The organism is Trinickia mobilis (assembly GCF_017315705.1).
Taxonomy (GTDB): Bacteria; Pseudomonadota; Gammaproteobacteria; order Burkholderiales; family Burkholderiaceae; genus Trinickia_A; species Trinickia_A mobilis.
On sequence record NZ_JAFLRF010000021.1, the window covers coordinates 56,513 to 102,766 of the forward strand.

A 46,254-nucleotide genomic window follows, 5' to 3' on the forward strand; every position below is an offset into this window, starting at 1 on the left:
CGAGCCGTTCGAGTTTGAGCGGATCTGCCGGCAGCCCCCACCGAATCGCCACGCAGCTCACCATGCCCAGCGGCACGATTTGCCAAAAGACCATTTGCCAACCGACGTACTCAGTCCACAACGCGGCGAGCGGTGTGCCGAGCGTCGGCCCGAAGGTCGCCGTGAGCGCGTACCCGGCGAGTCCGTAGAGCTTCACTTTGGGCGGGAGATAGCGCAGCGCCACGATGATCAGCATCGGGGGAAGGCATCCGCCGGCCATCCCCTGCAGCACGCGCAGCCCATCGAGCGTGAGCAGGTTCGGCGCGAAGGGGCAAAGGAACCCGAAGAGCATCGTCGCGATCACGGCGCCGATCGTGAATCGCTTGAGCGTGAAGGTGATCCCAAACCACGGGGCAAACACCATCGTCGCCACATTGGCCGCCTCGAACAGAGCAGTTAGCCAGGTTCCATCGTCATGACCAATCGAGAACGCGCCCTGAATGTCCGCCATCGCTTGCGCCGTGACTTGCTCGTTGAGAATGGCCAAGAGAGACGCAAGCAGCATCCCGACGAGGCCGACGGCGAGGCGGAGCGAAAGAGTGGACTGTGGGGGCGTCGGCTGTGCGGGAGCCTCTGTCCTCGGCACAGGAGCGGGTGCCGGCGCCTGCGAGACGGTCAATGGTTCCGCTCCAGTGGTAAAAGGGTCGACGGTGGTCATGGAAACCTCGTTGCTGCTCGTATTCGATAGGAAATCTAATTATTTCATATCGAACCACATCGATAATGGAGTGCAGCCGAATTACTGCGTGCGTTGTGCCTCTGCAAAATATTGCGGTGCTTCCCGGCGATCGAACATTCCGTACTCTCGGATGATGCGGACGTTCCGCTGGCGCAAGCCATCTGCCGTCGCTGCATCGTGTTCGAACGCTTGGGCTGCCGCTTGGTCGCGCCACGTCACCACCGCGATCACGTCCCCCGGAGTCGTCAGTGCGTCGAACACATCCCAGGCAACGAGGCCAGGCGCGCGCGTATCGACGCCAAGCGATTTCGCCACCCCTTCCGCGCCAGCTCGCTTGACCCAGTCCGGCGAGAATTTCCCTTCACGCAGGGTCACTGCCGTGCCACGGCCCGTCGCGGTGACATCCAGGCGCTGCTCAATCAGGACCTGTCCCGCAGGCAGTTGGTCGTCGCTGACGACCTGGCCGATGCGCAAGCGATAGTCGGAAAACACCCGGTCGCGCGCGGCTTGCATGATCTTGTGGTGGGCTGCCTGGCTACGCCAACGCACGAGCGCCTTCTCGTCGCGCCAGCTCGACAGCGACAGAAGCCATCCCTCGCGTGTGAGGCTTGCGTAGCGATTGTTGTCGATGAACCCGTCGATCTTCTCGAGTTCGGGGCGCAGCACCATGGCCATGCCGAGATACGCGTTGAACTGTTCGGGCTTCGGATTGACTTCGAGCATTGCGGCAAACATAGACACCTCTTTCGGTTGGTTGGTGATACGACGTGCAGTGATTGTCGGGGAAAGCCCCAATTCATTGGGGCCCAAGCTAGTTGCTATTGGGCCAATGAATTTGCGATTTTTGCCAACCCTGCAAATGACGTTCCGATAACCATCACGGCCTGAAAGAGTCCTTTGCGAACTGATCGAATAGAATCACGGCGAGTGGACGCGGTGATCAGAGTGGGAGGCGGAATGGACAAGTTGCGTGAGATGGAGATTTTCGTCGCCATCGTTGACCGAGGCAGCTTTACTGCCGCGTCCGAGAAACTCGGCATGTCGGCCGGCGGGGTCTCGCGAGCGGTCAATTCGCTGGAATCCCGTCTCGGCACACAACTGCTCGCTCGGACGACTCGAACGGTTCGTCCGACGGATGCAGGCATGGCTTACCTCGAAGCCTGCAGGAAGGTGTTGGACACCATCACGGACGCGGAAGCCAGCATTGCGGCCGATCTACTCAATCCCGTAGGGACGTTGACTGTTTCCGCACCGGTCCTGTTTGGCCAGCGATATGTGGCGCCTCTGGTCAACGCCTTCGCGCTGCGTTATCCGGACGTCACCATCAACGCGGTGTACGCCGACCGAACCACGCGGCTTCTAGAGGAAGGGGTGGATGTGGCTCTCCGTATCGGCCACCTCGGAGACTCCTCGACATACGCCATTCCGTTGGGCTTTGTGCGGCGTCGGACGTACGCGGCGCCCTCCTATCTAGCCGAGCGTGGGGAACCCGTTCACCCCAGGGATCTGACCAATCACCACTGTGTGTCCTTCACCGGCGTCTCGCAACCGCTCGAGTGGGTGTTCAAGGAAAACGGTTCGAGGCTGCCCGTCAGAGTGCGGCCGCGGATGGTTGTCGACCTCGCTCCCGCTGCCATTCTCGCCGCCGCCGAAGGTGTGGGCATCACTCAGTTGCTGTCATACCAGGCGGCGCCAGAGGTAGCCGACGGCAAACTCCAACCGGTCTTGACGTCATTCGAGCCCGAGTCGGCGCCCGTGAGCCTGCTGCATGTCGAGCGGCGCAGCACCAGCGGCAAGATTCGCGCTTTCGTGGAATACGTGACCGAGACGCTACGCCAAAATCCGCACCTTCAGGCTGCGGACGCTACCGCAACGCGAACTTCCCGATAGGCCGTCACCGGCGCATCGAGGTCTAACGCCCTATTCAGTCCGCTTGGATTGGGGACGACCCACGCGCGTGCGCCGCCGAATGGCTCTGTTTGTCGCCCCCAATTAATTCCGCAAAATATCAACGACAAGTTCGGTTCAAGGAGATCGGGAAGCGATTGAAGCGAATCGGCGTCAGTCACGGATGAGCGAGTGCTTGAAAAGAAACCTGCGTGCCTGCATCGCCGCGGAATCGTTGTCGATATTGTTTCGGCGTGACTTCTAACCGCCGGGAGAACGTCGTGCGCATATGCGTGGCACTGCGGAAGCCGCATTGATAGGCAACGGTCTTCAGCGGCGCATCCGAATCTTCGAGCAACTTCCTCGCGCTGTCGACGCGAACCTGCTCGACAAACGCGGACGGTGTCACTTTCGCGTACTTTGCAAAGACTCGCGAGAAAGTCCGCCGGCTCACGCCAACTGCGTCCGCGAGTTGTTCGATCGAAAGCGCATCGGTTATATGCTCGGTCACATATCGGTGCACTTTGCCGATAATCGGATCTTCGTCCCTGCCTGTTCCCATATACGGGCTGTACTGAGATTGGCCGCCTTCCCGCTGGATATACACGACAAGACGTTTTGCGACACGCACCGCCAGTTCGTGTCCCCAATCTTCGGCGACCAGCGACAGGCACAGATCGATGCCGGCCGTCACGCCCGCCGACGTAATGAGGCGTCCGTCGCGAACGAAGATCTTGTCGGGCTGCAAACGTGCCTGCGGAAATTCGTGGGCCAGGCGGCCCGCGTCCGCCCAGTGAGTCGTCACTTCCTTGCCGTCGAGCAGTCCCGCATGGGCAAGCACGAATGCCCCATTGCAAACGGAGCCGAACCGTGTCGCGTTTCCTGCCTGATTTTGCAGCCACGTCAGAAAATCGTTCGACGGTTCAACGTCGGGCAATTGCGGCCCGCCTGCGATCAGCAGCAGGTCCCATTGCGTGTCGAGATCCGCATAGCTATACGGCACGGAAAGCCCCATCCCGTTCGAGCAGGTCACGGTGCCGGCCCGCGGGCCCACCAAAGTGACTTCATATTTCTGCTGCACAGTAAGCATCGTGTTGGCTTCCGCAAACACGTCGAGGGGGCCCGCAACATCGAGCGCTTGAACACCATCGAATATAACAATGGCGACTTTCATGCCGTGACCTTCATGGAGTTAATCGTCCCGTTTCCGATATCGGCGACCCGAATGGCTTTACCGGAACGACCGGACCAAGCCTGCGAACCTATAACGACGGCCGGTAACCGAGCTTACCGCGATGGCCCGAAAACAGGGACGTGCTGGGCTGAAACTATCTTTTGAGTGCGAGTAATAAATGGATTGAACTGGGGAGATGTCGAACTCACGTTGGCCCTCCAGATGCAACGCAATGCACGACTTCGCCGCTGCGGCGCCGTTGGCCCAAATCTCAAGTTGATTGGCCCAGCATGGCGACAACCGCGTGTTTCCTCGCCCGTGCCGGCCGAATAGACTTGGTTGCGTGGATCTGGCCGGCCGTAAGTGCGCCGGAGGGCCGGGCCCCTGGGCAACACGTAACCAAGGACAGATTCATCATGTTGAAAGACGTCATACCTCGCACCGCCTCGCCAGACCTGACACGGCGAGATGCGCGGCGCTCGTGTGCAGTGCATTCGCGGAGTGACGGCGTATGCAAGTAGCGATGATGCTGTATGAGGGATTTCGGCTGCTCGAAGTGACGGGCCCGATGGACGTTTTCCACGAAGCGAATCGCCTGAGCGGCGCAACGTTGTACGAGCAGCATCTCGTAGGACCGTCCCCGGGGCTCGTCGCGTGCTCGAATGGCGTAGCGGTGAGCACGACGGAATCTCTGTTGGATGTGCGTACATCATTCGATATCGTCGTCGTGCCGGGCTCGCCGGGCGTTGGCCCGGGGCCTGAGCATTGCGAACTGGTGGACTGGCTTCGTGATGCCGGAAGCAGGGTGCAAAGGCTCGCGTCGGTGTCCAACGGGGCTTTCTTGATCGCGCGCGCCGGCCTTGCCGACCATCGCGCGTTGACTACGCATTGGCGCGACGCACAACGTCTCTCCACCGAATTTCCCCTCGTACACGTCATCAGCCATCAAAGCTATTTGAAGGATGGCAACTTGTACTCGTCGCGCGGTGTGAGCGACGGTATCCGGGTGGCTTTGGCTCTCGTCCGGGAGGACCTCGGCGAAGAGTTCGTCAGAAGCGTCACAAAGTCATTGTCGAGGCAGCGCTCATGGCCCAAATGTAGCTAATTTTGGCCCATGCGCCGTTTGCCGAGCGCAACGGCGTTCCGATCATGACGACGCTCATGGGTCTTGGCGCCATCCCTGCCAATCACGAGCTGTATCTCGGCATGCTCGGCATGCATGGCATCGCATGCGCAAACTACGGGGTTGAAGACTGTGACGTGTAGCGGCGGCTCAAAATTCACTCGACGCCGACATCTCGGCGAGCTTGTTCTGGACAGCATCGACGAAGATCGTCGCAACCCGTCTAATGTGCCGATGATTGGGGAAGACCGCGCAGAAATCCGTTGCGTCCGATCGATACTCGTCGAGCACGGGTACGAGGCGCTCCGCCTCTATATCCCCCTTCGCGATCAGGTCGAACAGGAAAGCGATGCCAAGCCCTGCGACGGCCGCCTGCCTGACCGGGCGTGAAGTACTGGCGAGCAGGTGACCCTGCACCTGAACCTCAACACGTCCGTCGGGGCCGTTCAGATGCCACATGCCATGTCCGAAATCGCGCGAAATCAGAAGGCAGTCGTGCTGGCTGAGTTCGTCGAGGCTCGTTGGCATTCCGCGGGCCCCGATATATTCAGGTGATGCCACGAGCCGCCTGCGTGCCGTACGCAGAACGCGGCGCGTCGCGCTTTCGTCCAGCATCGACTCGCGACGCAATGCGAGATCGACACCGCTCGCCATCAGGTCGAGATACGCATTGTCGACGACGAATTCCAGCGTGACGCCCGGATAGCTCGCGAGAAACTCCGTGACCCATGAGTCCGGAAAGATATCGAAGAAATCGGCGTGCAAGGCGACGCGCAACGGGCCAATCGGTTCTGGATGCGTGTCGGCAGCTTGCTGCCCCGCTTGCATGAGTCCCCGAATGCTCGTCGCGCACTGTTCGTAGAACGTCTGCCCGATTGCAGTCAGCGTCAGCTTCCTCGTCGTCCGCAGGATCAACCGGCTTTTCAGCTCACTTTCCAGTTGCTGAACGTAGCGGCTGATCGTGTTCGCTGGCATCCCGAGACGTCGTGCGGCTTCAGCAAAACTTCCGGCCTGGACGACCTCGACAAAGAAATAGATTTCGTTCAGGTCAAGCATACATTCCTCGCGAATCTGGATGAGTCCCCCTCATCCGCGCTGTCTAGTGGTCGGATCGAAGGCGCCCTAAGCTGCCGTCGAAACAGCCAGATTAGACCACTGTTCACGGGCGTTCGTGTTTCCAGAATCCACCAGACATGCGCGGCTGCAATTCGCGGCCGCGCTGCTCGCCGAACCGCAGACCACCGGCTGATTGAGGTTCGCTACGACACACTGAAGCGCAGTGGGTATCGCTAAAAGATACACAGCAGAGCGAGACGGAACTGATCCGATATGTGACGCGCTGGTCGAACGCGTGCTCGCTTGCAAGGTCGTTGTGGCCCGCGCGGAGCTCGAACTCCGAGCACGCCTGTGAAGGCTCGGCTCCACGGCACCGCCGGATAGGTGCGCAGCGTTTTCGATGCCCGAAGTTCGGAGTTCGCAATTTGCCAAAGCCGGCAAACAAGGCATGCGCGCTCTCTTCGGCCACCTTCGCTTCGGCAAGCGGAGACTCATCAACCATCAACAGACATTCGCCAACCGATTCCGAAGAACCGTTCCTGGCCGACCATGATCTCGGGCCGCATCACCTCGAATGCGATCACCTTCTATAAGTGCGCTGTGCAAGAATCAAATTCCACGATGACCGGTCAGGAGCCAAAAGCCATGGAGCAACCTATTACAAAGCTTACGTCGCCGATCTTCACCTCGGACTCAACGATATGGTTTTCGGCCTACCGTTTCGGCTGGGGCTACCGCGCTTTTGCGCTCCCCGCCCACACGGTCCGCGAAAAGCTCGGCGCCGCCGATGAAAGCACAAAGCAACTCGCGCTCGCGTTCGAACTCGGCAAACGCCGGATCTTCCGGGCGATAGAGCAACAGGCGCCCCCACAAACAGGGGAACGGATAGAGCTTTCGCCTGCTGACCTCTAACCTTGCATTCGGTTCGTTGGGTAAAGTAAATGTCGGTTGTTGCCGAGATAGTGTTGAAAGATCCGAGTTCTCGGCCGGCGTCCACATAAGTGACGCTAAGCTTCTTCAGCTTGCCGAGTGCCAGCTCCTGCCCCGTAACCCAGTCGCTCCGATGCGAGCGCGGCGTAATCGAGCAATGATTTGATATGACGCGATTCCCCAAAAAGAGGTAGATCGTTCTCCCGTCCAAGCAGCCCGATCACGACAGTGACTTTACCCTTGTGATCGAAGATGGGGGCGGCAACGGCATTCACGCCCGGTACGCTCAGCCCCGCGATCGCAGCATAACCGTTCGCGCGTGTCTCTCTATGGAGTTCGCGCAACTGGGCAGACGTGAATTTTTGCCCGGAAACCGAAAGCGCATGCTCCTGAAGCTTGACGACCTTCTTGACGAGCTCCTCGGGCAAATGAGCTGCGAATACCCGTCCCGCCGCGCTAAGGTAGATGGGGAGTAGCGCACCAACGCGAATGTTCATGTAAATCGGTCGGTCGGATTCCTCCAGCAAACAGATGGTCGGGCCCATGTCGGTCCAGATCGCGCCGAAAGCCGTCTCCTGCGTGTTGTCCCTCAACTGTGCTATCGCACTGGCCGCTTCCTTGACAGGTGAGCATGCCCATAGTCCGGAGAGTCCTATCGCGATCGAGCTCCTGCCAACCCCGTAGTAGCCGTTGGTCGCGTCCTGCTCGACGAGTTCCGCCCGTGTGAGGCTCACCAGATATCGGTGCACCTTTCCGACGGGCATGCCGCATTTCGCCGCAAGCGATCGCAAAGGAACGGGCCTTCCGAAAGTCGCAAGCGCTCTCAGAATCTCTGCCCCGATTTCGACCGACTGAATGCCGGGACGCTGGTCGTCGGCCTGATCGTCCTGCTCGGCTTTCGTTTGCACGTTCATCGCCTCCTCTCATGAATTGGTGCGAAGGGTATCAGCGGCATCACTTGCCTTCAACCTGCGCAGTCCTTCCTGCCATGCCGAACCTTCACGACGCGTAGGCTTGACACGCGGCTCTGCGTCTTATATTGTGATACGCATCATACAATGTATGATATCGAGTGAATCCAAAAAGGAGATGGAGATGACCATGGTGCTTGATCATGCTGGCGCGCGCGCCCAACTCTCGAGCGATGCATCCGCGCTCAATGTGGTGGAGTTCTGGGAGCAGCGTATGGAGATTGAAATTGAGGAACCGCGGCTGACGGCTGTGCCGTATCACTGGAAGTGGTCCGACATCAGCCCGCGGCTCGCGGTGGCCGCCAAGACCGTGCCGATCGAGGAGTGCGAGCGGCGGGCTCTGGTGTTCTCCAATCCCGGGCTGTCTGGTAAGCCCTACATCACGCAGACGCTGTTTGCTGCCTATTCGCTTTACAACCCGGGGGAACAGGCGCCGGTCCATCGTCATACGCCGAATGCGAGCCGCTTCGTGCTGGAAGGCAACGGCGGGTTTACCGTGGTCAACGGCGAGAAGATTCCAATGTCGCGCGGCGATCTCGTGCTGACGCCCAACGGCTGCTGGCACGATCACGGAAACGAGGGGACGGAACCGGTCATCTGGGTCGACGTTCTCGACGTTCCGCTAGCCGAGTCGCTCAATGCAACGATGTTCGAGTTCGACTACGTCGAAGATAAGCAGCGGAAGACGATCCAGTCGATCGCCGCGCCGTCAGGGTATTCCACGCATCTGTACTCGCGCGGGGGGCTCACGCCGACCTTCGTCGACCACCGCAGGGGCCGCGTCGATCACTCCCCGATGTTCGTCTATCGATGGAAGGACACGCGAGCCGCGCTCGACGCCATGTCCCATCTGCCTGGCAGTCCATACGACGCGATCACGGTCGAATACACCAACCCGGTTAGCGGCGGGCCTGTGATGCAGACGATGTCTTATAGAAGCACGTTGCTGCGCGCAGGCGAACGGACCTTGCCACAAAGGCGAACTTCTTCCTCGATGTTCGTCGTGTTGGATGGCACCGGAAAAACCGAAATCAACGGGAAAACGTTCGAGTGGAAACCCAATGATGTCTTCTGCGCACCCCCATGGTCGTGGTATCAGCATGAATCGACTGGCGGCCAGGCGGTGCTCTATTCGGTGACTGACGAGCCCGCGCTCAAGAAACTCGGCTTTATGCGCAAACAGGGACGTGACGACGACGGAACCATTCTTGAGTTGGAGGTGGCGACGATCTCTCGATAAGGAAACCTGGCAACTTCACCGCGCACACTTGGCGGCGAGGAGCATGCCGTCAAGCTAACCCGGGGACTCGTCGCGCTCTTCGCGTTCAGTTGCGGCGCGATCGCCGCCAACTTGTACTGCGCAAGCCCATCATCGAGCTGATCGGCTGTCCGCGCGCCCTTGACAGGCGGCTTAGCATCTTATACTGTGAGATGCATATTTCATTATAAGATACCGCGACAAAATCATTTTTGAACTGGAGGCAGCATGACCGCAGCACAATTCCCGTCCGGCTGGCAGACGGTTTCTCGACAAGGAGACATCGAAGCGTTCTGCGTCGGCCCCGCCGAAAGCGAGAACGATGCGCCGCGCGGCACCATTCTTCTGCTTCAAGAAATCTTCGGGGTCAACCAAGCGATGCGCCACGTCGCGACCAAACTGAGCGAGAAGGGATTCAGGGTCGTGTGCGCAGACGTTTTCGGACATATCGAGCGCCGGGTCGATCTCGGCTACGGCGAGGCCGATCGCCAACGCGGCTTCGCACTGCTCCAGGCGTTCAATCCGGAGACGGCTCTCAATCACTGCAACGCCGTGGCGGAGTGGGCGCGTCACCTGCCCGGCTCCAATGGCAAGCTGGCCGTCGTCGGATTCTGCATCGGCGGTCTGCTCACCCTGAAGTACGCCGCCCGTTTTCATTGCGATGCCGCGGTTTCTTTCTACGGCGTGCGGGTTCACGAGCATCTGAAGGAGTTGCGCACTATCGAATGTCCGCTGCAATACCACGTGGGCGAGGCCGACACTCACATACTCCCGGATCATATCGACGCTGTCGAGAACGTCGTCAATGGCATGCCGAACGCAACCGTCTACACCTACAAAGGCGCGAAACACGGATTCTTCAATTCGTTGCGTGAGGAGGCTTTCAGCCGGGAGGCCTTCCTCGAGGCCGATCATCGCATGCTCGAATTGTTGACGGAGCGACTTCGATGATTCCGCCGTTCCAGTTCGAGTGCCACTCGCCGACAGTCCTGTTCGGGGCGGGCCGCGTCGCTGACCTTGCGGGCCGTCTCGATCAGATCGGAAAGTCGCGCGCATTGCTCGTCACAACGGAGGGCGGCGCCCGCCGCTACCGGCAAGTCGCCGAGGTCCTTGCGTCCCGGCTTCGCGCCTCGTTCGATCGCGCGGTGCCGCACTGTCCCCTCGAGGTAGCGAATGCGGCACTCGACGCGTTCCGCCGGCGGGAATGTGATGCCGTCGTCACCGTCGGTGGAGGATCGACTATCGGCCTCGGCAAATATATCGCGGCGGAAACCGGCGCGCCCCATATCGCACTGCCGACCACGCTCTCGGGGTCGGAGATGACGCCGCTGTTCGGGGTCCTCGTGGATGGCGAAAAGCGCACCAGGCGGGAGCCCAGGGCGCTCGCCAATACCGTCATTGTCGATCCGGTGCTCGCGCGGTCTTTGCCGATCCGCGAGACAGCGACCACCGGCATGAACGCGCTCGCGCATTGCATCGAGGCGCTGTATGTCCCGAAGCGCAATCCGTTGACCAGTCAGCTCGCGCTGACCGGCATCGACATGCTCTACCGTGCGTTGAGGAAACTGGCGGATGAACCCGCCGACCTGGAAGCCCGGACCGAGGCGGCTTATGGCGCAACGATTGGCGGCTTGATGATCAATTCGGTCGGCATCGGCATGCATCACCGGATCTGTCACATACTGGGCGGGCGCTTCGAGGTGCCCCACGGCGAGTCCAACTGTGTCGTGCTGCCGCACGTCCTCGCTTATAACGCGTCGGCGATACCTGAGGCATGCTCGATGATGGCATTGGTGATGGGTGCCCATCCCGCGGCGGCACTGCAGCGACTCGTACGCGATCTAGGGGCTCCGGTCGCGCTGCGCGAACTAGGTGTTCCGGCCGACAGCATCATCGCCATCGCCAGTGAATCTTTCCACCACATCGATGACAACCCCTTGCCTGTCGACGAGGCCGCCGTGCTCAAGTTGCTGCAAGCAGCATGGGCCGGACAGGGGCCGGCCGTGAGCTGAGCGCAGCGGGGGTTCATCGCACCATCCATCCGACGCCAGCGGTTTCGCCTCGAGGCCGCTAGCGGCTGCCGTGTATCTCATGACCTGGACGATACCGGCCGTCCGGACCTGCAAGGAACCTGGGAATCGATCCGCTGCAGGCCGGCGGCAGACATTCGGCCTGCGCACACCGTGACGGAGCCCACAGGAAGTTTGCTTAGTACACCATAAATTACAAAGCGAAGATCGTTAAGACAAAGGAGACGTCAATGGAACTGCGTAGTGTGTTGAGGGGTGTCGCTTTCTTCTCGCTCATGCAAGCGTCATGCCTCGCATACAGCCAGAGCAGCATCACGCTATACGGCATCATCGATACGGGAGTCGAATACTACAACCATGCTGCCGGTGGTGGCAGTTTCGCCGGTGTGCCCACATTGACTGGCGAAGTGCCTTCGGAGTGGGGATTGACGGGCGTGGAGGATCTCGGGGGCGGCAACAAGGCGTTTTTCAAGCTGGAGAACGGCTTCGCGCCGGGCACCGGCGGCTTCAATTACGGTGGCCGGGAGTTCGGGCGACAGGCGAACGTGGGGCTGCAGACCGCCTACGGCTCGCTGACGCTTGGTCGGCAGATCAACATGACGACTTACTCGCTCCTGAGCGCTGACGTTATCGGACCGTCGGTTCATTCGCTGTACGTCTTCGACAACTATCTTCCCAATGCGCGCAGCGACAACGCCGTCGGCTATATGGGAAAGTTTGCGGGCGTGACCATCGGCGCCACATACAGTTTCGGGCGTGACGCAGCCGGGCCCGCCGGCCCCTCCGCGACGAATTGCCCGGGCCAGGTGGCCGGCAATTTCCTCGCCTGCAAGCAATACACTGGCTTGATCGCCTACGATTCGTCCCGTTTCGGCGCAGCCGTGTCGTATGACCGGATGCGTGGCAACGAGGGGGCGTCCGCGCCGCTGACCAATAGCGCCTACACCGACACTCGCTCTGTCGTCGATGGCTATTTCAAGCTCCCGAGCCTGAAAGTAGGCGGTGGCTGGATTCACCGTAACTTGTCGGCTGGTGCCGCGAGCATGGTCTATAACCTGTACTTTCTCGGACTCACTTATACGCCGATAACGCCGCTGACACTCGACGCGCAAGTCGACAAATACATCCAGTCGGGCGTGACGAGTTCGACTGAGCTGGTTGCGCGTGCCAGCTACAATGTGAGCAAGAATACGTCTGTCTATTCATCCCTGGGTTACATGATCAACGGCCGAAACGGTAGCACGTCGGTGGCTGCCGGCGGTACGGTCGAGCCGGGTGCGGAACAGCTCGGCGTGATGCTCGGCGTGCGGCATGCTTTCTGAATCCATTGACTTCATTTAATCAGGACACCATGGCTTTCATCTTTCCGCCGCTAGCACCCATTGCCATTCCAGTCGCCGGCAGTGACGACGTACTTGAAGTGCATCGAGTGTATTGCGTGGGACGGAATTACGCGGACCATGCAGGAGCGGGAGCGATATCCCGGTCGAAAGCGCCCTTGAGCACGTCTGGGATTACGCTGCCGGCCTCGACATGACGCGCCGCGATTTGCAGATCGAAATGCACACATAGCGGCCCGCAGGATCGCAGCTTCGTAGGGCGGCGTGTCGCGATCGGTCGCTCGACCGCCGCATTCGACAAGCGGCAAACGATCGCCTCACCGTCGCCCGGCATCCGAGAATAAATCGGCGATCAGATTGCGCAGCCATTGGTTGCCCGGTTCCTTGTGCACTTTCGCATGCCAGAAGATGTTGATGCCGATCCTTGGCAATTCGACAGGATGCTTGACGTAGGCCAGCTTGAATGGCGCCAGACACTCAACCGCGTAACGCTCCGGAACCGTGGCGATCATATCCGTATTCGAAAGGATGTGCCCGACGGCGACGAAATGCGGCACGGTAAGCCGGACGTTTCTGCGAATGCCTTTTCGCTCGATCATTTCGTCTGCTTTTGCATGTCCGGTTCCCGGGGAAACGACAACAACGTGGTCGGCTTCGGTGAACTGCTTGAGGGAAATCTTTTTTCCCTGAAGCGGGTGAGCTTGGCGAAACATGCAGACATAAGCTTGCTGGAACAGACTGCGCTGCAAAAATCCAGCCTTCAGTTGTGGCAGAAAACCCATCGCAAGATCGACCTGTCCCGCCTCCATCGCATCCCTCAAATTCACCGCCGTGTTGCGCAGCGTACTCACGGAAACTCCGGGGGCAACACGCGCCAGTTTGTCCATTAGCTTGGGCAAAAAATAGACCTCCCCTACATCGGCCATGCCGATGGTGAATTTTCGTGTGCTCGTGGCGGGTGAAAACTCGGCTTGCTGGTTCAACGAGCTTCGAATCGTGCTTAACGCGAAGCTGATTGGCTCTGCAAGCTGACTCGCGTAGAGGGTCGGCTCCATCCCCTTCGATGTGCGAATAAAAAGCTCATCCTGAAGAAGTTTGCGCAGCCGGCTGAGCGCGTTGCTCACGGACGGCTGCGTCAAACCAAGCTTATCAGCCACCCTGGCTACACGACGCTCGATGAGCAGCTCGTTGAAAACGACCAGCAGGTTCAGGTCGATGTCATTCAGTTCCACGATCTCATTCACCAGGTAAATGTTGATAATTCACGATATCGCGTTTACCAATGTTAGGGCGGTTCATAGAATTCAGCCAAGAAAGATTTCCGAGTAGAACGAATCTCATGGAGCTAATTGTCCATCCGCTTGACCGCACGCTGGCTTTCTCGCCGGGCGCCAATCTGCTGGAGGTGCTGCGCGAGCACAACGTGCCGATTTCGTATAGCTGCACGGCTGGCCGATGTGGCACGTGCCGCTGTAAGGTCACACGCGGCAGCGTGCTCGTGTCGGGCTCAGAGACACAGATCACCCGCATGAACGAGGGCCAATTTGCGCTGGCCTGCATGAGCGTATTGACGGAAAACTGCGAGATCGAGGTACCGGAACCCGATGAAGTCGTCACTCATCCGGCGAGGGTGCTGAAGGCCACGGTCGTGGCGATCGAGGACATGACGCACGACATCAAGCGGATCGTGCTTCGACCGGCCAAGCCGTTGTCCTTCTCGCCCGGGCAATACGCTCAAGTCCAGTTCACGCCGAACCACATCCGGCCGTATTCGATGGCCAGTCTTGCGTCAGACGAAGAACTGGAATTCCACGTGCGTCTGGTCCCTGGTGGCCGGGTATCGGGCTATATCAACACTGAGCTCGCCGTCGGTCATTCGGTTCGCGTGAGCGGACCGCTCGGCACGGCATATCTACGTGAGAAACACTCGGGGCCGATGCTATGCGTCGCAGGGGGGACTGGTCTCGCACCCATCCTGTCGATCGTTCGCGGCGCCATGGGGGCGCACATGACCAATCCGATCTATTTGTACTTCGGCGTGAGGTCCCCGCGTGACGTCTATGGCGTGAACTGGCTGGAAGATCTTGCGCGCGACTGTCCCAACCTGTCGGTTCAGGTGGTCTCGACTTCGGATACGACGGGACAGTCCATGCGCACCGGCCTCGTCACCGATGCGATAGCCAGCGACTGGGGCGACAGCCTGAAAGACTTTCGCGCATACCTCTGCGGCTCGCCTCCGATGGTAGAGGCCGCCACATTGCTTCTCAAACAGCGCGGGATACCACCCGAGCACGTTTATGCCGACGCGTTTTACGCGGTCGGCCCGTAATCCGGAGACAACCATCATGCATGGTCACACCGTAGAACCTGCGCAAGCGCAGGCGAGACGCGAGTACTACGATCGCATCGATAAACAAAACTTCACCCCGTTGTGGGAAGTGCTCGATCGGCTGGTCACGCCGGAGCCCGCCTCTCCCGCAGCGGCGGCCCTGTGGCGCTACGCGGAGATTCGCGAGCCCCTCATGGAAGCAGGCCTTCTCATCAGCGCAGCCGAGGCTGAAGGCCGCGTCTTGGTGTTCGTCTATCCCCATGAACGTACCCGGGAATCGCTGCTGGGGATTGCCCAGGGCGAACCCGACAGGCACCTCGGCTTCAAGCTGCGCTATGTGAATCCGGCCACCGGCGGCTCGCCGATGCCGACGATCGGGGCCTTTGCGCAGCGGCTTCCTCGGGGGTTCGAGACCCGGCCTTACCGGTGCACGGACGGTACCGTCTACGTCTGTCTGGAGGGTTCGGGCCAGGCCGAAATCAACGGAACCGTACACAGCTTTGGCCCCAACGACATTTTCGTCGTTCCTTCCTGGAACGCACTGCGCTTCCATGCAACAACGGATACGCACTTGTTCAGTTTCAGTGACCGTCCGGTTCATCAGGCGCTCGGCCTTTGGCGCGAGGCGCGGGAGTAACGCAATGACAAACCATACCGATTACGCAGCGTCACCTGCACCCGTTTATTCGCTGACCGTACATGGACGCTCCAAGCGTTTCCCGGTCAACCGCATCTTCTGCGTCGGACGTAACTACGCCGCCCACGCACGCGAGATGGGCAAGGATCCGGACCGCGATCCGCCGTTCTTCTTCATGAAGCCTGCGAGCGCCATTGTGGACGCTGCGGCCCCCGTTTCGGTTGCCTATCCGTCGGGTGCCGTGCACCCTGTTGCGGAAACATGTCATCTGGACTCCGAATCAACTGAATTGAAGGTAAACGGGTCGACCAAGCAGGCATCCGATGTGGCGAAGCTCATCTGGTCGACCGCAGAGTGCATCGCGCACCTGTCGCTCTATGAACCGCTGCGTCCCGGCGATTTGATCATGACGGGAACGCCGGAAGGCGTGGGGCCCGTGGTGGCTGGAGACGCGATGCGCGGCCGAATCGAAGGTCTCTCGGAAGTGGCCGTGACCGTGATCCAGCAGACGATGGAGGCAACGCAATGACATCCGCAATATTCCCTCAAACCGTCAGGTGGGAGGACGAGGGTACCAGCCGTATCCCGTTCATGGCGTACACCGACGAGTCGACCTACAAGAAGGAACTGGAAAGGTTCTTCTACCGCAACCATTGGTGCTACGTCGGCCTGGAAGCCGAGATTCCGAACCCCGGCGACTTCACCCGCACCACGATTGGCGAGCGGTCCGTCATCATGGTCCGTGGCACCGACGGCAAGGTCAATGTCATCGAAAATGCGTGTGCCCATCGCGGCATGGCGTTTTGCAGGGAGCGTCACGGCAATCGGAAGGACGGGTTCACCTGTCCGTACCATCAGTGGAATTACACGCTGGAGGGCAATCTGCAGGGCGTTCCGTTCCGGCGGGGGGTGAAGCGGGACGGCAAGGTGCACGGCGGCATGCCGTCTGACTTCAGGATGGAGGACAACGGCCTGACGAAGCTGAAGGTCGCCACGCGCGGCGGGGTCGTCTTTGCGTCCTTTGACCACGGGGTCGAGTCGTTCGAGGATTTCCTCGGCCCGACGATCCTGCAGTGTTTCGACAGGACGTTCAACGGCCGGAAGCTGAAGATTCTCGGCTACAACCGGCAGCGCATTCCGGGGAACTGGAAGCTGATGCAGGAGAACATCAAGGATTCCTATCATCCTGGTCTTCTGCATACGTGGTTCGTGACCTTCGGACTCTGGCGCGCCGACAACCGGTCTGCGCTGAAGATGGACGCGCGCAACCGGCATGCCGCGATGATCTCCACGCGGGGCAACTCGCTCAAGACGTCGGAGGTGTCGCAGGTCGCGCGTTTCAAGGAGGACATGCAGCTCAACGACCCGCGCTTCCTGGATATCGTGACGGAGCCCTGGTGGTGCGGCCCGACTGCGGTGATGACGACCATCTTCCCGAGTGTCATCCTCCAGCAGTCGGTCAACAGCGTCTCGACGCGGCAGATCCAGCCCAACGGACACGGCTCTTTCGACTTCTTCTGGACGCACTTCGCGTTCGAGGACGATTCCGAGGAGATGATTCAGCGCCGGCTGAGGCAGGCCAACCTGTTCGGCCCGGCGGGCTTCGTCTCGGCCGACGATGGGGAGGTGATCGAATTCTCCCAGTCGTCGTTCGAAACCCGGCCGTTTCATCGGGCATTGGCTGAGCTCGGCGGACATGAGGTCGCCGACACCGATCACATGGTGAGCGATACGCTCATCCGGGGCATGTATCGCTACTGGCGCGAAGTCATGGAGGCACCGGAATGATGGAGAGCTTAGGAGATTGGACTGCGCTGACGCAGCTATACGCAGACTATGCGAGCGCAGTGGACTCCGGCAACTGGAGCCTTTGGCCGGAGTTCTTCACCGAGCAGTGCGTCTACCGCTTGCAGCCCCGGGAAAACTTCGAACGCGGATTTCCACTTGCGACACTTTCGTTCGAAAACAAGGGGATGCTCAAGGATCGCGTCTACGGCATCCAGGAGACCATTTTCCACGACCCGTACTATCAGCGGCACATTGTGGGCGCGCCGTTGGTTCGCAAGGTCGAGGACGGTCGCATCTACAGCGAAGCCAATTACGTCGTGATCCGCACGAAGCTGAATCAGTTGTCGACCGTGTTCAACGCCGGTCGTTACATCGACGAAATCGTTGCGATGCCCGACGGCTTGAAGTTTGCCTCGCGCCTGGCGATCTACGACAGCGAAATGATTCCGAACTCCATCATCTATCCAGTCTGATCATGAATACCGAAGCAACTTCTTCGTGGCAGGATGCCATCGCGGTCGATGACGTGCCGGCCAATGACGTGGTCGGGGTGATCATTGCCGGAAAGGACCTCGCCATCTACAGCGTGGATGGCGACATCTTCGCCTCCGACAACCTGTGCACCCACGGCCACGCCCGGCTTTGTGACGGGTTTCTTGACGGTCACGATATCGAATGCCCACTGCACCAGGGGAAGTTCGACGTTCGCTCAGGCGAGCCGACCTGTGCCCCGGTGACCGAGGCCATCCGGACCTATCCCATCAAAATCGAGAACGGCCGGGTCTACGTCGCCTTCGAGTAGGAAGGCACTCCACCAGAACATATAGAGGGGTGTTTCCATGAAGCCCATTTTGATTTCATCTGCCGTTCGCCGACCGTCATGTTTGGAGCCGGCCGCCCGGCCCCGGTGAGTGTGCGACTGCGCGGTGTCCATCAGAGGCGGTTCGACGATCGGGCTCGGCAATCGACTTTGGGTGCGATCCCGACCGGGCCGGCAAACTGGTACGGTTGCGGCTCGAAATCGCCCGCCGGCATCTCGAACGGTTGGGCGCCAGCCTCGGCAATGCCAGCCAGCGCTTCCCGCAGTGACTGAATCTCCGCAGCGTCCAGTTCGGCTTCTCGAAGAAGGCGAGCTTCGCACATTACGCGACCTTGCAGGACTTCACCCGGCGCCGCCTCGCGCCATTTACGAAGATATGTTGCCGTCCTCCAGCGCTCATATGTCGAACGCTGCGCAGCCTGGTGCAGGGGGCTACGGTGCCAGGCGTCCATTTGTTCAGCACTCTCCAAGTGCACGCCGAAAAACAACCACGTCGAATCGAGGATCGCCCCCCCCGAACACAGCTTGGAACCCATCCATGCTTCATGGCAATAGGTACCATCTTGTTGTAGTACTCAAAGAAACCGGCCTCCTTGCCGGGAACGATCTTGAATCCAGCCTCGACGATTGTGCGGGTACGTTGTGCTGCGCTCGTTGGCATTGCGTCTTCGCCAATATGCTTTGAAGCCCATCTGCGTATTCCACGCAAATCGAATAGCCGTTCCACTCCACGCGAAACCGAGCAGCGATTCCACGGCAAGCCGATCCCACCGTTGGGGAGCTGGAACATGAAGTTGCGTGGCGGGTAGCCGCGCCGACGAGCACGGCGATCACTGGCTACATCTCGTCGGCAAGGGCGGCAAGCTGGGCAAGGTCGCAATACCGCCGCTAGCGCGTATAGCGCTCGATCAATAACTGGCGCAACACAGGCCGCCGGTTGCGCCGACACGATGGGATCCGGCGACGCCAATCCTGACGAGCCTCGAGAAGGAAAGCGCGGCCATCGAGACCGCGCGGCTCCGGCGTGTGCTGCGGCGCTTATTCCTGCTGGCCGCCGAGGCCATTCAGGACGAACGGCCCGCGATCGTGCAGACGCTGCGGCGGGCCAGTCCGCACTGGATGCGGCACACGCATGCCTCACATGCACTGGCGCGCGGGGCAGACCTGATCATGGTGTGCGACAACCTGCGCCATGCGTCGATCTCAATGACCTCGACCTATCTGCATGGGGGCGAAGTTAAACGAGCAAGGCAATTCAATCGGGCATTCGGACCGCGGTCTGTGTAAAGCGGTCGTCTCTATATTTCAAAGGGGTCATGCAGTACGATCGTATCGTTGCGCTCTGGGCCCGTCGTGATCAGGGACAGCGGAGCGCCAGCGATCACTTCAACGCGCTTGACAAAATCGCGTGCTTCCCTCGGCAGATCGCTGAAGCGCTTTTGTCCTTTGACCGGCTGAGACCATCCCATGAAACGTTCATACACCGGCTTCGCACGCGATTGGGCCGCTAGGCTCGCCGGTAAGAAATCCGTACGTTGCCCGTTGATCTCATAGCCGACGCAAATGTCGATGAAGTCGAGCCCATCCAGAACGTCCAACTTCGTCAAGGCCAATGAATCGATGCCCGAAACTTTCACGCTTTGCCGCAACTGTGCACCGTCCAGCCATCCACAGCGGCGTGGCCGCCCAGTATTGACACCAAACTCTCGGCCTCTGTCCCTGAGCATCGCGCCAATCTCATTCTGAAGCTCGGTTGGGAAAGGGCCCTCGCCGACTCGGGTCGCGTAGGCCTTGGTCACCCCAAGCACGTGTCCAAGTCGCGAAGCTCCGAGCCCCGTTCCTGTGGCTGCCGCCGACGCGATCGTGCTGGATGAGGTGACGTAAGGATAACTGCCCCAATCCACGTCGAGCATGACGGCCTGGGAACCCTCGAAGAGAATCTTCTTGCCTTCATCGCTTGCTTCATTGAGGTATGCCCAGACTGGGCGGACGAACCGAAGCACCCGGGGAGCGATGTCGCGGAGCATCGGCAACATCGAGTCCCGGCTAAAGCCATCGAGCCCCAGTCCCTTGAACCAGGCATTGCGATAATCGAGCAACGCATCGAGCTTTTTCGCGAGCAGATCCGGTTCGGCGAGATCGCAAACACGCAGGCCGCGACGACCGACCTTGTCCTCGTACGCCGGGCCGATTCCTCGCAACGTGGTTCCGATGGGTTCACGACGCAGTTTCTCCTGCGCGAGATCGACTGCTCGGTGGATGGGCAACACGAGCGTCGCATTCGCCGCAATCGCAAGATTGTCCGGCGTCACGGTGAGACCGAGTTGCTCCATGCGCGCGATTTCGGCGAGCAGTGCCTCTGGATCAAGAGCCACGCCATTTCCGATGACGCCGCATTTTCCTCTCACGAGGCCGCTTGGAAGCAACGCGAGCTTATAAGTCTTTCCATCGACGACGAGCGTGTGCCCTGCATTGTGACCGCCGTTGTAGCGCGCCACGATGTCCGCTTCTCCTGCGAGCCAGTCCACAAGACGCCCCTTTCCTTCATCGCCCCACTGGGCACCGACTACCACGACATTCGACATATTTAAGGTCCGTGTGAGAATTTGAAACGCGGTCGCCTGCCACGAGCGACCGTTTGTCGGTAATATAGGCCCCGGCAATCGCTCAAATCAAACCATTAAACTTGAGAGATCGCGTGAGAATTATTCACGCGAAACAATAGATGGGCCGAAAACTTCCACCATTGAATTCGCTACGCGCTTTCGAGGCAGCCGCGCGTCTGGGCAGCTTCTCACTTGCCGCGGATGAGTTGTGCGTGACGCATGGCGCGATCAGCAGGCACGTCCAGCAACTTGAGGTGTGGCTCGGACGTCCCCTGTTCGAGCGATATAACAGGCGGGTTGCGTTGACCGAAGCGGGGAGCGGTTATCTGGCAGAGATCGGGGCTTCGTTTGATCGCATCGCGCTCGCTACCTCGCAGCAGATGCAACGCGGGCAACAAAAGGTCCTACGTGTGAGCGCGCCGGCTACTTTCTCCCTACGCTGGCTCGTACCGAGGCTTTCTTCTTTTCAGTTTGTCAATCCGACAATCGAGGTGCGGCTCTTGACCTCGAACGAACCAATCGAAAAACTGCGTGTCGATATCGACATCCTCATTCGAGGCGGACCGCAAAATATCGACGGATATGTCGCCGAGGAGTTTCTCTCAGAAGTGCGTCTTCCCGTGTGCTCGCCGAAGATCCTCGAGGGCAAGACGCTGAAAGAACCGAGTGATCTGGTCAACTTCACGCTCTTGCATGCGGCAACCTATCCCAGCATGTGGCCGAACTGGCTGGCGGAAGCCGGCCATGGCGATCTCAGGCCACGGCAATCGCTCACGCTCGAACATTTCTATTTGACGCTGCGAGGCGCGCTCGACGGGCTCGGCGTGGCAATGGGACCGACTGCGCTAGTTGCGGACGATATCGCCGAAGGGCGGCTCGTGCGTCCCTTCGAAGGGCCGGCGCTTCCGCCCTGGCGCTATTTCACCTACGTCGCCGATTCCCGGGTCGAGGATCGAGCCGTTCAGGCATTCAGGGACTGGCTCAGAAGCACCGGCGGCGCTGCAGCGCTCGCTGGGGAGTGAGGCCAATTCAAGCGGGCACGGCGCGCGGCGGCCAAGAGGCGCGCGACAGCAGACGCCCGCTCAGCAACAAAAGCGCGAGCGCTGCGAACAGCGGCCCGAAACCCATCAACGCGAGCGATATATTGAAACTTCCGCTGGCGTCCTTGAGATAGCCCAACGCATACGGACCGCAGTAACCGCTGAGCCTGCCGATCGAATTGATCAACGCGATGCCGACGGGTCTCGTCGAGCCGGACAATACCCCGGGAGCGGTTCCCCAAAAGGTCCCAAGAAAGACGAAGATGTCGACGGCGCATACGCACAGGACGACGAGCGTCGCCGATGGCGTCGTAGCCCAGCGAACGGCGAACAGAGAGATCGAAGCGATCGCGCATCCGGCACACAACAGCCACAGTTGGCGCGTTTTTATTTGCGCGACGCGCGAGGCCAACAGCATGGCGGTGGCACCGAGCGTATAAGGAAGCGCGGATAGCCAGCCGACCGTCGAATCGGATATGCCGAAATCCTTGACGACCAAAGGCAGCCACATGCCAAACGCGTACCGCGCGAAATTGACGCCGAACGACATCGCCCCCAGCAGCCAAACGGCGGGATCTAGGACGGCCCCGGCGACGCCGGATCGTTCGTGTAGCGGACGAGACTCCGCGGCGAGCGCTTGCAGCAACCAGCGCCTCTCACTTTCACTGATGAACGTGGCCGCCGCCGGGTCGCGCGGTAACGTGGCGAGAACGACGACGCCCAGTACGAGCGCCGGCAGGCTCTCTAGGATGAACAACCATTTCCAGCCCGCGAGCCCGAGATAGCCGTCAAGGCCGAGAATAAGGCCCGACATCGGACCGCCGACGACCGACGAAACCGGCATGGCCAGGAAGAAGGCGCTGACGGCGCGAACGCGGTAGCGTTGAGAGAACCACCAGCCGAGATACAAGATCACGCCGGGCAGAAAGCCGGCCTCCGCGGCTCCCAGGAAGAAGCGCAGAACATAGAAGGGGAAGACGATGAGCTTGTCAGGGCCATCATCGCGGAGATGATTCCCCAACTCAACATGATTCGGGAAATCCACCGCCGCGCGCCGAGCCTTTGCAACAGCAGATTGCTGGGCACTTCGAAGAGAAAATACGCGACTAAGAAGATGCTGGCGCCCAACCCGTACTGAGTGCTGGTCAAGCCGAGTTTCTTGTGCATGTGCAGTGCGGCGAAAGCCACATTGACACGGTCAAGATAAGCTGACAGATAAGAAAGAAACAGCAGAGGAGCGATGCGCCACCCGATCTTGCGCATCAGTTGCTTTTCGTCGACGCAGACAGCGTTACGCGTATCCATCACCACACCGAGATTCACATCCCAAGCCATAGTTTTATCCGGTCAACTTCATGCACACAAAGACGCGATCTCACGACCGATTGCCTCACTGCTGATAAAAGGCACGTCACAATTCGAGAGATAGATAAGGGATAATTTCGGCCTCGTCATACGCAGGATGACGCTCTTGAAGCCATCCATCCGCCCGCCGTGGGAAATGTAGGGTTCGCCCGAAACATTGCTAAATTCCATCCCGCAGCCGTACATCAAGTCGTCGGGACGCGATACCGCCGGAAAGGGCAACATCCGCTGAATCATGCCGCCTGGTGGCAACGCGTCATTCCAGAAATTCTTTTCCCACTTGATCAGGTCGTCCACGCTGGTCATCAGGCCAACATCGCCGACGACGTCGAAATTTTTCAGCTTCGAAAGGTAGTTTCCCGGCCGTAGCAAGTCCGGTGCGCATGCGGTGGCCCGTTTTTCGACGACGCGCGCTCGCGCGGTTTCAAAGAATGACTGCTTCATCTTCAGCGGACCGAAGATATGCTCGTCGGCTACCAATGCGAAATCCTTGCGCGTCACCTGCGCCACGACGTCGGCCAGCGTGACGTAGTTGGAATTGGAGTAGACGTAGGTCTGGTCGGGAGGCGACTGCAGCGCGCTTCTTTCGGTAATCGCCTGCCTAACGCGCGCCGTGCCAAAGTAGCTCTTCCCGCCGGCGAAGCCTGGAGCAGCGTTCCCATCCGCGCCGAGGATCTCGACGCTCTTCGATACGTAGTCCGCGGCGCCGCTGGTATGGCGCATGAGGTCCATAATGCGAAGCGGGTAGGGAAACGCGTGACAGTAGTCGAGATACTCCCGCGCGTCGTCGTCGAGTCGAAGTCTGCCCTCGGCGACGAGTAAAACGAGGATTCCGACACCCGTTTTTTCGAAAGGAGCACGCAAATGGATGCGCCTGACACGGCCCTTCAGGCGTGGGATTCAACGATCACTGGCTGGCTGTGTGTCGCCTTCGAATTAGGTGAGAAGAGCTGGAAGCTGTCGCTGGGAAACGGCGTGCGCGCGCAGCGACGCGAACGTCGCATCGAGGCTCGGTTCTCTATGGCACGCGGGTCGCAGCGTAACTGTTCGGGGCGGGGGGGCATGCCGTCCTCTGTCAGTCAAGTGCACCAGCGCCTTTCCGTATGCACTGCGGGAATAAGTGTTATGTGCCGCCGCGGACTACTGCGTGCAGGACAACTGCCCGATCATGCTCGCTGCGACGTGTCGCCGGGCACTGACCAACAGGGATAACTCCATGACCCAATTCGTCACTCACATCAACGAGACTGTGCCGGAAGTCGAATACATCGGTAAAGGCAAGGCGCAGCAGCCTTCCGAGTTGGGTATTAACGTGAGCCTCGCGCTCATCGAGAAACAAGGGCTGATCATCGATCCGCAGGCGTTCCCGGGCTCCGCCTGCGACGATCACACTCCGGCCGAACAACTCAAACAGACGTCGATCCTGTTGCAGCGGGGAATCCTCACCGCGCTGTGCTCACGCGGGGGGCAACGCCATGCGTAGTATTAGTCGTACGACGCAGACCGCGGACCGTATGGAACGCTATACGCCCGTAGCGCAGGCGCTCCATTGGCTCACAGCGGTACTGATGCTGACGGCAGTAGTCTTGGCATGGGTATTCATGGCGATGCCCAATGCAGCCGGCAGCCGGTTTGCTTTGATTACATTACACAAATCGATTGGCCAGACGATCTTTTTTCTGGCCGTCTTCCGGCAGATCTGGCGCTATCGGCACCCACCGCCTTTGATGAACGGCCGATTTACCCGGTGGGAGGCGTGCGCTGCGTGGTGGAACCATTGGCTTCTCTACGCGATCATGATTCTTATGCCACTCAGCGGCTATATCCTGGCGACAGTGGCTGCCCGCCCTTCGCCTTATTTCTGGCTATTTTACTGGCCACAGCCGTCGCACATCCCGGTCCTGGCGCATGCGGCTCTGCGCGTCCATCTGATCGGGCAGTTCTTTGTTTATGCTTTTGTTGGACTCCACATATTGGGTGCCGGCTGGCATGTGCTCGTGCGACGAGACGGGACTCTCGATCGAATGCTTCCGTCTCAGGATCAAAAGCCAGCTGAATCGGCGAGCTTTCACCCAAATGGATCAAACCGCTGTACAGACTCGCAGACAGTCGTGCCTCATGGCCCTGCAGTTGATCGGTGAGCGATGGTCGGCGTTCGTGCTGCCGCTCAGAAGGCCGCCTTCCCGATCGATGCGCCACCGTCCGCGAACAACGTTTGCCCAGTCATGAACCCCGCGCCATCGGACAGCAAGAAAGCAATCACGTCGGCGATTTCCTGGGGCTTGCCGAAACGCCCCATCGGCACGCTCGCCAAGTAACGCTTTTCGCCGTCGCTTCCGGGCGGATTGTGGGTGCGAAACAGTTCGGTTTCCGTCGGTCCAGGCGCAACGGCATTCACCGTGATGCCGGTCGTCGCCAGTTCCAGCGCCCACGACCGAGTAAAGCTGATCAACGCCGCTTTGGCGGCGGCGTAGGCCGTGCGTTCGACGGCTCCCAACACGGTCAGGCTCGAAACATTCACGATGCGACCCTGCCGCGCCTCGCGCATCGCGGGCAGCGCGGCCTGGACCGTCAGCACCGCCGGATGAAGATTCAGGGCAAGCACAGAGTCGAGATCACTGAGCGCTATCGCGCCCAGCTTTTGCGGCCGCACCAGGCCCACATTGTTGACGATCCCGTCGAAGGCGTACGTAGCGGTCAGCTTGTCCAGCGCGGACTGCGTGGCGTCACTGTCGGCCAGATCGACCGGCACAAGCGTACCGGGAAAACCGGAATCCGATGCGTCGCGCACCAACCCGAAGATGCGATGTCCGTCGCGGGCGAGGCGCTCGGCCAATGCCCGGCCAATACCTTTGCTTGCGCCGGTGATCAAGTAGTTGCGTTGCCGCATGTCGCTTCTCCGATTCAATCAATTTCGTTCAAGCGACACCGCCACATTGATCCGAACGTCTCACTTCCGGGCAAACGATCGCGGTCTTTCAAGTGTGATCATCGGGAATGACGTAGTGCGGGCTTGACGTATCGCACCCGCAATGATCCGCGCAGCGATTGCGCGGCGGTAGCCCGCACGGATGCATAACACTCATTCCTTGAAGCAATACCCAGCGCTCAGACTCGCTGACAAAACCTGTCATGCAATCCAGTTCAGCCTCCACGACGCGCAACGAAAGCTAATTTGTCGCCAAGGCAAACTCGGCCCGCAGGTCCTGCAACGCCGTGCGCGCCTGGTACAAGCGCTCCACTAGTTGCGCCGAAGCGCGCGTGATCGGCATGCGCGTCTCGTCCGTCATGGGATGGTCGAGCGCGAGCATCGCCTTGATTGCAGAGGGATTCGGAGCGGCAAACAACAGCCGCAACACCGGCAGCAAGCTCGCGAACAGCGTGCGTGCCTCTGCGTCGCGGTCTGTCTGGACCCGTTCTTGTACTTCGACCATCAGATCCGCGCAGAAATGCGCGCTTGCCAGAATGCCGCCCGATCCGCCGCGGCCTATGCAGTCGACGAACGCTTCGTCGGTGCCGCACAGCACGCTGACAGGCAAGCTACTCAGTGGGTCGAAGTGATCGTTCACGCATTCCTTGATCGCGAGGATATTCTTATGCTCGAGCAAGCGCGCGACCGTTTCCGGCGCGATCGCCACACCGGTCCGATGCGGCACGTCGTACAGCACGATCGAGCGGCTAGTTGCATGCGCAACCTGTTCGAAGTGCCACTGCACGCCCGCTTGATCCGGGCAGATGTATGACGGCGGCGAGACCAGGTAGCCGACGCAATCCCAACGCTCATAACGCTGGATCTCGCGCAGGACATCACGCGTGTCCGAGCCGCCCACGCCCACCAGCACTGGCAGACGCGCGCCGACAACATCCATTAGCGCCTGCAGCACCGCAACGCGCTCGGCTTCCGACAGCAGCGCCGCTTCGCCCGTGGTGCCCAATGCGACGAAGCCGCTAATCTCCGTGTGCAGATAGGAGTCCGCCAGACGCTGCAACGCGTCGATATCAACCTCGCCGCTACGAAATGGCGTGACGATCGGCAACCAGATTCCTGAATACATGACTAGCACGCCTCCGTGACGGCGCGGCATCGCCGAATCGGCCCGATGGTGGCCTCGGGCTGCGTCGAAATCAGCGTGTGCATCGTGAAGTCAAGGTCGTCTGGGGCGAGGTTGAACTGCACGCGCATGCCGTCGCGAACGACCTCTGTGCTGACGACGTAGACGCCCAGGGGCGAATGCAAAAGCGCGCGCAGTTGCTCTCGCGATCGCTCCACGGTCCGGCCAAGGAGTGTCACGGGTAGCAGCATGCGCGGCGCTCGAAAAGGGATGACGTTGCTGCGTAAGTTCGGCCGTGCACTTTGGGGCCCGGCGTCGAAAACCTTAAGTGATTGTGTTAAAGCCATGAGGTGTGGCAGAGCCGCTGCGGCTGTTTTAGACAGGTTCGAGGGTAGACCCCTCGATATAAACGCTGTGCAAAAATCCGGTCGTCGGGCGAAAAGAAATCATCGCAGCCTGCCAGACAATCGTTGTCACGTCTGAATTCAGCAAAGGCTGCTCTCTGCAATGGCAGTGAGGATCGTTTACCATCACGATTCAGTCAAATCGCAGGGCTGGCAGGCCGTTCGTCCGCGTTGCCGACCCGGGCCCTCGAGTCGAATACACATGCCATATCTGGGAATCGGTCTTCACTTCATTGTGGCGCTGTTCTTTGCCGTACATGCGGTGCGCAGTCGCCAAAACATGTACTGGCTTTTTCTCCTGTTCGTTTTTCCGATGTTTGGCAGCCTTGTGTATTGCTTCGCGGTTTACCTGCCGAGCCTGCGCCAGTCGCGCGGCGCGCGTGCGGCCACTCGGGCGATCACAAAGCTGGTCGATCCCAATCGCGCCGTGCGCGAGGCGCGCTCCGATTTCGACCGCGCACCGACCGTAGAACACCGCATGCGTCTCGGCGCAGCTTTATTCGCGGCGGGCAACGCACGCGAAGCGCTCGAGCACTATCATGCCGCCGCGCACGGCCCTTTCGCCACTGACCCGGCGCTGCTGATGGGTTTGGCGCGGGCTCAGTTCGTTGTCGGCGACCATGCATCAGCTGACGTCACCTTGTGCAGTCTGTTTGCTGCCAACCCGCAGGCTCGTCAGCAGCCTGAACCGGCCTTGCTCTACGCACGTACCCAGGGCGCGCTTGGCGCGTCGGGCACACGTGCCGCATTCGAGCAGGCATTGAGTTGTGCCAGCGATGCGGCGCCCCGTTGTCTTTTCGCCGACTGGCTTGCTGGGCAAGCGGATGATGCGGATCGCCAACGGGCCGCTCGTTTGTACGCGGACATCGCTCACGACGCGAAACACTGGCCGCGCCATGCCCGCGAACACAATCGGGAATGGCTGCAGCGCGCGCAGGCCGCGCTGGCTGCGGAATCTGCGCGTCGATGACCGGTCGTCTCGTTCGGAGGCCGTGGTCCCCAGTTTTGGCAATCGTCGCCGGACCCGCGTCGATTTCGCGATGGCCATACGAATTCAGCGGCCGCAACGGTGAGCCCATGCGGCGAATAGCGTCGTTATTCCCCGCATTTTTTGCGGCGAATAACGAGCCCCGGGCTGACCGAGACCTACGAGCACATGCAACGGCCGCGGGCTACGACATCGCCGCGTAACCGCCCGCCGCATCACAGGCCGCCTCTCACAACCGGCTATCATGTGCTCACCTCAACCCCGCCGCACCATCCGCCCCAGTTGGAGACCCCATGGCCTCACCCCAAGAGAGCGTCAACATGGCGCTGTTTTGCGACTTCGAGAACGTCGCACTCGGCGTGCGCGACGCGAAGTTCGAGAAATTCGACATCAAGCCGGTGCTCGAGCGACTCCTGCTGAAAGGCAGCATTGTCGTCAAGAAGGCCTACTGCGATTGGGATCGCTACAAGACGTTCAAAGCGGCCATGCACGAAGCCAGTTTCGAACTGATCGAAATCCCGCACGTGCGTCAGTCGGGGAAGAACTCGGCCGATATCCGCCTCGTCGTCGATGCGCTCGATCTCTGCTATACGAAGTCGCACGTCGATACCTTCGTCATCATCAGCGGCGACTCGGATTTTTCACCGCTGGTTTCGAAGCTGCGCGAGAACGCGAAAAAGGTGATCGGCGTGGGCGTGAAGAATTCCACATCCGATCTTCTGGTCGCCAACTGCGATGAATTCATCTTCTACGATGACCTCGTGCGCGAAGAGCAGCGAGCGATCGCGAAACGCGAGGCTCGTGCGGTAGCCGCCACGGCAAAGCGTTCATCCGACGAAGACAAGCAGCCAAAGCGCGAATTGGACATACGCAAGGCGGAAGCCATTGCGTTCGCCGTCGAGACCTTCGACGCGCTCGCCTCCGAGCGCGGCGAGGGCGGCAAGATTTGGGCGTCGGTGCTGAAAAGCGCGATCAAGCGCCGCAAACCGGATTTCAGCGAGTCCTATTACGGTTTCCGCGCGTTCGGCAACCTGCTTGACGAGGCGCAATCGCGAGGTTTGCTGGAGGTCGGCCGCGACGACAAATCCGGCGCTTTCGTCTACCGGAGCCATCAGACAGTAGCCGTCGATCTGATGAAGCAGGCTGAAGTGCCGTCGACGGTGGAAGCGCCCGCGCCCAAAGCCAAATCCGGCAAGGAAAAAGGGCGTCACAAGGAGCGTGCCATCCACCCGCCGCAGATTCCCGAGCAGATTCCGTTGCTTGGGGACGCGCAAGCCGTTGAAGAAGCCGCGGTGGACGAAGCGAAGCTGATCGAGCGCAGCGAGCCGCGCGACACGCAAGAGGAAAAGAAGCCGGCGCGCCAGCGCGGGCGCAAAGCCACGGCAAAAAAAGCAGACGCGCCGGTTGCTGCGACACCGCCCGAGAAGACCGCCGTGGCGGATTCTTCCGTGGAAGCGCCGGCTGACTCCAAGCCCGCGAAGCCGTCGCGCAAAACGGCCGCACGCGCCCGTCGTCCGCGCAAGACAGCTGCTGCGGGCGGCGAATCCTGACCTGATCGCGTCGCCGACAGCCCGCGCCGGGGCATTGCGCAATGGTCGGTTGATTCTCTATGGGGCGCCCGCTTTGGCCTAGCGTTTGGCGTTGACACCGAAGTTCGATTGGAGTCCGCTTTCAGGCATGGCCCGCCGGTGTTTGCCGCCGAAAGCGGAATCAACTGGCGCAACGGCGGAGTGGCGTTGCGCGGAATAAGGCGCCTGCCCAATCGTTTACTCGTCGCGGCGGCGGGCACCCGGGCGGGGGCGGCGCCGGCAACCTTTTGCTCGTACCGCTTCCCGCCTCGCGCCTTGAGTCTCCGCTTCCCCATTGCGCCCAAGCACCGCCGCCGCATTTCTACAAGGACGGAAATCATGATCAAGACCTTGCTTTGCATCGCCGCCTGCGCGATCCCCATCGCCTCATACGCCGAGGCGCCCAAAATGGCGAATGGCATGATGGTCGACGACAGCGGCATGACGCTCTACATGTTCGACAAGGACACCGTGCCCGGAAAGAGCGCCTGCACCGGCGGCTGCTCGACGTTGTGGCCCGCAGCCATGGCCGATTCGTATGACAAGGCGAGCGGCGACTGGAGTTTCGTCCCCACGGCCGACGGCAAGAATCAATGGGCCTACAAGGGGCACCCGCTGTATCGCTTCTCCAAAGACACTCAGCCCGGCCAGATGAACGGCGACGGCTTCAAGGGCATGTGGCACGCCGTCAAGCCTTGAAAGCACGCGTAGCGGCAAAAGCGGCGCGCAAGGCGCCGGGTGGCGCACGCTGAGTTACGCGGCGATGAAATCGTCGACGTAGTTCAGCGTGCGAAACTCGCGATTTTGACCGATTCATCGGCAAAATAATCGGTCCCCGCCAATATGCAAAACCGTTGCCGAAAGAGAGGTGTGAATTCGGAAACCATGGCGCTCAAAAGACGAATGTAATACCCATCTCTTCAAATTCGTCCATAAACCAATGCAAGCCGGACCGAGCAATTAACCGGTATTTTCTTCTTGCGCCCCCAATCCCCGCATTCGACCAAGAAAATTCTTCCGATTTAACATTTCCTTTTAACGCCCCGATCGCGAAAATCCTTGATTCCTCTACATTATCCCGGAGCTAAATCCGGCGGTAAAAAGAGGCGAATATGGGAGCCCAGGACATAATCCGGACGATTAACGGCGGGCTGATTCAGAGCGAGCGTCTTCTGAAACTCGATACGCCCCTCGGCGACGACGTCCTGCTGCCGCAACGCCTGATCTGATAACAGGCGCTACTGTCGGCACGTCGGCGCTGAGCCTCCCATAACCACAAGGTGACGATACTTTCTGTTAGAGAAGCATTTCCATAAGCGCCGCGGCTGGCTCGCCGACACTGTCGATGGTGCAACGGCAGGCGCCAATCTTTACTCGCTCGTCGAGACCTGCAAGTCGGGCGGTATCGATCCGTACCGTTACCTCAAGTGGTTGTTCGAGCGTCTGCCGTATGCGCAGACCGTCGACGACTGCGCCGCACTCCTGCCTTCGAACATGCCGGCTGAGCTGCGCTGATCTCCCGCTTTAGCTCGAAGTGCCTAACAGCGCATCCGTAGTCGTGACAATGCAGTATTCGGAGTCCAGGTTGGCTAGCGACATCGCGTGAATATCCTCGGCACTTCGCAACGTCCCGTTCCAGTCGGTCCGAGCGAAAGTGAAGCAGCCATCGGCAACGATCCAGGTCTGGAAGCCTAGATTACCGGCCATGCGAACCGTTGTTTCGACAGAATTGTTCGTGATGACGCCTGCTACGACCAACCGATCGTGGTTCCCCTTGCGAAGGCGGTTTTCCAGATCGGTTCCGATGAATGCACTGTTCGTCTGTTTCGGGATGACGGGCTCACCGGGCATCGGTGCGAACTCTGGCTTGAATTCATGTCCCGGCTGACCAGGTCGGTAGTGAGACTCTGGGCTAGTGGAGTCGTGCCGAACATGCCACACCGGCCAACCCTGGTTGCGCCATCGGACAAGCAAACGGGCAAGTTGCCGCTCGGCATGAGGGTTATTTCGTACGCCCCAACTCGGATGGTCGATTGCTCGCTGAAGATCAATCAGCAGGAGTACGGTACCGGGAGCGGGAAGTGCGGAGCGCATGAGTGCAGACGGATGAGTTGTTGAATCGACATGACGATGTTTCCTAACCGGTAAATCGCGTCAATGCCGACTTTACAGCATGGCGGTCTCCATGTTGACGTGCATGAGCGCCAGAAATATGCGGCTGTCAGCCATCAGTGCAGAAAGGCGTCGTTGAAGGACTGCGTACGTTTAATCCGCAGAATTTCCGAGCCATGCGGAATCGCCCGGGAAGACGGACTACGCGAACGCGATCTCACGCGGACAGGACACCTGCTATAAATCGACCTATAGATTAAGCAGTGTTTCACACATGAGCACGTTGTTAGCCAACGCTGTACTTGTCCTCCACGCATTACTCGCGCTCTTCATCGTGCTCGCACTTCCCGCGATCTGGTTCGGCGCAGCCCTAGGCTGGCAATGGGTCCGCGACCGCCGCTTCCGTTTCACGCATCTTTTCGCGATCTGCATAGTCTCGCTGCTGTCGGTGCTCGGCATCGCATGCCCGCTGACCGTGCTTGAAGATTGGCTGCGCCACGGCACTATCGGGAGCGAGGGCTTTATCCAACACTGGGTGAGCCGTTTGCTCTACTACGATTTGCCGATGTGGGTCTTCACGCTTGCCTATGTCCTCTTCGCTTTGCTGGTGCTGCTGACGTGGCGTCTGATTCCGCCAAGGCGGCGCGAACAATCAATTCGCTGAATTCGCCCCCATCAGCCGCGCCGCCGCGCGCTTCGCGTGCTCCGCTTCGCGCGGTCTTTGCGTCTGGCTATAAAGCCGGCTCAAGTTATCGAGCGTGCGCGCCTGGTCTTGCCGATAAGCAACAGGATCGGTGCGCGACAACCCCTTATAGAGCCCGAGCGCGTGCCGGTACGCGCCTTCGGCTTCGCGCGGCCGCTTGGTCCGGCTGAACAGCACGCCGAGATTGTTGAAGGTGCGTGCTTCGTCCGGCTGAAATTCGACCGGATTGCCGCGCGCCAGCGAATGATAGATCTGCAAGGCATTCATGTAGGCCTGCTGCGCTTCTCGCGGACGGTCTTCGATTCGATAGAGCACGCCGAGATTGCTGAGCGTGCGCGCGAGATCGGGCCGGTATTGCGCGGGCGTTTCGCGCGCGAGCTGCCGGCGGATCGTCACCGCCTCGCGATACGCGTGCTCGGCCTCGGGCAAGCGCTGCATGCCGCTATAGAGATTGCCGAGGTTGTTGAGCGTGCGCGCAAGCGCCGGACGATAAGCAGCGGGATTCTCGCGCACCAGTTGGCGCTGGATGTCGAGCGCCTCGCGATACGCTTGCTCCGCGTCGCTCGCGCGCTGAGCCGCGTCGTAGAGGATGCCCAGGTCGTTCAGCGTCTTCGCGACATCGGGCCGGTACGCGCTGGGGTCGCGCGCCGCGAGCGCGCGGTCGAGCTTCAATGCCTCGCCGTACGCGTCCGCTGCATCCTTCAAGTGCTGCGTATCGCGATAGAGGATGCCGAGATTGTCGAAGGTCTCGGCGACCGCCGGCCCGTAGGTCGCCGGGTCTGCATGCGCGAGGCTCCAATACGCTTCGAGCGTGTGCAGATAGGCGCCTTCCGCTTGCTCCGGCTCCTTCAAGTCGACGTAAAGATGGCCAAGCTTGTCGAGCGTGCGCGCGATCTGCGGCTGCCATTCCGCGGAGTTGTCTTCGGCGAGCGATTGCTCGCGCAACAACAGCGCGCGGAAGACCGTCTCCGAGAGTTCGAACTGCTGCAGCGCGCGAAGCGTATCGCCGTACGCGGCCATGATCTCCGTGTCGTCGGGCTGCAGGACGTAAGCGAGCTGCAGGTACTTCAGCGCGTTCTGCGGGGCAAAGCGCAGCAGCTCGACTACGGCCGCCTCGTATAAGCGACCGGCGTGCATCTCGCTGGACCCTCGCTTATCGGCGAGCAGCGAATCGAGGACGTTCGCGGCGCGTTCGAGGTCGATTTGCTCGATGGCGTCGTCGATCTGCAATTCGCGGGGGTCCGGGCTACGGGTGATCGTCGTTCTGCGCAGCAGGTTGCGATAGCGCTCGTCCCAAAGCCGCGCCTCGGCGGCGAGATCCGTTTCCGAATGCAGCCTGCTCATCGCGGCGAGGCTTTCGATCAAGGGTTCGACATTGTTGAATATGGCATCGGCCGAGCGCTCGTTGCGAATCGCCTGCGCATGCGCAGAAAGCAGCATCGCATTGACGGCCTTCGCGAGCGATACCCGTTGTGCGCTCGACAGACCGTTGGCAGACGCGATTCGATTCAACGCCGAGACCAGGCGCTTGAGCGTCGCGGCCGGCGCGCCGCAGTCGGTCTGCGCCTCAAACCCACGCGTGACGCTCGCCTCGGAAAGCGCCGGCGCGCAAGCGATCGTGGGCGCAGCGGCGCGGCATTCGCCACCCGCCCAAGCGATCGCAGCGCCTGCCAGGACCGACAAAATCACGCGCGTCATCATCTCGTCACGCTCGCAGCCTCGCTTCAAACCAAGCTTGGTTGGCGATGCCCCGCTCGCCGATTCCTTGCGGAAAGAACGTCGTTAGAACACTCTACAGCGTACCGCTTTCCTCAGTCGATACGAAACGCACGCGCCATTCGTATGTTAAGTAACGAACTTAGCCGCCCGGCGCTTCATTGACCTTTCCTCAGAAGTGACACATATTGATTCGTACAAATACCCTCGCCCGACTGCGCGTTCGATTCGCAATACAAATGACGAACGTAAGCACTGCTCTGGATCGAGACCAATTCGAGACCAATAAGGCCACTGGCGCGCGCTCTCGCAGCGCGCCACGAGTGAGGCATCCGGCGATGCAGACAGAAGCGGCGTCTCCCACTGCGGTTCCAATGGCATGCAATCATTGTGGCGCAGCGTTGCCCGAGCACGTCGCCGTCTGTCCGCAATGCGGGGCGAACGTGCTGCTTGAAGTGCTGCCGGCCGCCGAACTGGTGCCGCCTCCGGCGCTGTTGCCTGCGCGCATCTTGCGCCCAAGACCGACGACGATCGATCAAACAGGAACGATCCTGACGGCGCCGCCCCGTCTTGCGCCGGGCGATCTGAACGGCGCGAGGCGATGGGGCATGAGCCGCGGCGCCGCGATCCTTTTGTTCGGTTTTGCGATTGCGTTCGGCACATATGTATCGATTACGCAGCGCGATGTCGCTCTCGTGAAATGGCAAAAGGTCCTGTATCGCAACGAGCCGGGCGCATTGCCGGCGGGCATCGCCAACAATCTGCCGCCGCCGCCGACGTCGGTGCCGCTCGTGGCTTTGCTGGAACGCGAGATCGAGAAGTCGCGCGCCGAAGACGCGAAAGACGAGCAAATTGTTCAAAATGAGCTGACCAAAGCAAACGCGGCTGCGGCGAAGAAAGGGGCGGCTGCAACAGCGCCTGCCGCACCCGTTGCGCCACCGCATCCTGCGAAGCCGAAAGCCGCTGCCGTGGCGAGCGCTGCGCCGGCCCGCGAGCGCGCGAGCGAACCGCGCAAGACGGAAACCGTCGTGCAAAAGCCGGCGGACAAACCGATTCAAAAGCCGGCGGAGAAACCCGTCGTGGCGGCGGTCGAAAGAACGGCGGGGCCCGCGGTCGAAAAAACGGAAGCGCCTAAGGCGCAGCAGCGAGCCACGATTGCAAGCCAACCGGGCGGCGACGCCATCCAGCGTGCCGCGCAGGCCTGCGATAAGCAGGACTCGGCAGGCTGCATACGCCGGCAACTGGTGCGGACAGAGGGCATCGATCGCGTCGATAAATCTGAACAAAGCGGCGCGATCGAAGCGGGCGGTGCGGAGCCGAAGGCGGCCGCGCGCGAGCGCCTGACGCGCGAACCCGTTCGCCCCGTTGCGACCGCCATCGCGCCCACTCCGGTCGCTGCCGCTCGCAAAGTCGCGACACCGGATTTAGCGGCATCGGTCGTGCGCGGATCCGCTGCTGGCCCGGCAGGCGAATCGCCGCAGGCGAAAGCGCCGCTTGCTCCGGTGCAACGCCTCGCGGCGACCGCGGCCACGGAAGACTTCAACCGCTTGTATCGCGGCCATTAATACGAATCGCGCTACGACGCCTGCCGCAACGGCACGCAGATATCGGTCAGCAATTCGGAAGGCGGCGTGTTGCGCGGATTATTCAAATACTCTTCGAACCCCGGCGCATCGGCGGCTTGGCGGCCTGACTGCGGCAGCCATTCGCCGTAGAGCCATTGATAAGCGGCGGCCATGTCCGCATACGGCCCCTTGTGGCGCAGCACGGCGTACTCGCCGCCGGCGATTTCCGCGCGCGACAGCGGCGCCGCGATCTCGACCGGCACCGCCAGCACCGCGCCCGCCTTCGAGCGCAGCGCAGCTTCCGCCACTACGCCGGGATCGTCGTAAAAGATGCCGACGGCGTGCTGGACCGAGTCCAGCAGATTGTTCGACGCCAGCCATCCGAACAGTGTGTCGAACGCCTTGCCGATCTGCATGTACGAGCCGGTGTGATCGATCGTCACCGCCGTCATGGCCGGGATGTTCCGAATTTCCACTTCGCGCGTCGCCATGGGGTCGCCTCCTGGTTCCTGTGGCCGAAAGCGCCGGTGCCGGCTACTCTTGCCGTTCTAACCGCGCAGCGCCGACGGCATGCCGAACACGAAGAACCTTATATGACGCACATGAACAATCGCTTTCAGAATGCTTTCGTCGACATCGTTAAGTTTGCCGAATTTCGATAACACCTCGGCGGGCGCCGCGGGCGACTGGACCAAGTTCGCCAACATCAACGATCCGCTTCCGCACGCGATGAAATACATCGTCGGCGCGAACAGCGGCCGGATGCACATGTTCGTGTGGCTCGGGCTGCCCGGGCTCGTCGCGTCGTTCCACGGCATCATCTCGGCGGCCAGGCGCTCACGGCCAATATCGTGACGATGTCCGTGTTTGGCGCTATCTTGATGCACATCGTCAGCATGCTTGCGCTGTTCCCCTAAGGGGACTTCCTACGGGGCGAGGGACGGGAGGCATCGTGAACTATTCGGAGACCATCGGCGCGCGGACCTACCGGTTCGCCGATTTGAAGACCCTGCTTGCGAAGGCGAGCCCGCTGCGCTCCGGCGACGAGCTCGCCGGCGTCGCGGCGGCGAGCGAGGAGGAGCGCGTCGCCGCAAAGATGGCGCTCGCGCAGGTGCCGCTTGCGACGTTCCTCAACGAAGCGCTGATCCCTTACGAAAGCGACGAGGTCACGCGGCTCATCGTCGATACGCATTCGCGCGAAGCGTTCGCGGAGATTTCGCACCTGACGGTCGGCGATTTCCGCAACTGGCTGCTCGCCGATACGACCGACACGGCGGCGCTCACGCGCATCACGGCGGGACTCACGCCGGAGATGGTCGCGGCGGTGTCGAAGCTCATGCGCAATCAAGACTTGGTGATTGCCGCGAAAAAGCGTCCGGTGGTCACGCGCTTTCGCAACACGGTGGGCTTGCCGGGACATATGTCGGTGCGCCTGCAGCCGAACCATCCGACCGACGACGTGAAGGGCATCGCCGCCTCGATGCTCGACGGCCTGATGTACGGCTGCGGCGACGCGATGGTCGGCATCAACCCCGCCACCGACAGCCTCGCCGCGATCACGACACTCCTCGCGATGGTCGACGATTTCCGCCAGCGTTACGGCGTGCCGACGCAATCGTGCGTGCTCACGCACGTCACGAACACGATTGCCGCGATCGAAAAGGGCGCGCCGGTGGATCTCGTGTTTCAGTCGGTCGCGGGCACCGAGAAGGCGAATGCGGGCTTCGGCATCACGCTCGCGCTGCTGCAGGAGGCGTATGACGCGGCGCTGTCGCTCAAGCGCGGCACGGTCGGCGACAACGTGATGTACTTCGAAACGGGCCAGGGCAGCGCGCTGTCCGCGAACGCGCATGACGGCGTCGATCAGCAGACGTGCGAAGTGCGCGCGTATGCGGTCGCGCGGCACTACAACCCGTTCCTCACGAACACGGTGGTCGGCTTCATCGGGCCCGAGTATCTGTACGACGGCAAGCAGATCATCCGCGCGGGCCTCGAAGACCACTTCTGCGGCAAGCTGCTCGGCGTGCCGATGGGCTGCGACATCTGCTACACGAACCACGCGGAAGCCGATCAGGACGACATGGACACCCTGCTGACGCTGCTCGGCGTCGCGGGCATCAACTTCATCATGGGCGTGCCGGGCGCCGACGACGTCATGCTCAACTATCAGAGCACGTCGTTTCATGACGCGCTCTACGTGCGCGACGTGCTGGGCCTGCGCCGTGCACCGGAGTTCGAGGATTGGCTCGAAGCGATGCAGATCGCCGATGCGCGCGGCGTGCTGCTGTCGGCGTCGCCGCGGCAGCCGCTCTTGGCTGGTGTCAGCGAATGGATGGGCGTGGCATGAACTCCCCCCCACGACGGGAGGCATCATGAACGACTTCCTCGAAAAGAATCCGTGGAATGCGTTGCGGCAGTTCACGCAGGCGCGCATCGCGTTGGGGCGCGCGGGCAACAGCCTGCCGACCGCGCCGCTGCTCGCGTTCAACTTGTCTCACGCGCAGGCGCGCGATGCGGTTCACCATCCGCTCGATGCCGATGTGTTGCATCGGCAACTGCAGGACGCGGGGTTTGGCACGCTCGATGTCCACAGCGCCGCGCCCGATCGTGCGCACTATCTGCGCCGGCCCGACTTGGGGCGGCGTTTGTCGGATGAGAGCCGCGAGGCGCTGAAGCATTTGTCGCTCGATCCGTCCGAAGTGGTGTTCGTGATTGGCGACGGCTTGTCGGCGTTCGCGGCCTCGCGGCAATCGCTGCCGCTGTTGCAGGCGGTCACGGCGAGGCTGGCGGATTGGCGCATCGGCCCGGTCGTGGTCGCGCGCCAGGCGCGCGTTGCGCTCGGCGATGAGATCGGCGAAATCCTGCGCGCGAAGCTCGTCGTGATGCTGATCGGCGAGCGGCCGGGGCTCAGCTCGCCCGATAGCCTCGGCATCTATCTGACGTACGCGCCGAAAGTCGGCACAGCGGACTCGCAACGCAACTGCATTTCCAACGTGCGGCCGGAAGGCTTGAGCTATGACGCTGCCGCCCACAAGCTGCACTATCTGCTGACGCATGCCCGGCGGCTCGGGCTGACCGGCGTCGGTTTGAAGGACGATAGCGACGCGCTGCTGGGCGCGCCGCAAACGCAACCGCGAGCGATCGAAGACGGCGCTTCGAATGCCGACGATGCGGGCTGAGCGTCTCGCGGCCGATACCGGATTGCTTGCAGCCGCCGAATGCCGCGTGCGCCGGGTATGCGTGATAGCAATTGGTCCGCACGCGGCCTGCTTGAATGTTGCGGCCGAATGGGAGCGGCCTTCGGATTCGCTACGGGAGAGGCGGGCGGCGCAGGGGCGGCGCAACGCCGTTTAAGTCGACGTCGATCCCATCGAGTCAGGTGCGGACAGCGGACTGTCGATATCGACCGAATGGTGTTCGCGCCGCGTCAGCGCGGGCAGCGAAGCGGCTGGCCGGCGCGATGCTGCGCTCTGATATTTCGCAGGAGCGAAAAGCCGAAGAATCTCGGGAATCGGTTCGGCTGCGGCGGGATCGGGGGCGCCGTCGTCGCCAAGCGGGCCGAAAGCGTCTTCCATGACGAGCGCGCGAGACAGCAGCGCCTCGATCGACTGCACACGGCTCGCCGAATCAGCAAGCGCGACGGCTGACGACAGCGATGGCTCGTCTACCGAGGGCACCCGCGCAGTCGGGTCTTCTGCGAACGATGCATGCGGATCGTCGAGCGCTCGAAGGTATTGGTCGTGGAGCGTGTCGATGAGATCGTCGGCGTCAATGCCGCTCGGCCGCGTTGCGGGCTTCCCGCTACCGGCGACAGGCGGCGAGCTGATCGAGGCCAATATGGCCTCGCTGCCGCGCGAGTCTTCCCGCGGGCAATCCCCCGCCGTGCCAAGCAGTTCCTCGATCGTCCGGCGGGCGTGATGCTGCTCGTCGAGCGACGCATGGGTTTCCCACGGCTCTTTGGGTTCGTTCCGCCCGTTGAGCGTCGGTGCGGCACTGCCGCTCATGACCGGCTCTTTTCTGCGCATGCGATGTCCGTGTGTATTGGCGAAAAACGTCGGGCCCGCATTTTAAACAGGATGATCAATCGCGGGCGGCTGTTATTTCGACAAATATGCGTTTTATGTTGAATTAAATCAATCTTGGAATTAAGCCGATGCGGTTTGAATTCCATGGTGTGAGTGAAGTAACACTGCGGCATTTTGACGCAAATGCGTTGACTCAATGTCTCTCGGCCGATCGATGCGTCCCGGCGTGGCGCTGGCCTATGCGAATTTATGCCAATTTGATGGTGTTTTGTTAATCGTTCAGAGCAATTGCTTTTTATATAAGATGATTTAAGAAATTTCCTAGAAATGTTTGTCAATTGACGAGTTCCGGATATCCATGTGCTAATGCGTTCCTCGCTAAAGAATATATTTCGCCAGCGCGGGAACAAGCCACACATCGGGCGACGAACAATCGAGCCCCAGCACGCAAAAAACAACGATTCCGAGAGACCGCATGACGCAGAACCCACTATTTGACGCCGCACGTACGCTGTCCGTCTCAGGGGCGGCGCTGCCCATGGACGCCGGGCAGTCGCTCTTCACGCCTGTTCGCCTCACCGGCACCGAAGCGCTCGGCGAACTGTTCGAGTACACGCTTGAACTAAAGACACCCGACGCGCTCGCGTTCTCGCCCAGTGTCGCCGCGAACCTCGAGCTCGACAAACTGATCGGCACCGAGGTCACCGTGTCGATCGAAATCGAAGGGAACGGGCACTTCATCGCCGGGCTCACCGGCGACGCCGGTGCCGCAAACGTCGGCGCCGGCACCCGCGAGATCACGGGCCTCGTGGCTGCCGCGCGCCTGTTGCGCACGGAAGGCCGCTCAGTTGTCTACGCATTGACGCTGCGCCCGTGGCTTTGGCTTGCCACGAAGAATCAGGATTGCAGATTATTTCAGGATAAATCGGTGGTGGAGATCACTGAGGAGGCGCTGGCGCGCTACTCGTTTCGGGTGGAGATGCGCCTGAGCGCGCCGCGTCCCAACGATGCTTATCCGAAGCGCGATATCCAGCGCCAGCACTGGGAAAGCGATTTCGCGTTCCTGCGTCGGCTGTGGGAGGAGTGGGGCATCTACTTCTGGTTCGAGCATCGCGACGGCAAGCATGTCCTTGTTCTGTGCGATTCGATCGGCGCGCATCAAGCGCACGGCGAGGCGTATCGGACCATTCGCTACGCCGCGCCTGCGGCCAAGCGCATCGACGAGGAACATATTCACGCGTTGTCGGTCGCGCATGCGCTGACCACCGGCGCGGTGTCGAGCGTCGATTACGACTGCACGCAGCCGCGCGCGGACCTTTCCGCGATTCGCGAAGACCCGCGCGATACGAGCTTTGCACGGCAGGAACGCTACACGTGGGGCGACTACTCGCAGCCGCAGGCGGGCTCCGCGGGCCTCGCCGGGGTTCACAACGATCCGCGCACTGAGGCCGAGTATCTGGTGCTGGTGCAAATGCAAGCGGAGCGCTGCCAGGGGTTGCGCGCGACCGGCCAAGGCAATTTGCGCGGCCTCACGACCGGCCGGACGTTCGAGCTCACGCACTACCAGCAGGAGGCGGCGAATCGCGAATATCTGGTGGTGTCGAGCACTCTCGACATTCAGGAGATCGCCGAAGAAAGCGGCACTATCCAGCGCTATCGCTGCGACACGAAGTTCGAGATCCAGCCTACCAGCGAGGCGTTCCGCCTGTTGCGCGAGACGACGAAGCCGCGCACGCACGGACCGGAGACGGCGATCGTCGTCGGTCCCGAGACGCAGGAGATCTGGACCGACGCATACGGGCGGGTGAAGGTGCAGTTCTGGTGGGACCGGCAGGGGCGGAAGGACGAGCGTTCGAGTTGCTGGATACGCGTGTCGTCGCCGTGGCAGGGCAGCGAGTTCGGTGCGACGCACTTGCCGCGCATCGGGCAGGAGGTGATCGTCGACTACCTGAACGGCGATCCGGATTTGCCCATCATCACGGGGCGGGTGGTGAACGCGTCGCAGTTGCCGGCGTGGAAGCTGCCGGAGAATCAGGCGCTCTCCGGTTTCAGGAGCCGGGAGCTTGGAGGCGGACGCGCCAACCATCTGGTGATGGACGACACCCACGGCAAGATTCAGGTGCAACTGTCGAGCGACCATGCGTGCTCGCAGTTGAATCTGGGCAGCATCGCGCGGATACCGGGCAACGCGGGGCGGCAGGACGCGCGAGGGGAAGGGTTCGAGTTGCGGACGGATGGGCATGGGGTGGTGCGGGCGGCGCAAGGGATGGTTGTGACGACCGAAGCGCGGAGCGATGCGCAGGGGCATGCGAAGGATCTTGGCGAGACGATTCAGCGACTTGCTCAGGCGCGCGACCTCCACGCGAGGCTGACTGGCTTGGCACAGCAGCAGGCGGCGCAGGCGCTCCGCAAGGACCAGGATGAAGTCGCCAAATCGATCGGGGCGCAAAACGATGCAATTCGCGGAGGCGCCAAGACCGGCAGCGATAGGTTCCCTGAGTTCACGACACCGCATTTGACGCTCGCAAGTCCGGTTGGCATTCAGACGACCACCGCGGGCAGCACGCATCTGGCAAGCGGAGAACATCTGGCGCTGACGACCGGCGGTCACATCGGCATGGCAGTCGGCAGGTCATGGTTTGCAAGCGTGGCCGACCGTATCTCTTTGTTCGTGCACAAGCTCGGCATCAAGCTCATCGCGGCATCAGGAAAAGTCCGCATCGAGGCGCAAAACGACGATATCGAAGTGATCGCGAAGCGAGTCGTCGAAATCATGAGCACGACAGACTGGATCAATCTCAAGGCCAAGCAAGGCGTGCGCATCAATGGCGGCGGGTCCGAACTGGAGATCAGCGAGAAGGGCATCTTCGGGTTCACGGATGGGCCGCATGTGATTCACGCCGCTGATCACCAGACTCCGGGACCGGAAACCCGGCCACAGAATTTCCCGTCGTCATCGTCGGAGGAGATGGAGCGGGCATTTCCATTTTCACGATGACATCCGAAGGAATTCACACATGATCATCAGCCCACCGTTCTTGCCCCGCGCGGCAGGCTCCGAATTGGACGCAGCCGAAGCCGGCCACGCGCAGGCACAGGAACACAACATCTGCCACGCCGGCATGCAAGAGTGCGCGCCGGGCGACGGCGCGTATCCGGTGAGCTATAGCCTGGGCTGGCATGGCGGCGCGCACCTGATCGCGCCGCGCAATGCGCGCGGCGAAGCTGAGGTGGTGCGCGCGATTGCCGATGGCGTGGTGGTGTATGCGCGCCAGAACGACGCCACTCAAAAGCCCGCCTTGCTGCACGCCGGGGTGCGCACCGACGACGGTTGCGTGGTGCTCAAGCACACCACCGAGATCGGCGAAGGCGAAAGTGCGAAGGTGACGTACTTCTCGATCTATATGCACCTGCAATCGGTGGCGGGTGCGCTGGCGGTGGGCAAGCGGGTGTACCGCAAGGATGCGTTGGGTGCGGTCGGCCAGATTTACGGTCAGAACGGGCGGATGCACTTCGAGATCGTGTGTGACGAGGCGAACCTGACGAAGCTGGTGGGTCGCGCAAGCGGGCGCTTGAGCGCGGGCGCGGGTCGCAAGGATGCGATCTATGGCGACATCTGGTTCAAGGTGCCCGCGGGCACGAAGCTGTTTGCTAAGGAACCGCATCCGTATCGGACGGACGATAGTGAACCGCCGCTTGGGCGGACGGCCCAGTCGCAGCTGGTGCTGCCGCCTCAGACACCCCTGGTGGCGGGTGGAACGCGCAGCGAACTCTACGTGCGCATGCGCTACGCGCGCGGCGATTGCACGTTGACGACGTTTCGCGAGCAAGACGGCCGCTATCACGAAGTTGGCCGACAACCGGAGGCGGGCTACGAGTACGACCTGTACAAACGGGCGACCGATCTAAGCGCGAAGTACGTGGAGCTGAATCAGGCGCTGGGGTCGAACTACGCGACGGTGCCGTCGCCGAGTTCGATCTTCGAGATGCTGCGTTTGGGGCGCATCGTGGGGCCGGACGCGATGCCGGCGAATGCGAAGTTCGGGCACTGGCGCAAGGTCGTGACGCCGGAGGCGACGGGGTGGATCAACCTGAATGGCGCACAAGTCGGCGTGTACAGCGACGCGGACTTTCCGCACTGGGCGGGGTGGAGCCTGATCGACGACGACGCGACACCGGATAGCCTGTGTGATTCGCCGACCATTAGGCGTTGGCTGGATGTGAATGGCGATGGTCACGTTACGCATGCCGAGGCGGTAGAGGCGCTGCATAACGAAGTGGTGCGGGAGCGGCTGTCAAAGGCGATCTGCAAATTTCCGATCGAATGGTCGAGGGATGTCAACCTGATCGATAAGCGTTGGGGCTGGCTCAAGCAGCCGAGCGATGCGTGGGATAAGCCGCTATCGGAGAAGGCGTTTGGAGTGCTGAAGGCGCATATTCAGGCGCTGGCGTTTTGGGAGGACATCAGCGATGCAGACCTGCCGACGGCGGAGCAGTGCTGGCATGTGCCGCCGAAGGCGTTTATTGAGCAGTTCAGGAAGTGCGGGTGGATGTCTCTGGAGGAAATTCTGCGGATCGTTCCGCAGGCCAAGGCGTTAAACATTCAGCAATTCAAAAACTCACTTAACTTTGTCGCGAGCAAGTACCTATCGGGAAATAAGGTCAGGCTAAGTCACTTCATGGGGCAGGTAGCACACGAAACAGGTGATTTGCAAGGAGCGATGGTCGAGCATGGAAACAACCCGCAAAGTCGAACGCACGAGTCCGCGCAAAGCTACTACCAAGGCCCTGACACATACGCATATTTTGTCAAAGGTGCAGGCTATGAGCGGCCCCTAAATACGCTCGGCAACGAGTACAACTCGGGAGACGGAATAAAGTTCAGAGGTAGAGGTGCGTTGCAGATTACTGGGCGTGCGGCTTATGCGTCGTACTGGGTGTTCCGAGGTTGGCTGGAACAAGGGGTGTTTGATAAAAGCTGGTGGTCCAAACAGGGGTGGTGGTCTGTACCCCGAAATCCCTCCATCCGTCCAGCCTCTATCGCTGATCCGCAGAAAATATCCGCTAGAAAAGTCGGCAATGAATTGAATCCGTTAGACGTTGCCGGATGGTATTGGGTTGGCCACAAAATTAGCGAAGCCTGCGACTCAGAAAGCTCGACTGCACCAAACGCTCCTTGTTCAGTCGCAGTTTCACAAAAAATCAACTTTTATGATCAGAGCACGTTCGGCACCCGAAAAGTTCGTACGGAACGTGCCAAAGGAGTCTTATGCGACGCCACTTGATAGTTATGTCAATGCTTTCTTGCTTTTTTGTCCAAGCCGACGCAATGGCGGAATGTAACGAGCAGCAAGAAGCCGGTGCGGACTTGCCCATCGCCGGTCGCGGAAGCGTACATGCAATTGCGTGCAGTACGTCTGATGGTATTGGCACTATTGAGATCGATGTCGTGCGTCGAGAGAAGACGAAAGCGACGCTGCAGACGACCTATGAGAGTCCCGCCTACGTGCTGACGCTCGACACCACGATTGCATTTGACGCCGGCGCCTCTCAAGGAGTGGGCGTGTCAACCGGGAGAGGGCGCGACGGGACCGGAATGCATTACTGGAAGATTCCTACTACCGGCGAGTCGATTGTTGACCTTGGAGATGCGCCAAGTCTACAGCCTGATAAGTTTATGCGTGGGGTTTTCTCGACGTTAGTCTCAAGTGCAGGGCAGTATCAATCGATCAGATACTTTTACGAAGTAAAGGGGGATCGCCTTGTCCCGACAAAGGCGGTTGGCTTCTATGCAAAGAGTCCACAGACTTTCGTCGCGACGTTGATGGACCTGTTGCCCTCTGGTGAGGCGGTTCCGACGAGGCAGAGGACGCTATCTGTCGAGAATGCAAATAGGTGTATGAACGGGAAAATTTCTTGCTGGTGAGAACTGAGCCGATAGGAGGTCTTGGAATGAGGTGCTTATGCCGAATCGGGTAGTGTGCGGAGATATGTGCAAGAAGGCTGAGGGGGCAAGTGCCTGAGGTGGAAGGTGACCATGGTGTAAGTT

42 protein-coding genes and 8 pseudogenes (1 of these 50 running past the window's edge) are annotated in these 46,254 nt (G+C 60.7%); 32 read left to right on the top strand and 18 right to left on the bottom strand.

Features of this window, described 5'->3' with window-relative positions; genetic code table 11:
• On the bottom strand, nucleotides 1-697 hold the 5' end (the start) of the coding sequence (locus J3489_RS24320) for an MFS transporter (protein WP_207002431.1). 929 nt of this gene lie to the left of the window's left edge; the window shows 697 of its 1,626 coding nt (coding positions 1-697); its start codon is at nucleotides 695-697; the stop codon falls past the left edge of the window.
• 81 nt (nucleotides 698-778) lie between these two features.
• Complete coding sequence (locus J3489_RS24325; protein ID WP_207002528.1) at nucleotides 779-1,453, bottom strand: antibiotic biosynthesis monooxygenase family protein; 675 nt, start codon at nucleotides 1,451-1,453, stop codon at nucleotides 779-781.
• A 222-nt stretch (nucleotides 1,454-1,675) separates the two neighbouring features.
• Here J3489_RS24325 and J3489_RS24330 point away from each other — a divergent pair, with 222 nt between their 5' ends.
• Nucleotides 1,676-2,608 (top strand): LysR family transcriptional regulator, encoded by a 933-nt coding sequence (locus J3489_RS24330; protein WP_207002433.1) that lies wholly within the window; start codon nucleotides 1,676-1,678, stop codon nucleotides 2,606-2,608.
• Nucleotides 2,609-2,783: 175 nt separating this feature from the next.
• Here the strand turns inward: J3489_RS24330 and J3489_RS24335 are convergent, their stop codons facing one another.
• The gene (locus J3489_RS24335) at nucleotides 2,784-3,779 is read right to left on the bottom strand and encodes a GlxA family transcriptional regulator (protein ID WP_207002435.1); all 996 of its coding nucleotides are present in this window, start codon (nucleotides 3,777-3,779) and stop codon (nucleotides 2,784-2,786) included.
• Nucleotides 3,780-4,290: 511 nt separating this feature from the next.
• On the opposite strand from J3489_RS24335, the gene J3489_RS24340 reads away from it, so the two are divergent.
• Nucleotides 4,291-4,884: an AraC family transcriptional regulator gene (locus tag J3489_RS24340; protein ID WP_207002437.1), complete on the top strand. Its 594-nt coding sequence runs from the start codon at nucleotides 4,291-4,293 to the stop codon at nucleotides 4,882-4,884.
• 17 nt (nucleotides 4,885-4,901) lie between these two features.
• Nucleotides 4,902-5,039 (top strand): annotated as a pseudogene (locus J3489_RS24345) (hypothetical protein); the annotation flags it as partial.
• 13 nt (nucleotides 5,040-5,052) lie between these two features.
• Here J3489_RS24345 and J3489_RS24350 read toward each other — a convergent pair.
• The gene (locus tag J3489_RS24350) at nucleotides 5,053-5,958 is read right to left on the bottom strand and encodes a LysR family transcriptional regulator (protein ID WP_207002439.1); all 906 of its coding nucleotides are present in this window, start codon (nucleotides 5,956-5,958) and stop codon (nucleotides 5,053-5,055) included.
• A 645-nt stretch (nucleotides 5,959-6,603) separates the two neighbouring features.
• On the opposite strand from J3489_RS24350, the gene J3489_RS24355 reads away from it, so the two are divergent.
• Entirely contained in the window at nucleotides 6,604-6,870 is a 267-nt protein-coding gene (locus J3489_RS24355; RefSeq protein WP_207002441.1) for a hypothetical protein, read from the top strand.
• A gap of 95 nt (nucleotides 6,871-6,965) precedes the next feature.
• On the opposite strand, the gene J3489_RS24360 is transcribed toward J3489_RS24355, so the two are convergent.
• Nucleotides 6,966-7,802: an IclR family transcriptional regulator gene (locus J3489_RS24360; RefSeq protein WP_207002443.1), complete on the bottom strand. Its 837-nt coding sequence runs from the start codon at nucleotides 7,800-7,802 to the stop codon at nucleotides 6,966-6,968.
• A 181-nt stretch (nucleotides 7,803-7,983) separates the two neighbouring features.
• Here J3489_RS24360 and J3489_RS24365 point away from each other — a divergent pair, with 181 nt between their 5' ends.
• From J3489_RS24365 to J3489_RS37845, 6 genes and pseudogenes are all read left to right on the top strand, one after another.
• The gene (locus J3489_RS24365) at nucleotides 7,984-9,099 is read left to right on the top strand and encodes a cupin domain-containing protein (protein WP_207002445.1); all 1,116 of its coding nucleotides are present in this window, start codon (nucleotides 7,984-7,986) and stop codon (nucleotides 9,097-9,099) included.
• A gap of 6 nt (nucleotides 9,100-9,105) precedes the next feature.
• Nucleotides 9,106-9,228, top strand: a pseudogene (locus J3489_RS37840) (MFS transporter); the annotation flags it as partial.
• Between the two features lie 117 nt (nucleotides 9,229-9,345).
• The gene (locus J3489_RS24370; protein WP_207002447.1) at nucleotides 9,346-10,068 is read left to right on the top strand and encodes a dienelactone hydrolase family protein; all 723 of its coding nucleotides are present in this window, start codon (nucleotides 9,346-9,348) and stop codon (nucleotides 10,066-10,068) included.
• Nucleotides 10,065-11,129: a maleylacetate reductase gene (locus J3489_RS24375; protein ID WP_207002449.1), complete on the top strand. Its 1,065-nt coding sequence runs from the start codon at nucleotides 10,065-10,067 to the stop codon at nucleotides 11,127-11,129. The genes J3489_RS24370 and J3489_RS24375 overlap by 4 nt, the downstream gene beginning before the upstream one ends.
• Before the next feature lie 248 nt (nucleotides 11,130-11,377).
• Nucleotides 11,378-12,469, top strand: coding sequence for a porin (locus tag J3489_RS24380; protein ID WP_207002451.1), 1,092 nt, complete (start codon nucleotides 11,378-11,380; stop codon nucleotides 12,467-12,469).
• A gap of 29 nt (nucleotides 12,470-12,498) precedes the next feature.
• A pseudogene (locus J3489_RS37845) lies at nucleotides 12,499-12,710 on the top strand (fumarylacetoacetate hydrolase family protein); the annotation flags it as partial.
• Nucleotides 12,711-12,804: 94 nt separating this feature from the next.
• Here the strand turns inward: J3489_RS37845 and J3489_RS24385 are convergent.
• Complete coding sequence (locus J3489_RS24385) at nucleotides 12,805-13,719, bottom strand: LysR family transcriptional regulator (RefSeq protein ID WP_207002453.1); 915 nt, start codon at nucleotides 13,717-13,719, stop codon at nucleotides 12,805-12,807.
• Between the two features lie 107 nt (nucleotides 13,720-13,826).
• On the opposite strand from J3489_RS24385, the gene J3489_RS24390 reads away from it, so the two are divergent.
• The 6 genes from J3489_RS24390 to J3489_RS24415 are packed head-to-tail and all read left to right on the top strand — an operon-like array spanning nucleotide 13,827 to nucleotide 18,043.
• Nucleotides 13,827-14,816, top strand: coding sequence for a 2Fe-2S iron-sulfur cluster-binding protein (locus tag J3489_RS24390; RefSeq protein ID WP_207002455.1), 990 nt, complete (start codon nucleotides 13,827-13,829; stop codon nucleotides 14,814-14,816).
• A gap of 16 nt (nucleotides 14,817-14,832) precedes the next feature.
• Entirely contained in the window at nucleotides 14,833-15,453 is a 621-nt protein-coding gene (locus J3489_RS24395) for a cupin domain-containing protein (RefSeq protein WP_207002457.1), read from the top strand.
• A gap of 4 nt (nucleotides 15,454-15,457) precedes the next feature.
• Nucleotides 15,458-15,982: a fumarylacetoacetate hydrolase family protein gene (locus J3489_RS24400; RefSeq protein ID WP_207002459.1), complete on the top strand. Its 525-nt coding sequence runs from the start codon at nucleotides 15,458-15,460 to the stop codon at nucleotides 15,980-15,982.
• On the top strand, nucleotides 15,979-17,241 hold the full coding sequence (locus J3489_RS24405; protein WP_207002461.1) for an aromatic ring-hydroxylating dioxygenase subunit alpha: 1,263 nt from the start codon (nucleotides 15,979-15,981) through the stop codon (nucleotides 17,239-17,241). The genes J3489_RS24400 and J3489_RS24405 overlap by 4 nt, the downstream gene beginning before the upstream one ends.
• Entirely contained in the window at nucleotides 17,238-17,714 is a 477-nt protein-coding gene (locus J3489_RS24410) for an aromatic-ring-hydroxylating dioxygenase subunit beta (RefSeq protein WP_374193486.1), read from the top strand. Before J3489_RS24405 ends, J3489_RS24410 begins: the two co-directional genes overlap by 4 nt.
• Before the next feature lie 2 nt (nucleotides 17,715-17,716).
• Complete coding sequence (locus J3489_RS24415; RefSeq protein WP_207002462.1) at nucleotides 17,717-18,043, top strand: non-heme iron oxygenase ferredoxin subunit; 327 nt, start codon at nucleotides 17,717-17,719, stop codon at nucleotides 18,041-18,043.
• 131 nt (nucleotides 18,044-18,174) lie between these two features.
• Here J3489_RS24415 and J3489_RS24420 read toward each other — a convergent pair whose 3' ends face one another.
• The gene (locus tag J3489_RS24420) at nucleotides 18,175-18,597 is read right to left on the bottom strand and encodes a hypothetical protein (RefSeq protein ID WP_207002464.1); all 423 of its coding nucleotides are present in this window, start codon (nucleotides 18,595-18,597) and stop codon (nucleotides 18,175-18,177) included.
• Nucleotides 18,598-18,871: 274 nt separating this feature from the next.
• Between J3489_RS24420 and J3489_RS24425 the strand changes: the two are divergent.
• Nucleotides 18,872-19,348 (top strand): annotated as a pseudogene (locus J3489_RS24425) (site-specific integrase); the annotation flags it as partial.
• Nucleotides 19,349-19,359: 11 nt separating this feature from the next.
• Here the strand turns inward: J3489_RS24425 and J3489_RS24430 are convergent.
• A complete protein-coding gene (locus tag J3489_RS24430; protein ID WP_207002466.1) occupies nucleotides 19,360-20,646 on the bottom strand; it encodes an adenylosuccinate synthase in 1,287 nt (428 codons plus the stop codon).
• Nucleotides 20,647-20,786: 140 nt separating this feature from the next.
• Here J3489_RS24430 and gcvA point away from each other — a divergent pair, with 140 nt between their 5' ends.
• Nucleotides 20,787-21,689 (top strand): transcriptional regulator GcvA, encoded by a 903-nt coding sequence (gcvA, locus tag J3489_RS24435; protein WP_207002468.1) that lies wholly within the window; start codon nucleotides 20,787-20,789, stop codon nucleotides 21,687-21,689.
• A gap of 7 nt (nucleotides 21,690-21,696) precedes the next feature.
• On the opposite strand, the pseudogene J3489_RS24440 reads toward gcvA, so the two are convergent.
• Nucleotides 21,697-23,042 (bottom strand): annotated as a pseudogene (locus J3489_RS24440) (MFS transporter).
• A gap of 18 nt (nucleotides 23,043-23,060) precedes the next feature.
• Nucleotides 23,061-23,936, bottom strand: a complete 876-nt coding sequence (locus J3489_RS24445) for a serine hydrolase domain-containing protein (RefSeq protein ID WP_207002472.1) — start codon at nucleotides 23,934-23,936, stop codon at nucleotides 23,061-23,063.
• Between the two features lie 352 nt (nucleotides 23,937-24,288).
• On the opposite strand from J3489_RS24445, the gene J3489_RS24450 reads away from it, so the two are divergent.
• The gene (locus J3489_RS24450) at nucleotides 24,289-24,555 is read left to right on the top strand and encodes a hypothetical protein (RefSeq protein ID WP_207002474.1); all 267 of its coding nucleotides are present in this window, start codon (nucleotides 24,289-24,291) and stop codon (nucleotides 24,553-24,555) included.
• Between the two features lie 31 nt (nucleotides 24,556-24,586).
• Nucleotides 24,587-25,213 (top strand): cytochrome b, encoded by a 627-nt coding sequence (locus tag J3489_RS24455; protein ID WP_207002476.1) that lies wholly within the window; start codon nucleotides 24,587-24,589, stop codon nucleotides 25,211-25,213.
• A gap of 26 nt (nucleotides 25,214-25,239) precedes the next feature.
• On the opposite strand, the gene J3489_RS24460 is transcribed toward J3489_RS24455, so the two are convergent.
• The 3 genes from J3489_RS24460 to J3489_RS24470 all read right to left on the bottom strand — a co-directional run bounded on the left by J3489_RS24460 (nucleotide 25,240) and on the right by J3489_RS24470 (nucleotide 27,375).
• Nucleotides 25,240-25,962: an SDR family oxidoreductase gene (locus J3489_RS24460; RefSeq protein ID WP_207002478.1), complete on the bottom strand. Its 723-nt coding sequence runs from the start codon at nucleotides 25,960-25,962 to the stop codon at nucleotides 25,240-25,242.
• A gap of 280 nt (nucleotides 25,963-26,242) precedes the next feature.
• Entirely contained in the window at nucleotides 26,243-27,127 is an 885-nt protein-coding gene (locus J3489_RS24465) for a 4-hydroxy-tetrahydrodipicolinate synthase family protein (RefSeq protein ID WP_207002480.1), read from the bottom strand.
• Between the two features lie 2 nt (nucleotides 27,128-27,129).
• Complete coding sequence (locus tag J3489_RS24470; protein ID WP_309491419.1) at nucleotides 27,130-27,375, bottom strand: hypothetical protein; 246 nt, start codon at nucleotides 27,373-27,375, stop codon at nucleotides 27,130-27,132.
• Between the two features lie 355 nt (nucleotides 27,376-27,730).
• On the opposite strand from J3489_RS24470, the gene J3489_RS24475 reads away from it, so the two are divergent.
• From J3489_RS24475 to J3489_RS24490, 4 genes and pseudogenes are all read left to right on the top strand, one after another.
• Nucleotides 27,731-28,498, top strand: coding sequence for a hypothetical protein (locus J3489_RS24475; RefSeq protein WP_207002533.1), 768 nt, complete (start codon nucleotides 27,731-27,733; stop codon nucleotides 28,496-28,498).
• A 311-nt stretch (nucleotides 28,499-28,809) separates the two neighbouring features.
• A complete protein-coding gene (locus tag J3489_RS24480) occupies nucleotides 28,810-30,066 on the top strand; it encodes an NYN domain-containing protein (protein WP_207002484.1) in 1,257 nt (418 codons plus the stop codon).
• 357 nt (nucleotides 30,067-30,423) lie between these two features.
• Nucleotides 30,424-30,783, top strand: coding sequence for a COG4315 family predicted lipoprotein (locus J3489_RS24485; RefSeq protein WP_207002536.1), 360 nt, complete (start codon nucleotides 30,424-30,426; stop codon nucleotides 30,781-30,783).
• Between the two features lie 618 nt (nucleotides 30,784-31,401).
• Nucleotides 31,402-31,599, top strand: a pseudogene (locus tag J3489_RS24490) (transposase domain-containing protein); the annotation flags it as partial.
• A 9-nt stretch (nucleotides 31,600-31,608) separates the two neighbouring features.
• Here J3489_RS24490 and J3489_RS24495 read toward each other — a convergent pair.
• Nucleotides 31,609-32,178, bottom strand: a complete 570-nt coding sequence (locus tag J3489_RS24495) for a cysteine hydrolase family protein (protein ID WP_207002486.1) — start codon at nucleotides 32,176-32,178, stop codon at nucleotides 31,609-31,611.
• A 292-nt stretch (nucleotides 32,179-32,470) separates the two neighbouring features.
• Here J3489_RS24495 and J3489_RS24500 point away from each other — a divergent pair, with 292 nt between their 5' ends.
• Complete coding sequence (locus tag J3489_RS24500) at nucleotides 32,471-32,860, top strand: DUF2784 domain-containing protein (RefSeq protein WP_207002487.1); 390 nt, start codon at nucleotides 32,471-32,473, stop codon at nucleotides 32,858-32,860.
• Here the strand turns inward: J3489_RS24500 and J3489_RS24505 are convergent.
• Nucleotides 32,849-34,600, bottom strand: a complete 1,752-nt coding sequence (locus tag J3489_RS24505; RefSeq protein ID WP_207002491.1) for a tetratricopeptide repeat protein — start codon at nucleotides 34,598-34,600, stop codon at nucleotides 32,849-32,851. The genes J3489_RS24500 and J3489_RS24505 overlap by 12 nt on opposite strands.
• 416 nt (nucleotides 34,601-35,016) lie before the next feature.
• On the opposite strand from J3489_RS24505, the gene J3489_RS24510 reads away from it, so the two are divergent.
• On the top strand, nucleotides 35,017-36,180 hold the full coding sequence (locus J3489_RS24510) for a hypothetical protein (protein ID WP_207002492.1): 1,164 nt from the start codon (nucleotides 35,017-35,019) through the stop codon (nucleotides 36,178-36,180).
• An 11-nt stretch (nucleotides 36,181-36,191) separates the two neighbouring features.
• Here the strand turns inward: J3489_RS24510 and J3489_RS24515 are convergent, their stop codons facing one another.
• Nucleotides 36,192-36,671 carry an AraC family transcriptional regulator gene (locus J3489_RS24515; protein WP_207002493.1) on the bottom strand — a complete coding sequence of 160 codons (480 nt, stop codon included), beginning with the start codon at nucleotides 36,669-36,671 and terminating at the stop codon, nucleotides 36,192-36,194.
• A gap of 178 nt (nucleotides 36,672-36,849) precedes the next feature.
• Here J3489_RS24515 and J3489_RS24520 point away from each other — a divergent pair.
• From J3489_RS24520 to eutC, 3 genes and pseudogenes are all read left to right on the top strand, one after another.
• Nucleotides 36,850-37,091: pseudogene (locus J3489_RS24520) on the top strand (ethanolamine permease); the annotation flags it as partial.
• Nucleotides 37,092-37,132: 41 nt separating this feature from the next.
• A complete protein-coding gene (locus J3489_RS24525; RefSeq protein ID WP_207002494.1) occupies nucleotides 37,133-38,527 on the top strand; it encodes an ethanolamine ammonia-lyase subunit EutB in 1,395 nt (464 codons plus the stop codon).
• A 25-nt stretch (nucleotides 38,528-38,552) separates the two neighbouring features.
• A complete protein-coding gene (eutC, locus tag J3489_RS24530; protein ID WP_207002495.1) occupies nucleotides 38,553-39,359 on the top strand; it encodes an ethanolamine ammonia-lyase subunit EutC in 807 nt (268 codons plus the stop codon).
• Here the strand turns inward: eutC and J3489_RS24535 are convergent.
• Together J3489_RS24535 and J3489_RS24540 are read right to left on the bottom strand one after the other, a co-directional pair.
• A pseudogene (locus tag J3489_RS24535) lies at nucleotides 39,357-39,465 on the bottom strand (aldehyde dehydrogenase family protein); the annotation flags it as partial. The gene eutC and the pseudogene J3489_RS24535 sit on opposite strands and share 3 nt — an antisense overlap.
• 65 nt (nucleotides 39,466-39,530) lie before the next feature.
• Nucleotides 39,531-40,205: a TagK domain-containing protein gene (locus J3489_RS24540; RefSeq protein WP_207002496.1), complete on the bottom strand. Its 675-nt coding sequence runs from the start codon at nucleotides 40,203-40,205 to the stop codon at nucleotides 39,531-39,533.
• A gap of 475 nt (nucleotides 40,206-40,680) precedes the next feature.
• Between J3489_RS24540 and J3489_RS24545 the strand changes: the two genes are divergently transcribed.
• From J3489_RS24545 to J3489_RS24555, 3 genes are read left to right on the top strand one after another with little or no spacing between them, the layout of a single operon-like run.
• Nucleotides 40,681-43,203, top strand: a complete 2,523-nt coding sequence (locus tag J3489_RS24545; RefSeq protein WP_207002497.1) for a type VI secretion system Vgr family protein — start codon at nucleotides 40,681-40,683, stop codon at nucleotides 43,201-43,203.
• Between the two features lie 19 nt (nucleotides 43,204-43,222).
• Complete coding sequence (locus J3489_RS24550; RefSeq protein WP_207002498.1) at nucleotides 43,223-45,490, top strand: peptidoglycan DD-metalloendopeptidase family protein; 2,268 nt, start codon at nucleotides 43,223-43,225, stop codon at nucleotides 45,488-45,490.
• Between the two features lie 5 nt (nucleotides 45,491-45,495).
• Nucleotides 45,496-46,131, top strand: a complete 636-nt coding sequence (locus J3489_RS24555; protein WP_207002501.1) for a hypothetical protein — start codon at nucleotides 45,496-45,498, stop codon at nucleotides 46,129-46,131.
• The last annotated feature ends 123 nt before the right edge of the window (nucleotides 46,132-46,254 follow it).

What these genes read in the sequence shown, in the direction of transcription:
- J3489_RS24465 (WP_207002480.1), bottom strand. Translation starts at nt 27,127, where the DNA reads ATGTATTCAGGAATCTGGTTGCCGATCGTCACGCCATTTCGTAGCGGC.
- J3489_RS24515 (WP_207002493.1), bottom strand. Translation starts at nt 36,671, where the DNA reads ATGGCGACGCGCGAAGTGGAAATTCGGAACATCCCGGCCATGACGGCG.
- eutC (WP_207002495.1), top strand. Translation starts at nt 38,553, where the DNA reads ATGAACGACTTCCTCGAAAAGAATCCGTGGAATGCGTTGCGGCAGTTC.
- J3489_RS24430 (WP_207002466.1), bottom strand. Translation starts at nt 20,646, where the DNA reads ATGTCGAATGTCGTGGTAGTCGGTGCCCAGTGGGGCGATGAAGGAAAG.
- J3489_RS24475 (WP_207002533.1), top strand. Translation starts at nt 27,731, where the DNA reads ATGCCATATCTGGGAATCGGTCTTCACTTCATTGTGGCGCTGTTCTTT.
- J3489_RS24405 (WP_207002461.1), top strand. Translation starts at nt 15,979, where the DNA reads ATGACATCCGCAATATTCCCTCAAACCGTCAGGTGGGAGGACGAGGGT.
- J3489_RS24360 (WP_207002443.1), bottom strand. Translation starts at nt 7,802, where the DNA reads ATGAACGTGCAAACGAAAGCCGAGCAGGACGATCAGGCCGACGACCAG.
- J3489_RS24375 (WP_207002449.1), top strand. Translation starts at nt 10,065, where the DNA reads ATGATTCCGCCGTTCCAGTTCGAGTGCCACTCGCCGACAGTCCTGTTC.
- J3489_RS24500 (WP_207002487.1), top strand. Translation starts at nt 32,471, where the DNA reads ATGAGCACGTTGTTAGCCAACGCTGTACTTGTCCTCCACGCATTACTC.
- J3489_RS24400 (WP_207002459.1), top strand. Translation starts at nt 15,458, where the DNA reads ATGACAAACCATACCGATTACGCAGCGTCACCTGCACCCGTTTATTCG.
- J3489_RS24555 (WP_207002501.1), top strand. Translation starts at nt 45,496, where the DNA reads ATGTCAATGCTTTCTTGCTTTTTTGTCCAAGCCGACGCAATGGCGGAA.
- J3489_RS24325 (WP_207002528.1), bottom strand. Translation starts at nt 1,453, where the DNA reads ATGTTTGCCGCAATGCTCGAAGTCAATCCGAAGCCCGAACAGTTCAAC.
- J3489_RS24450 (WP_207002474.1), top strand. Translation starts at nt 24,289, where the DNA reads ATGACCCAATTCGTCACTCACATCAACGAGACTGTGCCGGAAGTCGAA.
- J3489_RS24370 (WP_207002447.1), top strand. Translation starts at nt 9,346, where the DNA reads ATGACCGCAGCACAATTCCCGTCCGGCTGGCAGACGGTTTCTCGACAA.
- J3489_RS24455 (WP_207002476.1), top strand. Translation starts at nt 24,587, where the DNA reads ATGGAACGCTATACGCCCGTAGCGCAGGCGCTCCATTGGCTCACAGCG.
- J3489_RS24505 (WP_207002491.1), bottom strand. Translation starts at nt 34,600, where the DNA reads ATGATGACGCGCGTGATTTTGTCGGTCCTGGCAGGCGCTGCGATCGCT.
- J3489_RS24395 (WP_207002457.1), top strand. Translation starts at nt 14,833, where the DNA reads ATGCATGGTCACACCGTAGAACCTGCGCAAGCGCAGGCGAGACGCGAG.
- J3489_RS24470 (WP_309491419.1), bottom strand. Translation starts at nt 27,375, where the DNA reads ATGCTGCTACCCGTGACACTCCTTGGCCGGACCGTGGAGCGATCGCGA.
- J3489_RS24550 (WP_207002498.1), top strand. Translation starts at nt 43,223, where the DNA reads ATGATCATCAGCCCACCGTTCTTGCCCCGCGCGGCAGGCTCCGAATTG.
- J3489_RS24420 (WP_207002464.1), bottom strand. Translation starts at nt 18,597, where the DNA reads ATGGGTTCCAAGCTGTGTTCGGGGGGGGCGATCCTCGATTCGACGTGG.
- J3489_RS24330 (WP_207002433.1), top strand. Translation starts at nt 1,676, where the DNA reads ATGGACAAGTTGCGTGAGATGGAGATTTTCGTCGCCATCGTTGACCGA.
- J3489_RS24460 (WP_207002478.1), bottom strand. Translation starts at nt 25,962, where the DNA reads ATGCGGCAACGCAACTACTTGATCACCGGCGCAAGCAAAGGTATTGGC.
- J3489_RS24480 (WP_207002484.1), top strand. Translation starts at nt 28,810, where the DNA reads ATGGCCTCACCCCAAGAGAGCGTCAACATGGCGCTGTTTTGCGACTTC.
- J3489_RS24355 (WP_207002441.1), top strand. Translation starts at nt 6,604, where the DNA reads ATGGAGCAACCTATTACAAAGCTTACGTCGCCGATCTTCACCTCGGAC.
- J3489_RS24540 (WP_207002496.1), bottom strand. Translation starts at nt 40,205, where the DNA reads ATGCGCAGAAAAGAGCCGGTCATGAGCGGCAGTGCCGCACCGACGCTC.
- J3489_RS24380 (WP_207002451.1), top strand. Translation starts at nt 11,378, where the DNA reads ATGGAACTGCGTAGTGTGTTGAGGGGTGTCGCTTTCTTCTCGCTCATG.
- J3489_RS24545 (WP_207002497.1), top strand. Translation starts at nt 40,681, where the DNA reads ATGACGCAGAACCCACTATTTGACGCCGCACGTACGCTGTCCGTCTCA.
- J3489_RS24350 (WP_207002439.1), bottom strand. Translation starts at nt 5,958, where the DNA reads ATGCTTGACCTGAACGAAATCTATTTCTTTGTCGAGGTCGTCCAGGCC.
- J3489_RS24335 (WP_207002435.1), bottom strand. Translation starts at nt 3,779, where the DNA reads ATGAAAGTCGCCATTGTTATATTCGATGGTGTTCAAGCGCTCGATGTT.
- J3489_RS24340 (WP_207002437.1), top strand. Translation starts at nt 4,291, where the DNA reads ATGCAAGTAGCGATGATGCTGTATGAGGGATTTCGGCTGCTCGAAGTG.
- J3489_RS24365 (WP_207002445.1), top strand. Translation starts at nt 7,984, where the DNA reads ATGACCATGGTGCTTGATCATGCTGGCGCGCGCGCCCAACTCTCGAGC.
- gcvA (WP_207002468.1), top strand. Translation starts at nt 20,787, where the DNA reads ATGGGCCGAAAACTTCCACCATTGAATTCGCTACGCGCTTTCGAGGCA.
- J3489_RS24415 (WP_207002462.1), top strand. Translation starts at nt 17,717, where the DNA reads ATGAATACCGAAGCAACTTCTTCGTGGCAGGATGCCATCGCGGTCGAT.
- J3489_RS24410 (WP_374193486.1), top strand. Translation starts at nt 17,238, where the DNA reads ATGATGGAGAGCTTAGGAGATTGGACTGCGCTGACGCAGCTATACGCA.
- J3489_RS24495 (WP_207002486.1), bottom strand. Translation starts at nt 32,178, where the DNA reads ATGCGCTCCGCACTTCCCGCTCCCGGTACCGTACTCCTGCTGATTGAT.
- J3489_RS24390 (WP_207002455.1), top strand. Translation starts at nt 13,827, where the DNA reads ATGGAGCTAATTGTCCATCCGCTTGACCGCACGCTGGCTTTCTCGCCG.
- J3489_RS24485 (WP_207002536.1), top strand. Translation starts at nt 30,424, where the DNA reads ATGATCAAGACCTTGCTTTGCATCGCCGCCTGCGCGATCCCCATCGCC.